Source organism: Devosia sp. P1_H9, assembly GCF_056405135.1.
Map to the genome: position 1 here is coordinate 440,308 of NZ_JBFUCQ010000002.1, position 55,808 is coordinate 496,115.

Annotated in this window: 54 protein-coding genes and 4 tRNA genes (2 of these 58 only partly in view); 27 read left to right on the top strand and 31 right to left on the bottom strand. The window is 65.0% G+C overall.

Features of this window, described 5'->3' with window-relative positions; all coding sequences use genetic code 11:
- The 9 genes from AC1DYL_RS05380 to AC1DYL_RS05420 form a co-directional block, all read left to right on the top strand.
- A protein-coding gene (locus AC1DYL_RS05380) for a right-handed parallel beta-helix repeat-containing protein (RefSeq protein WP_477172323.1) crosses the window boundary here: on the top strand, nt 1–535 show its 3' portion. 986 nt of this gene lie to the left of the window's left edge; the window shows 535 of its 1,521 coding nt (coding positions 987–1,521); the start codon falls outside the window, past its left edge; it ends in the stop codon at nt 533–535.
- Nucleotides 535–1,965, top strand: coding sequence for an MBOAT family O-acyltransferase (locus tag AC1DYL_RS05385; RefSeq protein ID WP_477172324.1), 1,431 nt, complete (start codon nt 535–537; stop codon nt 1,963–1,965). Before AC1DYL_RS05380 ends, AC1DYL_RS05385 begins: the two co-directional genes overlap by 1 nt.
- Before the next feature lie 10 nt (nt 1,966–1,975).
- The gene (locus AC1DYL_RS05390) at nt 1,976–3,079 is read left to right on the top strand and encodes an alginate O-acetyltransferase AlgX-related protein (RefSeq protein ID WP_477172325.1); all 1,104 of its coding nucleotides are present in this window, start codon (nt 1,976–1,978) and stop codon (nt 3,077–3,079) included.
- Complete coding sequence (locus AC1DYL_RS05395; RefSeq protein ID WP_477172326.1) at nt 3,076–3,879, top strand: SEL1-like repeat protein; 804 nt, start codon at nt 3,076–3,078, stop codon at nt 3,877–3,879. The genes AC1DYL_RS05390 and AC1DYL_RS05395 overlap by 4 nt, the downstream gene beginning before the upstream one ends.
- Nucleotides 3,876–5,198 carry an alginate O-acetyltransferase AlgX-related protein gene (locus tag AC1DYL_RS05400; protein ID WP_477172327.1) on the top strand — a complete coding sequence of 441 codons (1,323 nt, stop codon included), beginning with the start codon at nt 3,876–3,878 and terminating at the stop codon, nt 5,196–5,198. Before AC1DYL_RS05395 ends, AC1DYL_RS05400 begins: the two co-directional genes overlap by 4 nt.
- A 15-nt stretch (nt 5,199–5,213) precedes the next feature.
- The gene (locus AC1DYL_RS05405) at nt 5,214–5,855 is read left to right on the top strand and encodes an alginate O-acetyltransferase AlgF (protein ID WP_477172328.1); all 642 of its coding nucleotides are present in this window, start codon (nt 5,214–5,216) and stop codon (nt 5,853–5,855) included.
- A gap of 20 nt (nt 5,856–5,875) precedes the next feature.
- The gene (locus tag AC1DYL_RS05410; protein WP_477172329.1) at nt 5,876–8,608 is read left to right on the top strand and encodes a tetratricopeptide repeat protein; all 2,733 of its coding nucleotides are present in this window, start codon (nt 5,876–5,878) and stop codon (nt 8,606–8,608) included.
- Nucleotide 8,609: 1 nt separating this feature from the next.
- Nucleotides 8,610–9,659, top strand: coding sequence for an alginate lyase family protein (locus tag AC1DYL_RS05415; RefSeq protein WP_477172330.1), 1,050 nt, complete (start codon nt 8,610–8,612; stop codon nt 9,657–9,659).
- 259 nt (nt 9,660–9,918) lie between these two features.
- Nucleotides 9,919–10,125, top strand: coding sequence for a hypothetical protein (locus tag AC1DYL_RS05420; protein ID WP_477172331.1), 207 nt, complete (start codon nt 9,919–9,921; stop codon nt 10,123–10,125).
- Nucleotides 10,126–10,130: 5 nt separating this feature from the next.
- Here the strand turns inward: AC1DYL_RS05420 and AC1DYL_RS05425 are convergent, their stop codons facing one another.
- From AC1DYL_RS05425 to cysD, 3 genes are all read right to left on the bottom strand, one after another.
- A complete protein-coding gene (locus AC1DYL_RS05425; RefSeq protein WP_477172332.1) occupies nt 10,131–11,660 on the bottom strand; it encodes a peptidoglycan-binding protein in 1,530 nt (509 codons plus the stop codon).
- Between the two features lie 221 nt (nt 11,661–11,881).
- A complete protein-coding gene (gene cysN, locus AC1DYL_RS05430) occupies nt 11,882–13,798 on the bottom strand; it encodes a sulfate adenylyltransferase subunit CysN (protein WP_477172333.1) in 1,917 nt (638 codons plus the stop codon).
- Nucleotides 13,798–14,715, bottom strand: coding sequence for a sulfate adenylyltransferase subunit CysD (gene cysD, locus AC1DYL_RS05435; RefSeq protein WP_477172334.1), 918 nt, complete (start codon nt 14,713–14,715; stop codon nt 13,798–13,800). The genes cysN and cysD overlap by 1 nt, the downstream gene beginning before the upstream one ends.
- 395 nt (nt 14,716–15,110) lie before the next feature.
- Between cysD and AC1DYL_RS05440 the strand changes: the two genes are divergently transcribed.
- The 3 genes from AC1DYL_RS05440 to AC1DYL_RS05450 are packed head-to-tail and all read left to right on the top strand — an operon-like array spanning nt 15,111 to nt 17,931.
- Nucleotides 15,111–16,163: a cysteine synthase A gene (locus AC1DYL_RS05440; RefSeq protein WP_477151087.1), complete on the top strand. Its 1,053-nt coding sequence runs from the start codon at nt 15,111–15,113 to the stop codon at nt 16,161–16,163.
- Nucleotides 16,160–16,882, top strand: coding sequence for an alanyl-tRNA editing protein (locus AC1DYL_RS05445; protein ID WP_477151088.1), 723 nt, complete (start codon nt 16,160–16,162; stop codon nt 16,880–16,882). Before AC1DYL_RS05440 ends, AC1DYL_RS05445 begins: the two co-directional genes overlap by 4 nt.
- Nucleotides 16,883–16,914: 32 nt before the next feature.
- Nucleotides 16,915–17,931, top strand: a complete 1,017-nt coding sequence (locus AC1DYL_RS05450) for a WD40 repeat domain-containing protein (RefSeq protein WP_477172335.1) — start codon at nt 16,915–16,917, stop codon at nt 17,929–17,931.
- A gap of 3 nt (nt 17,932–17,934) precedes the next feature.
- Here AC1DYL_RS05450 and AC1DYL_RS05455 read toward each other — a convergent pair whose 3' ends face one another.
- From AC1DYL_RS05455 to AC1DYL_RS05480, 6 genes are all read right to left on the bottom strand, one after another.
- Nucleotides 17,935–18,990 (bottom strand): amino acid ABC transporter substrate-binding protein, encoded by a 1,056-nt coding sequence (locus AC1DYL_RS05455; protein WP_477151209.1) that lies wholly within the window; start codon nt 18,988–18,990, stop codon nt 17,935–17,937.
- A gap of 550 nt (nt 18,991–19,540) precedes the next feature.
- Nucleotides 19,541–20,188, bottom strand: a complete 648-nt coding sequence (locus AC1DYL_RS05460) for an outer membrane protein (RefSeq protein ID WP_477172336.1) — start codon at nt 20,186–20,188, stop codon at nt 19,541–19,543.
- A gap of 135 nt (nt 20,189–20,323) precedes the next feature.
- Nucleotides 20,324–21,124 (bottom strand): amino acid ABC transporter ATP-binding protein, encoded by an 801-nt coding sequence (locus tag AC1DYL_RS05465; RefSeq protein WP_477151090.1) that lies wholly within the window; start codon nt 21,122–21,124, stop codon nt 20,324–20,326.
- Nucleotides 21,125–21,127: 3 nt separating this feature from the next.
- A complete protein-coding gene (locus AC1DYL_RS05470) occupies nt 21,128–22,252 on the bottom strand; it encodes an amino acid ABC transporter permease (protein ID WP_477151091.1) in 1,125 nt (374 codons plus the stop codon).
- A gap of 9 nt (nt 22,253–22,261) precedes the next feature.
- The gene (locus AC1DYL_RS05475; protein ID WP_477172337.1) at nt 22,262–23,449 is read right to left on the bottom strand and encodes an amino acid ABC transporter permease; all 1,188 of its coding nucleotides are present in this window, start codon (nt 23,447–23,449) and stop codon (nt 22,262–22,264) included.
- A 119-nt stretch (nt 23,450–23,568) separates the two neighbouring features.
- Nucleotides 23,569–24,600 (bottom strand): amino acid ABC transporter substrate-binding protein, encoded by a 1,032-nt coding sequence (locus AC1DYL_RS05480; protein WP_477151093.1) that lies wholly within the window; start codon nt 24,598–24,600, stop codon nt 23,569–23,571.
- Between the two features lie 254 nt (nt 24,601–24,854).
- Here AC1DYL_RS05480 and metC point away from each other — a divergent pair, with 254 nt between their 5' ends.
- Nucleotides 24,855–26,006: a cystathionine beta-lyase gene (gene metC / locus AC1DYL_RS05485; protein ID WP_477172338.1), complete on the top strand. Its 1,152-nt coding sequence runs from the start codon at nt 24,855–24,857 to the stop codon at nt 26,004–26,006.
- On the opposite strand, the gene AC1DYL_RS05490 is transcribed toward metC, so the two are convergent.
- Nucleotides 25,996–26,730: a phosphatase PAP2 family protein gene (locus AC1DYL_RS05490; RefSeq protein ID WP_477172339.1), complete on the bottom strand. Its 735-nt coding sequence runs from the start codon at nt 26,728–26,730 to the stop codon at nt 25,996–25,998. The genes metC and AC1DYL_RS05490 overlap by 11 nt on opposite strands.
- Before the next feature lie 103 nt (nt 26,731–26,833).
- On the opposite strand from AC1DYL_RS05490, the gene AC1DYL_RS05495 reads away from it, so the two are divergent.
- The 4 genes from AC1DYL_RS05495 (at nt 26,834) to AC1DYL_RS05510 (ending at nt 28,912) form a co-directional block, all read left to right on the top strand.
- Nucleotides 26,834–26,910 (top strand) — tRNA-Pro (locus tag AC1DYL_RS05495).
- A 15-nt stretch (nt 26,911–26,925) separates the two neighbouring features.
- Entirely contained in the window at nt 26,926–27,231 is a 306-nt protein-coding gene (locus tag AC1DYL_RS05500) for an ETC complex I subunit (protein ID WP_477172340.1), read from the top strand.
- An 11-nt stretch (nt 27,232–27,242) separates the two neighbouring features.
- Complete coding sequence (locus AC1DYL_RS05505) at nt 27,243–28,163, top strand: TraB/GumN family protein (protein ID WP_477172341.1); 921 nt, start codon at nt 27,243–27,245, stop codon at nt 28,161–28,163.
- A gap of 5 nt (nt 28,164–28,168) precedes the next feature.
- The gene (locus tag AC1DYL_RS05510; RefSeq protein ID WP_477172342.1) at nt 28,169–28,912 is read left to right on the top strand and encodes a sulfite exporter TauE/SafE family protein; all 744 of its coding nucleotides are present in this window, start codon (nt 28,169–28,171) and stop codon (nt 28,910–28,912) included.
- Nucleotides 28,913–28,945: 33 nt separating this feature from the next.
- On the opposite strand, the gene AC1DYL_RS05515 is transcribed toward AC1DYL_RS05510, so the two are convergent.
- The 10 genes from AC1DYL_RS05515 to AC1DYL_RS05560 form a co-directional block, all read right to left on the bottom strand.
- The gene (locus AC1DYL_RS05515; protein ID WP_477172343.1) at nt 28,946–30,097 is read right to left on the bottom strand and encodes a Gfo/Idh/MocA family protein; all 1,152 of its coding nucleotides are present in this window, start codon (nt 30,095–30,097) and stop codon (nt 28,946–28,948) included.
- A gap of 10 nt (nt 30,098–30,107) precedes the next feature.
- Nucleotides 30,108–31,163, bottom strand: a complete 1,056-nt coding sequence (locus AC1DYL_RS05520; protein ID WP_477172344.1) for a sugar phosphate isomerase/epimerase family protein — start codon at nt 31,161–31,163, stop codon at nt 30,108–30,110.
- A gap of 253 nt (nt 31,164–31,416) precedes the next feature.
- Nucleotides 31,417–31,629 (bottom strand): hypothetical protein, encoded by a 213-nt coding sequence (locus tag AC1DYL_RS05525; protein ID WP_477172345.1) that lies wholly within the window; start codon nt 31,627–31,629, stop codon nt 31,417–31,419.
- 141 nt (nt 31,630–31,770) lie between these two features.
- Nucleotides 31,771–32,913, bottom strand: a complete 1,143-nt coding sequence (locus AC1DYL_RS05530; protein WP_477172346.1) for a Gfo/Idh/MocA family protein — start codon at nt 32,911–32,913, stop codon at nt 31,771–31,773.
- A 4-nt stretch (nt 32,914–32,917) separates the two neighbouring features.
- A complete protein-coding gene (locus tag AC1DYL_RS05535; protein ID WP_477157566.1) occupies nt 32,918–33,664 on the bottom strand; it encodes a sugar phosphate isomerase/epimerase family protein in 747 nt (248 codons plus the stop codon).
- 8 nt (nt 33,665–33,672) lie between these two features.
- Nucleotides 33,673–34,425 carry a sugar phosphate isomerase/epimerase family protein gene (locus AC1DYL_RS05540; protein WP_477151211.1) on the bottom strand — a complete coding sequence of 251 codons (753 nt, stop codon included), beginning with the start codon at nt 34,423–34,425 and terminating at the stop codon, nt 33,673–33,675.
- A gap of 125 nt (nt 34,426–34,550) precedes the next feature.
- A complete protein-coding gene (locus AC1DYL_RS05545) occupies nt 34,551–35,627 on the bottom strand; it encodes an ABC transporter ATP-binding protein (RefSeq protein WP_477172347.1) in 1,077 nt (358 codons plus the stop codon).
- 6 nt (nt 35,628–35,633) lie between these two features.
- A complete protein-coding gene (locus tag AC1DYL_RS05550; RefSeq protein WP_477151104.1) occupies nt 35,634–36,560 on the bottom strand; it encodes a carbohydrate ABC transporter permease in 927 nt (308 codons plus the stop codon).
- A complete protein-coding gene (locus tag AC1DYL_RS05555) occupies nt 36,557–37,396 on the bottom strand; it encodes a carbohydrate ABC transporter permease (protein ID WP_477172348.1) in 840 nt (279 codons plus the stop codon). The genes AC1DYL_RS05550 and AC1DYL_RS05555 overlap by 4 nt, the downstream gene beginning before the upstream one ends.
- Complete coding sequence (locus AC1DYL_RS05560) at nt 37,281–38,756, bottom strand: ABC transporter substrate-binding protein (protein WP_477172349.1); 1,476 nt, start codon at nt 38,754–38,756, stop codon at nt 37,281–37,283. The genes AC1DYL_RS05555 and AC1DYL_RS05560 overlap by 116 nt, the downstream gene beginning before the upstream one ends.
- Before the next feature lie 249 nt (nt 38,757–39,005).
- Between AC1DYL_RS05560 and AC1DYL_RS05565 the strand changes: the two genes are divergently transcribed.
- The 3 genes from AC1DYL_RS05565 (at nt 39,006) to AC1DYL_RS05575 (ending at nt 41,972) form a co-directional block, all read left to right on the top strand.
- Nucleotides 39,006–40,031, top strand: coding sequence for a LacI family DNA-binding transcriptional regulator (locus AC1DYL_RS05565; protein WP_477151107.1), 1,026 nt, complete (start codon nt 39,006–39,008; stop codon nt 40,029–40,031).
- 120 nt (nt 40,032–40,151) lie between these two features.
- Nucleotides 40,152–41,618 (top strand): ArnT family glycosyltransferase, encoded by a 1,467-nt coding sequence (locus AC1DYL_RS05570; protein WP_477172350.1) that lies wholly within the window; start codon nt 40,152–40,154, stop codon nt 41,616–41,618.
- 108 nt (nt 41,619–41,726) lie between these two features.
- Nucleotides 41,727–41,972, top strand: coding sequence for a hypothetical protein (locus tag AC1DYL_RS05575; RefSeq protein WP_477151109.1), 246 nt, complete (start codon nt 41,727–41,729; stop codon nt 41,970–41,972).
- Between the two features lie 244 nt (nt 41,973–42,216).
- Here the strand turns inward: AC1DYL_RS05575 and AC1DYL_RS05580 are convergent.
- A tRNA-Arg gene (locus AC1DYL_RS05580) sits at nt 42,217–42,292 on the bottom strand.
- A 99-nt stretch (nt 42,293–42,391) separates the two neighbouring features.
- On the opposite strand from AC1DYL_RS05580, the gene AC1DYL_RS05585 reads away from it, so the two are divergent.
- On the top strand, nt 42,392–43,180 hold the full coding sequence (locus tag AC1DYL_RS05585) for a YdcF family protein (protein ID WP_477172351.1): 789 nt from the start codon (nt 42,392–42,394) through the stop codon (nt 43,178–43,180).
- Between the two features lie 7 nt (nt 43,181–43,187).
- On the opposite strand, the gene AC1DYL_RS05590 is transcribed toward AC1DYL_RS05585, so the two are convergent.
- Nucleotides 43,188–43,718 carry an ArsR/SmtB family transcription factor gene (locus AC1DYL_RS05590; protein WP_477172352.1) on the bottom strand — a complete coding sequence of 177 codons (531 nt, stop codon included), beginning with the start codon at nt 43,716–43,718 and terminating at the stop codon, nt 43,188–43,190.
- A gap of 142 nt (nt 43,719–43,860) precedes the next feature.
- On the opposite strand from AC1DYL_RS05590, the gene trhA reads away from it, so the two are divergent.
- Nucleotides 43,861–44,547 carry a PAQR family membrane homeostasis protein TrhA gene (gene trhA / locus AC1DYL_RS05595; RefSeq protein ID WP_477151111.1) on the top strand — a complete coding sequence of 229 codons (687 nt, stop codon included), beginning with the start codon at nt 43,861–43,863 and terminating at the stop codon, nt 44,545–44,547.
- Here the strand turns inward: trhA and AC1DYL_RS05600 are convergent.
- The 6 genes from AC1DYL_RS05600 to AC1DYL_RS05625 all read right to left on the bottom strand — a co-directional run bounded on the left by AC1DYL_RS05600 (nt 44,534) and on the right by AC1DYL_RS05625 (nt 50,138).
- Nucleotides 44,534–45,004, bottom strand: coding sequence for a DUF192 domain-containing protein (locus tag AC1DYL_RS05600; protein ID WP_477172353.1), 471 nt, complete (start codon nt 45,002–45,004; stop codon nt 44,534–44,536). The genes trhA and AC1DYL_RS05600 overlap by 14 nt on opposite strands.
- A 163-nt stretch (nt 45,005–45,167) precedes the next feature.
- A complete protein-coding gene (locus AC1DYL_RS05605) occupies nt 45,168–45,791 on the bottom strand; it encodes a cold-shock protein (protein WP_477151113.1) in 624 nt (207 codons plus the stop codon).
- A gap of 105 nt (nt 45,792–45,896) precedes the next feature.
- Nucleotides 45,897–47,264 carry a hypothetical protein gene (locus tag AC1DYL_RS05610; protein WP_477172354.1) on the bottom strand — a complete coding sequence of 456 codons (1,368 nt, stop codon included), beginning with the start codon at nt 47,262–47,264 and terminating at the stop codon, nt 45,897–45,899.
- The gene (locus tag AC1DYL_RS05615) at nt 47,261–48,019 is read right to left on the bottom strand and encodes an ABC transporter ATP-binding protein (RefSeq protein ID WP_477172355.1); all 759 of its coding nucleotides are present in this window, start codon (nt 48,017–48,019) and stop codon (nt 47,261–47,263) included. The genes AC1DYL_RS05610 and AC1DYL_RS05615 overlap by 4 nt, the downstream gene beginning before the upstream one ends.
- Entirely contained in the window at nt 48,012–49,070 is a 1,059-nt protein-coding gene (locus AC1DYL_RS05620) for a FecCD family ABC transporter permease (RefSeq protein ID WP_477172356.1), read from the bottom strand. Before AC1DYL_RS05620 ends, AC1DYL_RS05615 begins: the two co-directional genes overlap by 8 nt.
- Nucleotides 49,071–49,073: 3 nt before the next feature.
- Nucleotides 49,074–50,138, bottom strand: coding sequence for an ABC transporter substrate-binding protein (locus AC1DYL_RS05625; protein ID WP_477172357.1), 1,065 nt, complete (start codon nt 50,136–50,138; stop codon nt 49,074–49,076).
- Between the two features lie 172 nt (nt 50,139–50,310).
- On the opposite strand from AC1DYL_RS05625, the gene AC1DYL_RS05630 reads away from it, so the two are divergent.
- From AC1DYL_RS05630 to AC1DYL_RS05645, 4 genes are all read left to right on the top strand, one after another.
- Nucleotides 50,311–50,730 (top strand): VOC family protein, encoded by a 420-nt coding sequence (locus AC1DYL_RS05630; RefSeq protein WP_477157526.1) that lies wholly within the window; start codon nt 50,311–50,313, stop codon nt 50,728–50,730.
- Between the two features lie 156 nt (nt 50,731–50,886).
- Entirely contained in the window at nt 50,887–51,342 is a 456-nt protein-coding gene (locus AC1DYL_RS05635) for a YcbK family protein (RefSeq protein WP_477157525.1), read from the top strand.
- Between the two features lie 68 nt (nt 51,343–51,410).
- Nucleotides 51,411–51,485, top strand: a tRNA-Glu gene (locus AC1DYL_RS05640).
- 62 nt (nt 51,486–51,547) lie between these two features.
- Nucleotides 51,548–51,622: transfer RNA gene (locus AC1DYL_RS05645), tRNA-Glu, on the top strand.
- A 48-nt stretch (nt 51,623–51,670) separates the two neighbouring features.
- Here AC1DYL_RS05645 and AC1DYL_RS05650 read toward each other — a convergent pair.
- Nucleotides 51,671–52,588 (bottom strand): alpha/beta hydrolase, encoded by a 918-nt coding sequence (locus AC1DYL_RS05650; RefSeq protein ID WP_477172358.1) that lies wholly within the window; start codon nt 52,586–52,588, stop codon nt 51,671–51,673.
- Nucleotides 52,589–52,718: 130 nt separating this feature from the next.
- On the opposite strand from AC1DYL_RS05650, the gene AC1DYL_RS05655 reads away from it, so the two are divergent.
- Nucleotides 52,719–53,900 carry a mandelate racemase/muconate lactonizing enzyme family protein gene (locus tag AC1DYL_RS05655; RefSeq protein ID WP_477172359.1) on the top strand — a complete coding sequence of 394 codons (1,182 nt, stop codon included), beginning with the start codon at nt 52,719–52,721 and terminating at the stop codon, nt 53,898–53,900.
- 267 nt (nt 53,901–54,167) lie between these two features.
- Here the strand turns inward: AC1DYL_RS05655 and AC1DYL_RS05660 are convergent, their stop codons facing one another.
- Both AC1DYL_RS05660 and AC1DYL_RS05665 read right to left on the bottom strand, forming a co-directional pair.
- Nucleotides 54,168–55,214 carry an aldo/keto reductase gene (locus tag AC1DYL_RS05660; RefSeq protein WP_477172360.1) on the bottom strand — a complete coding sequence of 349 codons (1,047 nt, stop codon included), beginning with the start codon at nt 55,212–55,214 and terminating at the stop codon, nt 54,168–54,170.
- Between the two features lie 108 nt (nt 55,215–55,322).
- On the bottom strand, nt 55,323–55,808 hold the 3' portion of the coding sequence (locus AC1DYL_RS05665; protein WP_477172361.1) for a transglutaminase family protein. The gene runs 474 nt beyond the window's last position; only the last 486 of its 960 coding nucleotides appear in the window; its start codon lies beyond the right edge, outside the window; the stop codon is at nt 55,323–55,325.

The window sequence follows — 55,808 nt, forward strand, 5'->3', positions numbered from 1 at the left end:
CGACGCAGGGCTCAACGGCATCTTTGCCGATGCGGGCGCCGCCAACCTCACGATCGAGGGCAACCTGATCGCCGGCAGCAAGCGCTCCGGTGTCTCCGTGGCCTCGGCCGACTGCATCGATGTTGCCGGCAACCTGTTGCTGCAGAACGCTCAATCGGGCCTCGCGGTGCGCGACAGCGCCGGTCTCAAGGTCAGCGCCAACCGGCTGATCGACAACGGCAATGCCGGGATCAGCGTGACGCATCAGCCCGACTACGGGGTGATCGAGATCGCCTCGAACCAGCTCGACGGCAACCGCGTCGGCATCAAGGGCTCGACCACGGCGCGGCTGGCCTTCGCGATGAACGATTTCACCGGACAGGCCCCGCGCCTGCTCGATGGCGAGCTGGTGCAGTTCACCGACCGCTTCTTCAACCTCAGCGCGACCGACAGCACGCCGACGATCATCGACGGCCTGCAGCTCAAGGCCGGCGCCAAGCTTACCCCAACCGGCGCCCTGCGCCCCACCAGCTGTACCTTCGAGGGAGATGCCTGATGGTCTTCTCGTCAGAGACGTTCCTGTTCCTGTTCCTGCCGATCTTCCTCGCGGCGTATTACCTGACGCCGGTCAAGTACCGGAACATCACGCTGCTGATCGAATCCTACCTGTTCTATGGCTGGTGGCGCTTCGACTTCCTGGTGCTGCTGTGCGCCAACACGCTGTGGGCTTATGTGTTCTCATTGCTGGTGGAGAAGTACCAGGGCACGCCGCGCGCCAAGCTGTTCGTTGCCGTCGGGGTCACCGGGCACCTGCTGGTGCTCGGGGTGTTCAAGTACCTGAACTTCTTCGTCGACAGCTTTGCCGAGCTGTGGGGCACCACCCCGGACGCGCTCGGGATCCACTGGCAGTTGCTGCTGCCGATCGGCATCTCGTTCTACGTCTTCCACTCGATCAGCTACCTGGTCGACGTCTATCGGGGCGACGCCAAGGTCTCGCGCAACATCATCGATTTCGCGGCGTTCCTCGCGCTGTTCCCGCAGCTCGTGGCCGGTCCGATCCTGCGCTACAAGGATCTCGCGCCGCAGTTCGAGCACCGTGAGCACAGCTGGGAACTGTTCAACGCCGGCTGGCAGCGGTTCCTGATCGGACTTTCGATGAAGGTGCTGATCGCCGATCCGGTGGCGCCGCTGGCCGACGCCATGTTCTCGGCCCCGAACCCCACGATGGCCGAGTCCTGGCTGGGCGCTCTCGCCTATTCTATGCAGCTTTATTTCGACTTTGCCGGCTACTCGGCGATGGCGATCGGGCTGGCGTTGATGATCGGCTTCCGCTTCGCCGAGAACTTCAACATGCCTTACATCAGCCGCTCGATCACCGAGTTCTGGCGGCGCTGGCATATCTCGCTCAGCACGTGGCTGCGCACCTACCTCTACATCTCGCTGGGCGGCAATCGTAAGGGCACCGTTCGTACCTATGTGAACCTGTTCCTGGTGATGCTGCTGGGCGGGTTGTGGCACGGCGCTGCCTTCACCTTCATCCTGTGGGGCGTCTGGCACGGCGGCATCCTCGTGATCGAGCGTCTCACCGGCTACGACAAGACCGCACAGAATTACTGGTGGAGCCTGCCGCTCTGCTTCGTTGCCGTGGTGCTCGGCTGGGTGATGTTCCGCGCTCCCGATGTCGGCCAGGCCTTCCAGATGTATGCCGGCATGTTCGGCTTCAACGGTATCGGCATCCGGCCGGAAGTGGCCTGGATGGTCAGCCGCGAGGCGATGACCATGCTCGCCATTGCAATCGCCATCACCATTGCCGAGCCGCGGATGCGGCACCTGTGGGAGCCGCAGATCACCGTCAACGCCGACGGCACGGCAACGGCGGCGGCCACCAGCCTCGTGAAGGCCGGAGCCCTCAGCGCGCTGGCGATCTTCTGCCTGATGCGCCTCGCAGAGCAGACCTACTCCCCGTTCCTCTACTTCCAGTTCTGAGGAGGCATCGATGCCCGCTATCACTCTGAGCGCCAAGAGCCTCGCGTCCGCCGCCCCCGCCTTCGCCCTGCCGGTGCTGTTCCTCGGCTATGCGGTGGTCGCCAACTACGAGTTCGTCACCGGGCTCGGTCGCGACATCGCCGAGATGCCGAAGTCGGCGGCCGAGTATCTGAACGGCGAAGCCGCCATCCAGATCGACACCTACTACAAGAAGATCATGCCGCACCGGCTACCCTCGATCGATGCGATGGGGGCTGCGCGCTACCTGGCGTTCCGCGAGGGGCGTCCGGGCGTGGTGGTCGGCGACGATGGCTGGTTGTTCTCGAAGGAAGAGTTCGAGGCGACGCTGAAGCGGACGCCGAACCTGGCTGAAGCCGCGGCCGGCGTCGTGGCGGTGCGCGATCAGTTGGCGGCAAAGGGTATCGAGCTGGTGGTGGTGCCCCTGCCCGCCAAGGCCGACATTTACCGCGAGCACGTGAGCTACGCGGCGATCCCGGGTGATCTCGAGCGGCTGTACGAGGACTTCCGCACCGTGCTCGACAAAGCGGGGATCAAGAACATCGAGACGCGCGCGCCGCTGCTCGAAGCGAAGGCCAAGGGCCAGTTGTTCCTCACCACCGACACGCACTGGACGCCGCTTGGCGCCGAGGTGGTGGCGGACGCGGTGGGCACGGCGCTGGGCAAGCGCGACACCGATTACACCATCGCCGACGCAGCGCCAGTGCCGCGCGAAGGCGACCTCTCGAAATTCATCGTTACCGGCGGGTTGGCACCTCTCGTCGGTCTGGGTCCGGAGACTGTCGTGCCCCGCGAGGCCACTGCGCCCCCTGCAGCCTCGTCAACCGACATCTTCGGACCCTCCTCCATTCCGTTCGTCCTGACCGGCACCAGCTACAGCGCCAATCCGCAGTGGAGCTTCGGCGAGAGCCTGAAGGTCTCGCTCGGCTCGGACGTGCTGAACCTCGCCGAAGAGGGCAAGGGTCCGGTGGCGCCCATGCGGGAGTTCCTCAAGAGCGAAACGCTGCGCGATGCGCCGCCCGAAGTGGTGATCTGGGAGTTCCCGGTGCGATACCTCGGCCAGACCAAGCTCTGGAACGAGGAGGCGGAGAAATGACCCGACACCTCGTTTCAACATTGGCACTTGGCGCCCTGATACTCGCCGGCACTGTCGGCCCCTCGGCGGCGTTCCAGCGGGTGATGCCGTCGCTCGCCAGCGACTCCGAGCACAACGGCCCCGTGATGCTGGACTTCAAGGCGTCGATCTTCGGTGGTCCGATCAAGCAGAAGAACGCCAAGACGCCGAAGGCCGTTGATCCGCTGAAGCTCATCCGTAACCGGATGATTGCCGGCAAGGAGGTCAGCTTCAAGGAACTGCAGCAACTGGCGGATTCCGGTGACGACCTGGCGCAGATGAACCTGGCCAAGCGCATCGAGGCCGACAACGACCCGGCGACGCTCGACGCGGCAGCTCGGTACTACCGGCGTGCGGCTGAGAGTGGGCGCACGTCCGCGGTGCGGCCGCTGATCCGGTTGCTCAATGCCGGCGTTCTCAACGACCAGCCGAAGAACCTCGCCGAGTCACAGGAGTTGCTCGAGAAGCTGACCGCCAAAGGTGATCCGGTGGCCCGCGACGGGCTGATCGCGATGTACCGCGCCGGCAAGCCGTTCGGGCCGAACGCCGCGCGGGCCGACGAATTGCTGGTTGCCTCCGCCGAGGGCGGCGACAGCAAGGCGGCGCTCGATCTCGCCTTCGCGCTGCTCGCGGGCGTCCCGGAGCCGGCCGAGATCGAACAGGCCAAGGGCTACCTGAAGATCGCCGCCGCGTCGGACACCCTCAACATCCGGACCATGGCGGAGAACCTGCTCCGCACTCTCGAACCTCAGCTCACCGCCTCGACGGAGACAGTACAATGAACAAGACCCTGCTCGTGGGCGCGGCACTCGCCGCGACGCTGTCGGCTAGCCCGGCGCTCGCGACTTCGGCCTATGGCTGCAAGCATCTCGAAGACAATCCGACCCTGGCGGCGGTGGAAGGCAAGGACGGGTTCTTCTTCCGCATCTTCGCCGACCTGCGCATGCAGCACCCGTTCACCGAGGATACGACGACGCAGATGGGCAAGCTCGCCGAGGCGCTGAAGGCGCACGGGACGACTATGCTCTACGTCCCGATCCCCACCAAGAGCGTGACGCTGCCGACTTTCCTCCCCGCGGAGGCCGACCTATTCGGCTTCAACCTCGACGTCGCGACGGCGGTCTACGAGGACCAGGTCAAGCGGCTCAACGACAAGGGCGTGATCGCCGTCGACCTGCTGTCGGCACTGCGCACCACCGACGGGACAAACCCGCCCTTCTTCCGGTCGGACTTCCACTGGACGTCGAAGGGCGCCGAGACGGCGGCGCAGACGATCGGCGGGCTGATCAAGCAGCTGCCGGCCTACGCCGATGTGACGCCGGTGACCTACGAGACCAAGGCGACCGGTGCCGAACTCGCCGTCTCGGGCATGCGCCGCGAACTGCAGGCCTATTGCGTGTTGAGCCTGCCTCCGGTGATCAGCACCGCCTACGAGACGGTTGAAGTCGCCAGTGCGGACGCCAGCGTGGATATCTTCGGCGATAGCGGTGGCACCGAGGAAGGCGCGACCAATGACGAGATCGCGCTGGTCGGCACCAGCTTCTCGGACGCCCTGGTGCCTAACTTCTCGGGCTTCCTCGCGCAGTACTCGAGCCTGCCGGTCGCCAACATGGCGATCACCGGCGGCAACCAGTTCGGCGCCGTCACCTCGTACCTCACCTCGCGCGAGTTCCAGGCCAAGCGGCCGAAGTTCCTCGTGTGGGAAAACCCGATCTACAACAACCTCGCCCAGTTCGGCACCGGCTCGATCACCGAGCTGATCGCGGCAGCGCGCAACGACTGCAAGCCGGTCGGCAACGCTCCCGTGATCGATGGCAGCAAGGGCCTCTACGAGGCCGACCTGACTGGCACGCCGATCGCGCCGAACCAGGTGCTGCTGGCCGATGCCGGCGACAATGGCAGCCGCGACGTGGTGCTGAACTTCGAGAGCACCGACGGCCGCACGTTCACCCGCGAGGTCCACCGCGGCGACCGGTTCCGGGCCACCGGCCGGTTCTTTATCCCGCTCGAATCCCTCGACAGCCTCGAGCTCTCGAAGGTCTCGATCCAGTTCGATCGCCTCTCGGAGAAGACGGCGGCGATATCCCTCTGCAACACCTAGGAAGGAGAGCCAACAATGCTGCGCTCAAACCCCAAACTCATCGCCATCGCGAGCCTGATGCTGCTCAGCGCCGCCCCAGCGGCTTTCGCCCAGGACGACGGGCTCTACGATGCGCCGGTCGATCCGAACTCGGCGTTCGTGCGCGTGCTGGTGCCTGGCGCCGCTGTGGCGGTGGTCAACGGCACCACGGTCGACAACATCACCGAGGGCCTCTCGGCCTATGTGAACGTACAGCCGGGCGACATTCCGGTTTCGGCCGGCGACGTGTCGGGTTCGGTGACTACTTCGCCGGGCGCCTACTACACCTACGCCTGGAGCGTAGAGGGTGAGCCGCTGGTGCTGCAGGACCAGCCGGCGTCGGATCCGAGCAAGGCGACGGTCTATTTCTACAACCTCTCCGACCTCGCCAGCGTCGACCTGTTCGTGCCCACGGCCAAGACCAAGGCAATCGAGGGCGTGGCCGGCGACACCACCAAGTCGGTGGCGCTCAAGGCGCCGTTGACGCTCGATTTCGAAGTGCAGGCCGACGGCAAGTCGGTGGCCACCGTGGCCGCGCTCGATCTCAAGCGCCGCGGCGGCGTCTCAATCATCTTTACCGGCTCGAACGGCAGCTACACCGCCACCGCCGTCGACAACGCGTTCTTCCGCGCCGAGTAAGGCGCTACCAGGAGGCAAATATGCCCACACCCGTCTCACGCCTCACCGCCGCTGCCCTCCTCATCGGCGTCAGCTTCGCGAGCCCCGTTCTGGCCGCGCCTGTCGAGGTGACATTCCTGCCGCCGGAGATTCCGGCGCAGGAGGTCTGCATCGCCAAGAAGGCCGACCCGGACGTGGTCGCGCGCTGGCAGGCGTGGGACGGGGTATCGGTTCCCGAAGGCGACCCGGATCTGGTGCTGCAGGACGCGCGGCGGCTGCGCGACCTCAACCCGATCGCCAATTTCGAGTTGGTCGACAAGATGCTGGCGATCGTCGGCAAGATGCCGGCACCAAAGGTGCCGGACGTCTCGATCGACCGGATCAACCTCTACCTCAAGGCCGGCAAGGTGCCGCAGTTGCGCGACACCGGTGTTATCGCCGCGCTGGAAGCCAATGCCGACAGCCTGGCGCCCAAGGCGCTCAACCTGCTCTCGACGCTCTATCTCGATGGGCTGGTGGTGAAGAAGGACAAGGACAAGGGTCTCGGCTACCTGACGCGCGCCGCGATGGGTGGCAATGCCGACGCCCTGCTCCGCCTCGCCTCGATGAATATCGAGGGCCAGCAGGTGCCGGGCTGGGAGCTCGACCCGAAGCTCGCCGTGACCATGGCGTTCGGCGCCCTGGTCGGCAAGCTCGACCCCGAGATCTGCGACCGCATCGGCCGCATTGCGCGCGAATACTCCAAGGGCCTGGTGGTCAAGCAGGACCACAATATCGCCGAGCAGTGGCTGCGGCTGGCCGCCGATCTCGGCGACGCCGGTGCGGCCTGGAAGGTGGCTCAGCTCCATCTCGAGAGCGAGCTGATCGTCAAGAACAACGACACGCTGCTGAAATACCTGAACCTTGCCTCGGATCGCGGCGTGCCGGCGGCGCAGGTGGAGATCGGCAAGTTCTACGAGGCCGGCGCGCTGCTGCCGCTGGATTTGAACGAGGCGGAGAAATACTACCGGGAGGCAGCAAAGCTCGGGAGCCGCAACGCGCTGTTCCGGCTGGCGACGCTGCTGGAAACGGAAGAGGCGATTCCCGAGAAGCGCCAGGACTTCAAGGCGACGCTGACGCAGCTGGTCAGCATGCCGCAGCCGCCGGGCTGGGCGTTCTCCAAGCTTGCCAAGCTCGTGCTCAAGGAAAAGGGGCGTTGGGCCGGTGAAGCCGAGGCAAAGGCTCTGCTCGAAAAGGGCGTGACGCTCGAAGACGCGGATTCGGCGCAGGAACTGGCATTTATCCTGCTGCGCCACCGAGACGAGCCCGGCGTGTTCGAACGGGCAACCGAGTTGCTCGGGTTCGCCGTGACCTACGCCGGCAAGATCGACCCGATGACCGATCTGCGGCAGGCCTATCTCTGCCGCGCGCCGAAGGGTGCCGACATGCGCCTCGCCAGCTTCTGGCAGCGCACGGAAGACGCGGCGGGTAACTCGACCGAGTTCATGGACTCCGACGAAATCGGTGCCCTCGACCCTGCCGCCGATCCGATCGCGCTCGCCAAGCTGCAGACGCACGCGCTGTATGGCCGGCCCAATTCCGTCGCCTATTACGTCGACTATCTGAGCCGCAACGGCGCTTCGCCGGAGATGCTGGAGTTCTGGCAGTCGCGCATCGACCCGGTGCCGGCGACTGTCGACGCGCTGGCGCGGCATCGGCTCACCGTGGCGCCAACGCCGACGGTGATCGAGGAGACAATCGCCGCGCTCAAGAAGGCGCGCGCCGATGGCCTGCCGCGGGCGGCGGTCGATCTCGGCTCCGTGCTGCTCGACTATTTCCCCAACGATGCGGAAAAGCAGAAGGAGGCAATCGGCTATCTGACCGAGGCCGCCCAGCAGGGCCAGGGCGACGCCATCCTGCGGCTGCTGCCGATCATGCAGGCGCAGGGCGTCAGCGACACCCAACTGCTCCAGCAGTATCACAAGGCGATCGAGGATCGTGGCGATGCCGATGCGCTGATCTTTGCGGCTGCGAACACCAACGACGAGGCGCAGCGGCACGACTATCTCTATCGCGCGGCCAGCGTTGTCGACTGCACGTTCGAGAACACCATCAAGCTGGCCGGTGCGTTCGTCGCGACGGCGGATGATGCCGAAACCGAGCACTGGCTGCAGGTGAGCCTCCGACTCGCCGGCGAGGACGGCTGGCGTCACACTGCGATCGCCGACCGCTACATGGCGATGGGCGGCGAGGAGCGGGCCAAGACCGCGATCGAGCTGTTCGACCAGGCGGTGGCGCTCGGCGACGACACGGCAGTGAGCCGGCTGGTGAAGATCTATGCCGATCCGGACAGCGAGGACTTCGCGCCGACCAAGGCAGTGGCGATGTTCAAGCGGATGATCGACGATGCCCCGGTGGCTGACCTCGGCAAGATCCGCGAGAAGGTGCTGAAGGCGCCGCCGGCGATCCAGACCGCGGTCATGGATGAGGTCGACTGGTCGGCACGTTATGCTGCTGCGGCGGCGTCGGGCGATGCGGTGGCGATGCGCGAGCTGGCGCTCTATCTTCGCTCGACCGGCACGACTGTTGCCGAAGCGCGCGATGCCAGTTCGTGGCTGAAGCGCGCAGCCGAGGCAGGCGATGCCGTGGCGATGGTCGAACTGGCCAAGGCCTATGCCATGGGCATCGGCATCGAGCCTTCGATCCAGCAGGCGACGGTGCTGCTCAAGGATGCCGCGGGGCTCGGCAACCCCGAGGCGCAGCGGCTACTCGCCTCGATGGCGGTGGAGAACTGAGATGCGGACTGCTTTCGGCATCGCGACCGCGATGACCCTCCTCCTCGGTGCGACGGCTCCTCGCGCCGAGGATAAGCCCTTTGCCTGCCCCGTAGCCCCTGCCCCGGTGGTCAGCCTGACCTTCGGCAGCCGCTACACCGATGACAGCAAGACCCGCTCGGATATCGACGAGGCATCGAACGCCGAAGTCGACCGCGCACTGCAGCCGGTTGAGAAGTTCATCGGCGAGCTGATGAAGATGGCCAACACGGCGTTGATGGACGGTGACACGGCGCGAGCCGGATGCGTGCTGGACTGGCTCGACCAGTGGGCGGCCGCGGGGGCGCTGACCGAACTTGAGACGCTGAACGTCAAGCTGGCGATCGGGGCCCGCTACGCGGGGCTGGCAATCGCTCTGCTGCAAGCCGAGACCGCCGGCCCCCTCGACCCGGACAAGCGGCAGCGGGTGGTCACGTGGCTCACCGGTGTGGCCACTTCGATGGAGCAGTTCTTCGACAACGATGCACCGCGCAATGCCAAGAAGGCGAACCTGCGCGCCTGGGCGGGGCTGGCTGCGGCGGCGATCGGACGGCTGAACGGCGACAAGGCGATGCTCGACTGGGCCAAAGGCAGCTTCGAGCTGGTGACCTGCCAGGCCTCGCCGGATGGCAGCCTGCCGCTCGAGATGGGGCGGGCCGACAAGGCACTGAACTACCAACTGCACGCGACCGCGCCGCTGATCGTCACCGCCGACCTGCTGAAAGCCACCGGCTACGATGGCTATGCCGCCTGCGACGGCAAGCTCAGCACCATCGCCGCGTTCAGCCTCAGGGCGATCGAGGATCCGTCGATCGTCCAGAAGATCAACGGCAAGGAGCAGACGTTCCAGACCGGCAAGCAGGCGCTGGAGCCGTTCATGCTGGCCTGGGTGGAGCCATTGCTGCGTCACGCCCCCGATGCGGCGACCGACGCCTTCGTCGAAAACCTGCGACCGCTGGCTCACGCCAAGCTCGGCGGCAACCTGACGCGCCTTGGCGATTGGGTTGCAAAGCTCCCGGCATCAACTAGTTAACCCTTCCGTCCGAATGAAGGCGCCGCCTGCCCAATATGAGGCAGGCGGCGCTTTTCATTCCCGGTTCAGGTGGATACCGTTAGAGCGCGGTAGAAAACTGCGCTTAAAGCTCTGTTGCTTGGCCCACAGCGCGCTTTCCGAATGAAAGCGAAATTGTACTTTGTCCAAGAGACATTCCTTAAAGGATTCTGCAGTAGGCCCGCGCCCGAACAGTCGGGGGCTCGTCCGACTTCGTCGCTCGCTCGTGGAAAGTGTGGCCGTGGTCCCTGCAACAGCTGTTGATGCACCGTCTGATCTCGGTGCGCGTTTTTCATCTGTCCTCGCTAAACTTGATGGCCGCAGGGTCAGCGCCGATGCGCTGTTCGAGACCTTGAAGCTCGAGGCGCTGGACTGGGGCATCGACCACGACGTCGAGACCAAGCTGGTCGACGCCGACGAAAAGCCCGTCACGGCGGGCGATCGCTAAGACACTCAGCTCCCGGCAGCTGTGACGTAGCAGCCGCCGCCGTCTGCCTTGATGGCCGCGCAAATGGCGTTGGCGCGTTCGAGCGACGGGGTCGGCAGTTGCACGCGATAGACGTCGCCCGAGGTTGCGATCTCGGGCTTTGCTTCGCCGAACAGCGAGCTCCAGCGGCCCTCGACATAGACGCGTGAGCGTTCCGCCTCGGCTGCACTCGACTGGCTCGAAAGATGCACGAAGGCGATGCCGCCGCCGTCGGCGGGCTCCGCCGGCTGCTCGAGGGCGACGGTGATCGACAGCGGATCGCCGCGGTCGATGCCGAGATCGGCCAGCTCGGCTCGGGTGAAGACGTACATGTCGTCGGGCGGCGTGCGCAGCATGTGCGAGATCACCTGCTGGTGGACGCCGAAATCCTGCAGCGCATCCAGCACATCGCCGAGGGTCGTCTGCGCCAGCACCAGGTCTGCGACCTCGGCGGAGATCTGGTGCACGCCGAGTTCGCCTTCGGCCTGCCGGTTGGCGCCGGCGAAGAAGATGTAGGCGCAGGCCGAGTAGCAGCCCATGTCGCGCGGCACAAACGTGGTCAGGCCGCGCTTTTTGATCTCGTAGGCCATGCGCAGGGCGGAATCGACCGAGCCGCCCGGGCTGTTGAGGGCGACAATCCGGACGTCCGGGCGGGCCGCGAGCGCGCGGTCGAACTCGCCGGGAGTGCTCTCGGTGATGTCGGCGTTGAGAACGATCAGGTCGGGCTGGTCCTCGGGCAGGCTGAAGGCGCCGCGCGGCGGAGCTCCGCCAGTGCCCTCCGCCTTCTTCAGTTCATCGGGCGGCGGCAGGCTGCCGAGCGGGGTGAAGTGCGAAGCGAGGTAGACCGAGGTGATGGCGCCCTCGTTCTCGTAGGTCTTGCCCCAGGCCAGCGAGTAGCCGATGGCCTCGCCGGCGGCGCTTACGAACATGGTGTAGAACGAGTAGTCGCCGATCTGGCCGGAGACCACGAAGCGGCCGGCGCCGAAGCTGCGATAGGTGACGGTGCGCTCGGGATCGGGGCTGGTCATCAAGTCGAACAGCGCCTCGAACGACTGGTCGGTGAGCGAGACGTGCATGGTCTCGAGCGAGAACTCGCCGTCCTCGCTGACATAGGACGTGCCGGCGTCTGTGGGGTTTCGGATCGAGAGCAGGCGCAGCGGGATCATCATCGCCACGTGAGCGGGCGTATCGCTGACCAGCTCGATGCCGAGCTTGCTGTCCACCTGCCCCGCCAGGTCGTGCAGCGAGCGGCGTTCGAAATCGGTGAGGACACCGGTGGTGGCGCGGCCCTGGCTCTTCTGGAAGGCGGCGATCGCATCGAACGTGCCGCGGCCGAACTGACCGTCGACCAGGTATTGATAGTGGCCGAGGAGGATCAGGTCGGTCTGGGTCGAGGAGCGCTCGTCATTGCTCAGCCGCTCGAACCACACCTTCGAATCATCGAAGGAGGCGTGCGCGGCAACAGCCGGCGCCCAAAGCAGCAGCAGCCAGAACAGAAGCCGGAACGCGTTGCGCATGATGAACTAGCCAATCAACCCATCGGCATTGTCGCATCGAATTGGGTGAGGCGCCAGAAGGTGGCGAGGTGTTCACAGAGTGTGTTGCCGCAGCCCATCGGTCGTCTGCTTGCGGGGAGCCTTCGTATGTGCCGATGGCAACCACCGTTCCGCCTTCTCCCACAAGGGGAGAAGGCAGTTCGCATCACCTGCGGAAGGTGAGACCGAGGCAGGGATCGATCCTAGATCGAGTACCCGGTGTCCCACTCGAAGACGCGGGCGTACAGGTCATCGGCCATCTGAACCGGGTCCTGGAGCGCGCCATGCAGGACGATGTCGGGCTTTTCCGGGGCTTCGTAGGGACTCGAGATGCCGGTGAAGTTCTTGATCTCGCCGCGCCGTGCCTTGGCGTAAAGGCCCTTGGGATCGCGGGCCTCGCAGACTTCGAGCGGGGTGTTGACGAAGACCTCGGTGAACTTCACGTCGCCCGCCACTTCGCGCGCCAGGCGGCGCTCGTTGCGGAACGGCGAGATGAACGAGACGATGACGATCAGGCCGGCATCGGCCATCAGCCGCGCGACCTCGGCGACCCGGCGGATGTTCTCGACGCGCGCCTCGTCGGTAAAGCCGAGATCCTTGTTGAGGCCGTGGCGGACATTGTCGCCGTCGAGGATGTAGGCGTGGCGGCCTTCGGCGGTGAGCCGCTTCTCGATGAGGTTGGCAACCGTGGATTTGCCCGAACCGGAGAGACCGGTGAACCAGACGATCTGGGGCGTCTGGCCCTTCATTTCGGCGCGCACCTTCCGGTTCACGTCGAACGACTGGTAGCTCAGGTTCTTGCCGCGCTGCAGCCCGTACTCGATGACGCCGGCGCCGAGCGTGGCGTTGGTGATGCGGTCGATCAGAATGAAGCTGCCGGAGAGGGAGTTGTCGCGGTAGCTGTCGAAGGCGATCGGCTTGTCGGTGGCGATAGTGACGGTTCCCACCTCGTTCAATTCCAGAGTCTTGGCAGCGCTTTCTTCGAGCGTGTTGACGTTGGTTCTGAACTTGAGGGAGGTGATCGACGCCGGGACCAACTGGGAGCCGAGCTTCAGCAGATACGAGCGGCCGGGAATGGCCTGCTCGTCGCTCATCCAGACGAGACGGGCCTGGAACTGGTTGGAATAGTCGGGCGTCTCGCCGGGGTGCACCAGCACGTCGCCGCGCGAGATGTCGACCTCGCGGTCAAGCACCAGCGTCACGGCCTCGCCGGCGATGGCGCGCTGCTGGTCGCCATCCATGGTGACGATGCGGGTGACTTTCGCGGGCTTCCGCGAAGCCGCGATGAGGATGTCGTCGCCGACCTTCACCGCGCCCGAGGCAACCGTGCCGGAGAAGCCGCGGAAGTCGAGATTGGGGCGGTTCACCCACTGCACCGGGAAGCGCAGCGGCTGCTCGACGCGGTCGGTCGCGACCTCGATGGTCTCGAGGTAGGGCACGAGCTGCGGGCCCTGGTACCAGGGCATCTGCGGACTCGGCTTCAGAATGTTGTCGCCCTTCAGCGCCGACACGGGGATCGCCTGCAGGGTCTCGAAGCCGAGATCCTTGGCAAACGCGCGGTATTCGGTCTCGATGGCGTTGAACACATCGGCATCGTAGCCGACGAGGTCGATCTTGTTGACCGCCAGCACCACGTGCTTCACGCCGATGAGGCTGAGGATGAAGCTGTGGCGGCGGGTCTGGGTCAGCACGCCCTTGCGGGCATCGATCAGGACGATGCCGAGGTCGGCGTTCGAGGCGCCGGTCGCCATGTTGCGGGTGTACTGCTCGTGGCCCGGGGTATCGGCGACGATGAACTTGCGCTTGTCGGTCGAGAAGAACCGATAGGCGACGTCGATGGTGATGCCCTGCTCGCGCTCGGCGGTGAGGCCGTCCACCAGCAGCGAGAAATCGATGCCTTCGTCGCCGGTGGTGCGGTTGCGACTCTCCTTGCGGAGGCTCGCGAGTTGGTCGTCGAGGATCAACTGGCTGTCATAGAGCAGGCGGCCGATCAGTGTGGATTTGCCGTCGTCGACGGAGCCGCAGGTGAGAAAGCGCAGCAGGCCTTTTTCGGTCTGCTCGGCGAGCCAGAGATCGAGCGCCAGTTCGGCCGAGGGTGCGGTCATGGGTACGCTGGCCATCAGAAGTACCCTTCCTGCTTCTTTTTTTCCATCGAGCCGGCCTGGTCGCTGTCGATCAGGCGGCCTTCGCGTTCGGAGGTGCGGGAGGCCTGCATTTCCATGATGATCGAGGGCAGATCAGCCGCGTCGGAGCGGATGCCGCCGGTCAGCGGATAATCACCGAGGGTGCGGAAGCGGACGACTTCCTCGCGCGGCGTCTCGCCGGGTTCGAAGCGGTAGCGGTCGTCGTCGATCATGATCAACGTGCCGAGGCGCTCGACCACCGGGCGCGGCCGGGCGAAGTAGAGCGGCGGGATCTCGATGCCTTCGGAATAGATGTAGGTCCAGATGTCGAGCTCGGTCCAGTTCGAGATCGGGAACACGCGCATGCTTTCGCCGGGCGCCAGCCGCGTGTTGAAGATGCGCCAGAGTTCGGGGCGCTGGTTCTTGGGGTCCCAGGCGTGCTGGGCGTTCCGGTGCGAGAAGATGCGCTCCTTGGCGCGGGACTTCTCCTCGTCGCGGCGGGCACCGCCGATCGCTGCGTCGTAGCCGCCGGCGTTCAGCGCCTGGCGCAGCGCCTGGGTCTTCATGATGTCGGTGAAGCGCGCCGAGCCGTGATCGAACGGGTTGATGCCGTTGGCGAGGCCTTCGGGATTGGTGTGCACCAGCAGCTCGAAGCCGTGCTCTTTCGCCATCCGGTCGCGGAAGGCGATCATCTCGCGGAACTTCCACTTCGTATCGATGTGGAGCAGCGGGAACGGAATGCGGCTGGGATAGAAGGCCTTGCGCGCCAGATGCAGCAGGACGGAGGAGTCCTTGCCGATCGAATACATCATCACCGGCCGCTCGAAGCTCGCCGCAACTTCGCGGAAGATTTCGATGCTCTCGGACTCGAGGGACTTCAGGTGGCTGAGGCCACGCGGGCCGATTGAACTCATTGGCGCTGGGGAACCATGTTGCAACGGCAGTCAAATACGCGGTCAGAAGGGGAGCGGCAAGCGCTACTAGACTACCAAAAAAGTGAACTATTCCGCCTGTTTGCGCGTATCTGACATTGTAAAGGTGGAGCTTGTCGCATGACCGTCATGACAAGAACGGCTGCGTCGGGGACATCGAGGAAAGGAAAATCTATTCCAAGTCGCTGTTCTCGTCGCAGGCGACGATGTCGTCCCGGGACACAACGGGAATGCCCTGCCCTGCTTCGACCGCGCCCCGCGAAATCCTGCCACCAATCCGCTCCGGTTCGAAATCCCATACCATTCCGTGCCTTAAGCCTTGGCAGCGGTCCGCCTGCCCCCTAGTTTCGGGCCACCTTCACCAGCTCCCGTACCCCATGACCAACCACCGCGACGTCATCTCCGCCATCGGCAATACGCCCCTGATCCGGCTCAACCGCGTCTCCGACGCGACGGGCTGCGATATCTGGGGCAAGGCGGAGTTCCTCAATCCGGGGCAATCGGTGAAGGATCGAGCGGCGCTCTACATCGTGCGCGACGCCGAGAAGAAGGGGCTGCTGCGGCCGGGCGGGACGATCGTCGAGGGCACGGCCGGCAATACCGGCATCGGCCTTTCCATGGTCGCCAATGCGCTGGGCTACAAATCGGTGATCGTGATCCCCGAGACGCAGAGCCAGGAGAAGAAGGACGCGCTGACGCTGCTCGGTGCCGAGCTGATCCAGGTGCCGGCCAAGCCGTACAAGAACCCCAACAACTACGTGAAGCTGAGCGGCCGGCTGGCCGAGAAGCTGGCGAAGGAACTGCCGGGCGGGGCCATCTGGGCCAACCAGTTCGACAATGTCGCCAACCGGCAGGCGCATATCGAGACCACCGGCCCGGAGATCTGGGAGCAGACCGGCGGCAAGGTGGATGGCTTCATCTGCGCGGTCGGCTCGGGCGGCACGCTTGGCGGCATCTCGATGGCGCTGAAGGCGAAGAACCCGAACATCCAGATCGGCCTAGCCGACCCCGAGGGCGCGGCGCTCTACAGCTATTACACGACTGGCGAGCTCAAGAGCTCCGGCAACTCGATCACCGAGGGCATCGGCCAGGGCCGGATCACCGCCAATCTCAAGGACATCGTGGTGGACCGGGCCTACCAGATTCCCGACAGCGAGGCCCTGCCCTACGTCTTCGACCTGCTCGAATATGAGGGGCTCTGCCTCGGCGGCTCGTCCGGGATCAACATTGCCGGTGCGGTGCGGCTGGCGCGTGATCTCGGGCCGGGCAAGACCATCGTCACGATCCTCGCCGACTATGGCAACCGCTATCAGAGCAAGCTGTTCAACCCGGAATTCCTCCGCTCGAAGAACCTGCCGGTGCCGCATTGGCTTGAGGCCAAGACGCCCATAGACTGGCATTCGGTCGTCGAGGCGGAGCCGGTTGCGTGACTGAATTCATCTTTCGGGAGGACAGCTATGTCCGCTCGCTGCCAACGCTGGTGACGGCGATCACGCCCGAGGGCGGGATCATGCTCGACCGGACGATCTTCTATGCGACCTCGGGCGGCCAGCCGGGCGACACCGGGAAGCTCGAACGCGCCGATGGCTCGTTCGTCTCGATCGCTGGAACAATCCATCCTGACGGCGATAAGACGGTAATCTTTCACGTGCCTGCGGCGGATCAAGCTGGGCTTCAGCAGGGCGAAGAGGTCATCGCCCACCTCGATTGGGAGCGCCGGCACAAGCTGATGCGGATGCATACGGCGCTGCACCTCGTAACCGTGGTGCTGCCCTACCCAATCACCGGCGCGGCGGTGGGCGAGGACAAGGGGCGGGTCGATTTCAACCTGCCGGATGTCCCGGACGCTGCCGAAATCGAGCGCAAACTCAATGCGTTAGTGGAAGCAGCGCTGCCGGTATCGGCCGAGTGGATCACCGATGCGGAGCTCGAGGCCAACCCCGGCCTGATCAAGTCGATGAACGTCAAGCCACCTATGGGCCAGGGCCGCGTGCGGCTGGTGCGGATCGGCGACGTGGACCTGCAGCCCTGCGGCGGCACGCATGTCAGGAACACCAGCGAGGTCGGCCGCCTGAAGCTCGGCAAGATCGAGAAGAAGGGCGCCATCAACCGCCGCGTCAGTGTCCTGTTCGACACAGAATCGGCCTAGCGTCCCAAGCAGATAACGGCGGAGCGGGGCCGATGAGCTGGAAGGTCGTCATCAGCAGCCTGGTCGTTTTGTGCGCCGTCGGCTTGGCCGTCTTCGCCTGGGGACAGGGTGCATTCTACCCGTGCGGCCCAATAGACAGGCTGCTGGGAGGTAGTACCTGCCGGGTCATCGCCAGCCTCCCCGCGACGCAACTGCAGATGCTGACCGCCCTGCCCGATGGCACGCTGCTGACCGCCACGCGCGGGGACGGTCCTGAGCCCACGGCGCCGCAACGCCTGATCGAGCTCGATGCGAACGGCCGAAACGTGGGCGAAACCGCCCTGCCCGCGCTGCCGCCCGCGATCTCGTGGCTCAAGGCTGCTGTGTCTGCCGACGGCAGGTTGCTGGCGGTTTCGTCGCTGGATTTGCCCACCACCATCATCGACAGGAGCACCGGCGAAAGCCTGGGCAGCGTCCAGCAGTTCGGGCCGAGCTTCATTGGGTTCGATGGCGACAGGCGACTCCTCGTCGACCCCGGTGTCGGCAGTTTCGAGCGGCCCGCATCGGGCGTCGCGCAGGTGTACGGCTTCGACGGGACACAGTCCGGAGAGATCAGTGGGCCTGCCGCAGCGCCGATCTTCGTCAACGGCATTGCGTCGGCCATGTCGGCGGACGGTGCGCGCATCGCGCAGCATCTCGAGACCCGCGACGACAGCGGCGTTGTCGGCGTCCGTATCGCGGACGCTGCCTTCGCCTCCTGGGCCGGGCAATTGCTGGTCGCCCCGCTTCAGGGCTGGCGGCTCGGCGATCAGCAGTTACCGGAACTGTCCTTCAGCCCGGACGGCCGCTATCTCGCGGCTTCATTCGACGCGCCGCGAGAATGGGGCCGGGATAACTCGGCACTGATCGTGTGGCGGCTCGATGATCGGGCCGTCGTCGCCCGCGTACCGAGCTGGAACGCCGAGTGGCGGCACATCACGTGGCTTGCCGGCCGGCCGGCGATTGCGGCAACACGCTTCAACCTCGATACGCGTGCGGGCGAGATCGCGCTGATCAGCTATGGGCCCTGACGCCTACTCGATCGGCGGGGCGTAGATCAGCCCACCATTGGTCCACAGCGCATTCTGCCCGCGCACCACGGCAGCACCTGTCGCGGGGCCGAAGTTTCGCTCGAAGATCTCGCCGTAATTGCCGACAGCCTTGATGACATTTGCAATGAACATGTGATCGAGGCCGATGGTAGGGCCGAAGTCGCCCTCGAGCCCGAGCAGGCGGCGGATGCGGTGGGTCTTGGCGGCCGCCAGCGAGCCGATGTTCAGCGAGGTGACGCCGGCCTCCTCGGCATCGATCAGTGCGAACAGCGTCCACTCGACGATATCGAACCACTGGTCGTCGCCGGCGCGGACCACAGGGCCGAAGGCATCTTTCGAGATGCGCTCGGGCAGGATGCGATGTGTCGCGGGTTCGGGCAGGCTGCGGCGCATAGCGTTGAGGAAGCTGGCCGAGGCCGACACGGCGTTGCAGAGGCCCTCGCGGTAGGCGACGGTCAGGTCCTCGCGGTCCTCGTAGAGCACTTCGGTATAGGTCGCCTGCGTGCCGAAGAAGAACTCGCGCAGGTTGGCCAGTTCCTCCGGCGCATCGACGATGCAGACCCGCACGTTGTCGAGTTCGTAGGCGGAAACGAAACCGAGCGACTGCGGCACCATGATCGCCTGGCCGTCGTAGAACGAGGTGGCGACGTAGCTGGCGCCGTAGCCGGTATCGCGGCGCATGGTCCACGGAGCGTTACGGGCGATGAGGTCGATGCTGCCGGTCTGTAGCTGCGCGAAGCGGCTATCGCCCGAGAGCGGGACGAATTCCATCTTGCTGGCGTCGTTGAACACGGCGACTGCGACGGCGCGGCAGAAGTCGACGTCGAAGCCGGTCCAGCGGCCGTCGGTGCCGGGCTGGGCGAAGCCGGGCAGCGGATCGGAGGTGGCGCAGATCAGGTGACCGCGGTCACGGATCGCCTGCAGCGTCGGGCCGGCCGCAGCAGGCGGCGCGGTCTGCGCCGTGGCGAAGGCCGGCATCATGATCGCTACACAAAGGATGACGCGGACGAGGCCACGCCAAACGGCCGAAACCGTCATGGTCAAAACGTTGCTCCAACTCGCCCGGGCGCAATATCCCGATCGAGGGTGGCCGGGTCAAGGCGGCACTGCGCCGCTGTCGCTGAACGCTTACGGGTAAGATCGTTCAATTGGTTCATCTGCCGATGCGTCTCGCTGCCGTTGTCCGCTGAGACGCATTATGGCGCGGCTCGCAGCGGCGGGGACAAGTGTGGGAATTGGGCCGGGAAAGCGGGCGACCTGGCCGGGTGTCGGCGGCGCGAGAAGCGGGCCGACGCGCGGGTCATGGCAATATTGCTGCCCTGCCTTGCCGGTGGTTTGCCACTGACATGAACCGTAGATGAACGCGGTTTGCGCCTACTGGCGCGACTGGCCGCCCCCTCCACCGCCTACGGCGGTCCATTCGAGCATAGCTCTCATGGCCTTCTCGCCTCAAATCGCTCCACTGGAGCGATTTGCCCTGCGGGACAGCTCGAAGCCCCTCCCCCGCCACGCGGGGGAGGATCAGAGGTCTCAGCGCAAGGTCTGGCTGAGGAACAACCTGTCGCGTGCTGCTTGGCCGTGGCTGGCTTCAGAGGCCAAACCGCAAACCGATCAACGCAGCGCTGGTCGCAGCGTGTGATCTGTCATCGGTGGGGCTGATTGCTTCGAAGTACTCGAAAGAGTCCATGTAACGCACCTCGCCGACCAGGCTGAGATCGTTCGCAATAGCCGTCGCCGCCCCAACTTTGAGCACGTAGCCGGTCTTCCAGCCATCAGTGAATGGACCGGTCGAGTCAGAGTCCTGGAGACGCAGGACACCAATTCCCGCAGCGCCGTATAGGGAAAACGTATCGGTCAGGTCGACCGTATACTTCAGGTCGCCCATTATGGTCGTCATCGTGGTCGTGCCGTCGAGGTTGGGCGGCAGCATGGTATAGTCCCGGCCAGTATAGAAAACATCGAACTCAGCTGCCAAACCGTCAATTCCGGTGGCGAGACCGACGACGCCAGCGAAAGCGGCACCCACTTCCAGTTCGCCCACGCCATTCGGTGCAGGGTGGAAGAACTCGAGCTTGCCGGGCAACGACACGCCGCCGAGCGCCTCGATGTAAATCTGCCGAGATGCCTGAGTTGCAGTCGCTGCTAGGCCCGGACCAGCCACGATCGGGCCGGCAGCGAGAACCGCTGGCACTACTGATAATAAGGCGATGGAAATGAGTATTGCGCGCGGCAGCATCTTGGTCCCCTTGAGTAATCGCCCCAAGGACACCGGCGTCCAAAGCCTCGCAAGCCGTCGAAGTCATGTGCACGCGACTTCTCGCTGTTGACTTCGACGGCGACGCCGTCGCTGGAACACTTCAGCTGTGCGGTGTCAGTGCAGGATCTGGCTGAGGAACAACTTCGTGCGTTCGTGCTGGGGGTTGGAGAAGAACGCTTCGGGCTCGTTCTGCTCGATGATCTGGCCCTGATCCATGAAGATCACGCGATTGGCGACCTGGCGGGCGAAGCCCATTTCGTGGGTGACGCAAAGCATCGTCATGCCTTCTTCGGCGAGGCTGATCATCACTTCGAGCACTTCCTTGACCATTTCCGGGTCGAGGGCGGAGGTGGGCTCGTCGAACAGCATGATGCGCGGGTTCATGCAGAGCGAGCGGGCAATGGCGACGCGCTGCTGCTGGCCGCCGGACAATTGGCCGGGGAACTTCGACGCCTGCTCGGGGATGCGCACCCGTTCGAGGTACTTCATCGCCGTCTCTTCGGCCTGCGCCTTGGGGATGCCGCGCACCCAGATCGGCGCCAGCGTCAGGTTCTGGAGGATCGTGAGGTGCGGGAACAGGTTGAAGTGCTGAAACACCATGCCGACTTCGCGGCGCACTTCGTCGACGCGACGGAGGTCCGAGGTCAGCTCGACGCCATTGACGATGACCTGGCCTTTCTGGTGTTCCTCGAGGCGGTTGATGCAGCGGATCAGCGTCGACTTGCCGGAGCCCGACGGCCCGGCAATGACGATGCGCTCGCCCTTCATCACCTTGAGATTGATGTCGCGCAGCACGTGGAAGTCGCCGAACCACTTGTTCATGCCGATGATTTCGACCGCCACTTCGGTCTTCGACACCTGCATGTTCGAGGTGTCGATGTCGCGATCAACGACTACCGGGGAAACGTCTGACATGAGCTACCTCTTGTGGCCGGTGTTGAGCCGGCGCTCCCAGTATCGGGAGTAACGGGAGATGGAGAAACAAAGCACCCAGAACACCGCCGCGGCGAAGATGTAGCCGGTGATGGACTGGGTTGGGGACGCCCATTCGATGGCGTCGTTCTTGGTCTTCACGGCCTCGAGCAGGTCCTTCATGCCGACGATGTAGACCAGCGAAGTGTCCTTCAGCAGCGAGATGAAGTTGCCGACGATGCCGGGGATGACGTGCTTGAGCGCCTGCGGCAGGATGATGAAACCGGTGCGTTTCCAGTAGCCGAGCCCAAGGGCTTGTGCCGCCTCGTACTGCCCACGGCCGATCGCCTGCATGCCGCCGCGCACCACCTCGGCCATATAGGCGGAGGCGAAGAGCGTCACGCCGACGAGGGCGCGAACCAGTTTGTCGACTGTCGTGCCCTGCGGCATGAACAGCGGCAGCATGATCGAGGCCATGAACAGGATGGTGATCAGCGGTACCGCGCGGATCAGCTCGATGAAGGCAATGCAGAGCGTCTTGATGATCGGGAGCTTGGACTGCCGGCCGAGCGCCAGCAGGACGCCGAGCGGCAGCGACAGACAGATACCCACCACCGAGATGATCAGGGTGACGAGGAGGCCGCCCCACTGCTCGGTCGGCACGTAGCGCAGGCCGAACATGCCGCCGGACAAGAGGATTACCGAGACGATCGGGAAGACGACGAAGAACAGCGCCGCGTTGGCGATCTTGAACGGTGCGGACGGCCAGAGCAGCGGCAGGCCGATGAGCGCCAGCATCGCGAACACGATGTTGGGGCGCCAGTACTCGGCCATCGGGTAGAAGCCGTAGATGAAGAACTCGATCTCGCTGGAGATGTAAGCCCAGCAGGCACCGACATTCTCAACGCGGCACTGCTCGACGGTGCCGCCCGGCGGCACGGCGCGGCCAATGAAGAAGCCGTAGAGTTGCGGGATGATCCACAACAGGAACAGCGCGGCTACGATGGTGAGGATGCTGTCCGAAACGCTGGCGAACAGGTTCTTGCGCAGCCACGCGATCGCCCCGCTCTCACGGCGCGGAGCGGGTTGAGCGGTGGCAATCTCGGAGCGGACGAAGGCGATATCGGTCATCGGGTGCTCCTACCGCTCAACCAATGCCACGCGGGCATTGTACCAGTTCATGAGCGCTGACGTGCCCAGCGACAGGATGAGATAGACCAGCATGGTCAGCGCGATCACCTCGATGGCGCGGCCGGTCTGGTTGAGCGTCGTGCCGGTGAAGACGTTCACCAGCTCGGGGTAACCGATGGCGGCGCCGAGCGACGAGTTCTTGGTCAGGTTGAGATACTGGCTGGTCAGCGGCGGAATGATGACGCGCATGGCCTGCGGGACGATGACCAGCCGCAGCCGGTCGCCTTCCTGGAGGCCGAGCGCCTGGGCCGCCTCGGTCTGGCCATGGCTGACCGACTGGATGCCGCCGCGCACCGTCTCGGCAATGAACGAGGCGGTGTAGATGGAGAGCCCGAACAGCAGCGCCACGAACTCCGGCGGCAGCTCGAGCCCGCCCTTGAAGTTGAAGCGGTTGAGCACTGGCGGATCGAAGGTGACGGACGCACCGCTTGCCAGCCAGATGACGGCGACGATCACGGCGGTGAGCAGCAAGCCGCCGAAAAACACAGGGAAGCGCCGGCCAGTTCGTTCGAGCCGCGCCTTGGCCCAGCGGGACAGCGCGAACCACAGCACGGCGGCGATGAGCAGTGCCACCCAGACCCAGACGAACTGCTCGGAGGGCACCGGACGCGGCACGAAGAGGCCGCGCTGGTTGATGAAGGTGTTCAGCGGCAGGGCGAGCGAGTCGCGCACCGCCGGCATGGTCTTCAGCACCGCGAAGTACCAGAAGAACAGCTGCAGCAGCAGCGGGATGTTGCGGATGGTTTCGACGTAGACCGTGGCCAGCCGCGAGACGAGGTAGTTCGAACTCAAGCGCGCGATGCCGATGGTAAAGCCGATGACTGTCGCAAAGAAGATGCCGATGACGGCGACGAGAATGGTGTTGGTGAGGCCGACGAGGAAGGCCTGCCAGTAGTAGGATGTGCGATCGAAGGGGAACAGCGCGAAGCTGATATCGAAGCCGGCCGTCTTCCAGAGGAAGTCGAAGCCGGAGGTCTTGTTCTGCGCCTTGAGGTTGATCGCCGTGTTGTTGACGATCCAGACCACGAACGTGACGACCAGCACCGCGACAACGACCTGGTAGATGACGCCGCGTACCACGGGGTCATTGAAGGAGAAATTCCGCGGCGGTGCTTGCGCCGTGTCTAAGGATGCCATGGGTCGCGCATCTCCCCTGCCCAGGAGAACGAATAATCGTGGCAACAATAGCTCCGCCAAGCCGTCGCCAGGAAGTGGTCAGCCCGGCGCTGGAGATCAGCGCCGGGCTGCAGAAAGGCTTAGCGGATCGGCGGCGAGTACTGGATGCCGCCATCCTTCCACAGCGCGTTCAGGCCGCGGGCCAGACCGATCGGCGTGTTCGGGCCGACGTGCTTGTCGTAGACCTCGCCGTAGTTACCGACCAGCTTGACGATCTGGTAGGCCCAGTCCTTGGTCAGGCCGATCGGGGTGCCGAAGTCGCCTTCGACGCCGAGCAGGCGCTTGATCGCCGGGTTGTCGGAAGCCAGCATCTCGTCGACGTTGGCCGAGCTGACGCCGAGTTCTTCAGCTTCGAGCAGTGCGTAGTAGGTCCAGCGGGCAATGTTGAACCAGCCATCGTCACCCTGACGCACGACCGGGCCGAGGGGCTCCTTGGAGATGATCTCGGGCAGGATGATGTGGTCAGCCGGGTTGGCGAACTTCGAACGTTCGGCGGCGAGAGCCGACGAGTCAGTGGTGTAGACGTCGCAGCGGCCATCTTCGTAGGCCTTCACGACTTCGTCCTGATCGACGAACACCACGGTGTTGAACTCGAGCTTGTTGGCAGCGAAGTAATCCGCCGCGTTCAGCTCGGTGGTGGTGCCGGACTCGATGCAGATGGCGGCGCCGCTGAGGTCGAGTGCCGATTTGATGTTGTCGGCCTTGCGGACCATGAAGCCCTGGCCGTCATAGAACATGGTGCCGACGAACTTGATGCCGAGCTGGGTGTCGCGGCTCATGGTCCAGGTGGTGGTACGCGACAGTACGTCGATTTCACCAGCGGAGAGAGCCGTGAAGCGCTCCTGCGAGGTGAGCGGCGTGTAGCGTACGGCGTCGGCATTGTTGAAAACAGCCGCCGCGATGGCGCGGCAGTAGTCGACTTCGAGACCGGTCCAGTTGTTGTTCGCATCCGGAGCGGAGAAGCCCGGGACGCCGCCGGTCACGCCGCACTGGACGTAGCCCTTGGCTTTCACGGCATCAAGCGTCGCGGACGTCGTCGTCTGAGCGTACGCAGCTGATGCGGAAAGGCCGAGGCCTGCCGCGAGCGCGACGGTAAGAAGCGATTTGATCATTGTTTTTACCTTGTTTCCTGACCCTGTTCGTCCAGGCAGCGTGGCCCCAGCCTACTGCCTGGCGGCACCTCCGCCTTGGAGGGCGGGAGTGATGCTGGTAAGCATCGAAGCGGCAATTGCCGGTTGCGTCAAGCTCCATGGCCAAAATGGGGCAGCAGACCTGACTGTTTTTTGTTCAGAATCCCACCGTGACTGCAATTTGAGCAGGACTTGCAATGACTAAAAACCCCGGGAAAACCGGCGAAACCGTGTCCATGGAAACCGTTCTCACACATAGCGGACGCGCTTCGGACGATCATTTCGGCTTTGTGAACATGCCGGTGTTCCGCGGTTCGACCATCCTGTTCAAGACGCTGGACGAACTGGAGGATTACAAGGCGCCGTATCGCTACGGGCGGAACGACAACCCTACGACTCGGGCGCTTTGCGACCTGGTTAGCGAGCTCGAGGGGGCGGCGGGGACGATCATCGCGCCATCGGGGCTTTCAGCGCTGTCCACCGCCCTGCTCTCGGCGGTTTCGGCGGGCGACGAGCTGCTGATGACCGATTCCGCGTACGAGCCGACACGTACGTTCGCCACCGAGGGCCTGACGCGGTTTGGCGTGACAACGCGATTCTACGATCCCCGGGTCGGCGCGGGCATTGCGCAGTTGTTCACGGACAAGACCAAGGCGGTGTTCGTCGAGAGCCCGGGCTCTCTGACCTTCGAGATGCAGGACCTGCCGGCGATCGCGGCGGCGGCACGCGCCCGCGGCATTACCGTGATCGTCGACAACTCGTGGGCGACGCCGCTGTTCCACCGCCCACTCGCGCTGGGCGCCGACGTGGTGATGCACGCTGCGACGAAGATGTTCGTGGGTCATTCCGATGCGATGGTGGGCACGGTTTCAGCCAACGAGACGCACTGGAACCGGCTCAAGCGGACGCACCGGATCCTCGGCGTCGCGGTGTCGCCCGACGATTCGTACCTGACGCTGCGCGGGCTCAGGACGCTGGCGGTGCGGATGAAGCATCACAACGAGCAGACGCTGGCCTTTGCCGCCTGGCTGCAGGGCCAGCCAGGGGTGGAGGAGGTCTATCATCCCGGACTTGCCAGCCATCCGGACCACGCCATCTTCAAGCGCGATTTCAAGGGCTCGGGCAGCCTGTTCGCGTTCCGGGCGAACAAGCGGTCGCGCGCGGCGCTGGCGGCGATGGTCAATGGATTCGAGCTGTTCGGCATGGGCTATTCGTGGGGCGGCTACGAGAGCCTCTGCATCCCGTTCGACCCGACCAATATCCGCACGGCGGTGCCGTGGGACGCCCCGGGTCAGATGTTCCGGGTGCATGTGGGGCTCGAGAGCCTCGCTGACCTGCAGGCGGACATGGGCGCGGCGCTGGGCCGCTACCACGCGGTTAGCGCCTGACGAACAGGCTGTGGAGCGCCGCGAACTTCCGGCGCTCCGTACCACCTTTGTCGTTGGCGGCGAACAGCCAGCCCCGGGCGACGAAGAACTGGCGCACCGCGTAGGCGCCAAGCACGCCCAGCACCGCGCCGGCGGTGATGTCGGTCGGATAGTGCGCGCCCACGACGATGCGGGAGATGGCGACGAGGGCGGCGAAGGCCATCGCCGGCCAGAAGGCTTTCGGCCAGATGAAGGCGACGACGGCCGCGAGCGAGAACGCCGTGGTGGCGTGGCCCGAGGGGAAGCTCTGGTATTCGAAGGCGCTCCAGTTGAGCCACTGGAAGCTCAGCGGCGTTTCCGCGACCCAGGTCTCGGGCCGGCCACGGCCGATGAGGCGTTTCAGCAGCGTCGAGATGAGGCTCGGCAGCCCGACACCGACGAAGATGAAACCGGCGAGCGCAGCCAGTTCGCCGAGCGCTTGCCTGATGGCGTCACGGGTGAGGAGGGAGAGCAGCCACGCAACCAGCCAGGCGATGAAGGTGGGAATCAGGATCCAGTCGGACTCGCCCCACTGTGTCACCCACTCGAAGAATGCCCTGACGCCTTCCGGCAGGCCCTGCCCCCACACCGACAGCGGCCGATCCAGCCAATAGAGCGCGGCAATCAGCACGGCAAAGCCGAGGACGAAGTACAGCGCGTTGCGGCGCGACAAGCCGAAAGGCCAGGGTTTGCTCAGATCGATCATCGTGTCCTTGTCAGCGGATTGGGATAGCGCCGTCAACCTCGTGTCATCTGCGGTGGCCAGCTTGCTCTTTTGGGCAACTCCCGATAACGGAAGGGCGACAGTTCGGGGTATAGCTCAGTCTGGTAGAGCACCGGTTTTGGGAACCGGGGGTCGAGTGTTCGAATCACTCTGCCCCGACCATCTGACGAGGAAGCGATGACGGCACGTATCTTCCGGCCTGCGCCTAACGCCATGCAGTCCGGCCGCGGCAAGTCCAAGGAGTGGGTCCTGGTGCATGAGCCAGCCACTCCTCGCGAGATCGAGCCGCTGATGGGGTACACCTCGTCCACCGACACGCGGGCGCAGATCCGCCTCACCTTCGACACGCTCGAGGAAGCCGAGGCCTATGCGCACAAGAACGGCATCGCCTACCAGGTGCTGCCGGACCATAGCCCGACGGTGAAGCGCGCCAGCTACTCGGACAATTTCCGCTCCGACCGCAAGACGCCCTGGACGCACTGAGGGTCGGCGGCGTGAGACAGCTCCGCCGCCTGCTGCTCACCTTCGCCGCGGGCATTGCGCTCAGCGGCCCGGCGCTGGCCGACCCCGCGATCTGGAAGGTCAGCGACGCCGACAGCGACATCTATCTGTTCGGCTCGGTTCACCTGTTCACGCGCGACGTCGACTGGCGCACACCCGAGTTCGACAGCATCCTGAACTCGGCCGAGCACGTCTATTTCGAGGTGGTGATGGACCTCGAGGCCTACAGCGCGATCACCCAGTTCACGTTGACCCGGGGCATGGTGAGCGGCGGCAAGACCCTGGCCGACCTGCTGGAGCCCGAGGAGTTCGAGCGCCTCACCAGCGCCGCAGCCGCCGTTGGATCGGACATTGTCGTGCTGGAACGCATGCAGCCGTGGCTGGCGGCGATGACGCTGGCGGGCGGTATCGGGCCCAAGAAGATGGCCGGAGTGGAAACGCTGGTGGATGCTGAGATCGCTCCCGAGCGTAAGCGGAGCCTCGAGACTGCGGCCGAGCAGATGGGCTTTCTCGCCGATACGCCGCTCGACGAGCAGATCGAGGGGCTGATGTCGGCCGTCGAGGCCATCGAAAGGGGCGAGATCGACACGCTGGATACGCTGATCGACGCCTGGGAACGGGGGGATACTGCTGCCCTCGCGACCTTGGTCAACGAACAGGTCAAGGCCAGCGACAAAGCCGCTTACGATACCCTGATCACCAAGCGCAACGAGCGTTGGCTGACGCCGATCGAGCAGCTCCTGGCCGACAACGATGAGTCGCTGATCATCGTCGGTGCGGCACATCTCGTTGGGTCCGGTGGGGTACCAAAACTGCTCGAGCAGCGGGGGTACACGGTCGAGCGGGTGGACGAGCCACCGCCGGCGGGTCCGCCGACGGGACAGCAGCATCCCAAGACGCCGCAGCGCCGGTAGCCGATTTGGACCAAACACTGCTGTTGATCGGGGTGGGCGCGGCCCTGTCGGGGTTCGCGCAGGGCGTGTCGGGCTTCGCCTTCGCGCTGGTGTCACTATCGATCTGGGCCTGGGGTGTCGATCCGAAGCTCGCTGTGGTGCTGACGGTGTTCGGATCGCTGGTGGGGCAACTGGTGACGTTGCCGTTCGTGTGGCGCGGCTTCGACCTGCGACGGGCCCTGCCCTTCATTGCAGGCGGATTGGTTGGCATCCCGATCGGAGCGCAACTGGTCGGCGCGGCCGATCCGAACGCCTTCAAGTTCGGGCTCGGGCTGTTCCTCGTCGCCTATTGCCCGCTGATGCTGCTGTTGCGGCCCGATCTCAACTTTCAATGGGGCGGGCGGGTCGCCGATGCGTTCTCGGGCTGGATCGGCGGCTTCCTCGGGGGCATGGCCGGCATCTCGGGGCCGGTGCCGACGCTGTGGACGACACTGCGCGGCTGGAGCAAGGACGAGCAGCGTGGCGTGCTGCAAGGCTTCAACATCGCGATGCATGCCGCAACGCTGACCGTCTATGCGATATCGGGAACGATCAAGCCGGAGATGGCGGTTCCGCTGGCGCTGACGGGGGGCACACTGGTGCCGTTCGCTATCGCCGGGGTGCTGGTGTTCAAGCGGCTGACGACAATCGGCTTCCGCCGGTTGGTGCTGATCGTGCTGACCGTGTCCGGGCTGGTGCTGATCTGGGGTGCGGTGGCGGCCTGGACGTGACGGCCCCCGCCAGTGGCGAGGGCCGGGAACGGATCAGACCTCGCTGAGCTTGGTCCATTTGCCGTCGGCCTTGGACGAGGCAACGGAGGCCATGATGAACTCCATGCCTTCGACGCCATCGGCGAGGCTGGGCAGGAGGCCGGCAACATCCTTGCTTTCGCCGCGGATCACCTGGGCGAACTGGCTGTAGAGGGTGGCGAAGGCCTCGAGGTAGCCCTCGGGATGGCCGCCCGGGATGCGGACATTCATCGAGGCGGCGGGCGGGGCCGAGATGGCGCCGCCGCGGGTCAGGAGCTGCTTGGGTTTGCCGAACTCGGTGAACCACATGTAGTTCGGGTTGTCCTGCCGCCACTCGAGCCCGGCCTTCTCGCCATAGACGCGCAGCTGCAGGCCGTTCTCGTTGCCCACTGCCACCTGGCTGGCCCACAGCATGCCCTTGGCGCCGCCCGAAAAGCGCAGCTTGATCTGCACGTCATCGTCGAGCTTGCGGCCCTTGACGAAGCTGGTGAGCTCGGCGCTGACGGCCTCGGTCTTCAGCCCGGTGACGAAGCGCGCGAGGTTGTAGGCGTGGGTGCCGATGTCGCCGATGGCGCCGCCGGCGCCGGAGCGCTTGGGATCGGTGCGCCACGAGGCCTGCTTGTTGTCCGGGTCGGCGGCATTGGTCAGCCAATCCTGCGGGTACTCGACCTGCACGATGCGGATCTTGCCTAGGGCGCCCGACTTCACCAGCTCACGGGCCTGCCGCACCAGCGGGTAGCCGGTGTAGTTGTGGGTGAGGAGGAACTTCGCGCCCTTCTTTGGCTTGATCGCCGTCAGTGCGCGCGCGTCCTCGAGCGTCGAGGTGATCGGCTTGTCGCAGATGACGTGGATGCCGGCCTCGAGGAAGGCCTTTGCCGGGCCGAAATGGACGTGGTTGGGGGTGACGATCGAGACCGCCTGGATGCCATCCTTGCGGGCGGATTCCTTGGCAGCCATTTCCTCGTACGACGTGTAGATGCGGTCCTCGGCGAGGCCGAGGTTCTTGCCGCTTTCCTTGGCCGTCGCCGCGTTGGACGACAGGGCCCCAGCGACGAGTTCGTAGTCGCCGTCGATGCGGGCGGCGACACGATGGACGTAGCCGATGAAGGCACCGGTGCCGCCACCGACCATGCCCAGGCGAATGCGCGGAGCGCCGTTTTCTGCCATTTCTTCCCCCTTAGCTCAGACCGAGAATCTTGCGGTTGGCCGCCTTGTCGGTGCCCGACGCCGCGAAGTCGTCAAAGGCCTTCTCGGTGACGTTGATGATGTGGCTCTGGATGAACGGAGCCCCTTCCTCGGCACCCTGCTGCGGCGACTTGATGGCGCATTCCCATTCGAGCACGGCCCAGCCGTCGAAGCCGTACTGGCTGAGCTTCGAAAAGATGCCGGCGAAATCGACCTGGCCATCGCCGAGCGAGCGGAAGCGCCCTGCCCGGTTCACCCAAGACTGGAAGCCACCATAGACGCCCTGCTTGCCGGTCGGGTTGAACTCGGCGTCCTTGACGTGGAACATGCGGATGCGTTCGTGGTAAAAGTCGATATATTCCAGATAGTTGAGCTGCTGCAGCACGAAGTGGCTGGGATCATAGAGCAGGTTCGCCCGCGCATGATTGTTCACCCGCTCGAGGAACATCTCGTAGGTGACGCCGTCGTGCAGGTCTTCGCTGGGGTGAATCTCGTAGCAGACGTCGACGCCGTTGCGATCGAACTCGTCGAGAATCGGGGTCCAGCGGCGGGCCAGTTCGTCGAAGGCCTCTTCGACGAGGCCGGCCGGGCGCTGCGGGAACGGGTAGAGGTAAGGCCAGGCGAGTGCGCCCGAGAAGGTGGCGTGGGCCTTGAGGCCGAGATTCTTCGAGGCCGCGGCGCAATGCTTGAGGTGCTGCACGGCCCATTCCTGCCGGGCCTTCGGATTGCCGCGCACGGCGGGAATGGCGAAGCCATCCGACAGGGTGTCGTAAGCCGGATGCACGGCGACCAGCTGGCCGATGATGTGGCTCGCGAGTTCGGCAATCTCGAGCCCGTGGCTGTTCACCTTGCCCTTGAGCTCGTCGGCATAGGTCTTCGACGTTGCCGCCTTCTCGACATCGACCAGATGGCTGGCCCAGGTCGGGATCTGCACGCCCTTGTAGCCTAGGTCAGCGGCCCAGCCGCACAGATTGTCGAGGGTGTCGAACGGCGCCTGATCGCCTGCGAACTGGGCCAGGAAAATGGCCGGCCCCTTGATGGTGCGCATGAATACCTCCCTTTGGTAGCCCGGTTCGGCCACCGATTGTGCACGTACCTCAGGTCAGCGCTGCGTCTCGGCCCGATTGGAATTCCACGGGGTATTTTGCCGAGCCGCCACTGACATGTCGGGAAGGTACCTTCATGCTCGGCTCGGAACTGTCAAGGTGATGGCGAGTGGAAATGCCCGAGTGCGCATAGACTTCGGGCTATGCGATCGAGACGAAGGGCGGGCGAAGCGTTAGCGTCGCGGACCGTGAGGTCTACGCCATACGCGGCATCATCCCGTCGAGCAGTTTGACCGTGTCCTCAACGGACTGCGCCACCACCGCGTGCCTGCTGGCTCCGTTGGGCATGCGCCCGGTCGTGATCACCCAGGTCTGGCCGGAAACATCCTGCACGGCGATGACCTCGAGCGGATTGATGTAGATCGGCTTGTTGTTGTTGTGCGTGTCGGTCAATTTGCAGAGCGCCATCCAGTCCTCCTCGCGACAGACGCGTTGAGAACATCAGAGGCAGATGCCCGGTGCAATACGCAGAACCAAGATACCCACTCGGTCAAAATGGCAGGGGCCCGAGCATTTGCCCGGGCCCCTGCCTTATCCTTTGCTCTGGCCTCAGCGCAGCAGGGCGCGGGCCTCTTCGATGCCGAGGGCGGCCGGGCGTTCGCAGGTGGTCTGCAGGGTAATGACCTGGCCGGTTTCGCCGGCGCGCAGGATCGAGGTCATGACGTCGATGGCGTGCAGCGCCACGTCGAGGCCGCAGCGGGCGGCCTTGCCGGTATCGATCGAGTCCATCATGTCGGCGAGGCCGGCATTGCGGTAGTTGGCGCGCGGGTTGGGCTTGTCGAGATCCTGGTTGGCGACGCCGAAGGGATGGTCCCAGGGAGTGACCTTCTCCTTGGTGCCGGCGCGATCGGTGATCGTGACGTCGCCGTTGAAGAAGTTCGGGTCGGGCACGTAGACCGAGCCTTCAGTGCCGTAGAGCTCGATATTGTGGTGGCCATGGCTCGAGACGTCCCAGCTCGCGCCGAGCGTAACCTGGGCGCCCGAGTGGAACTCGAGGATGGCGTTGATCGTGGTCGGGGTGTTGACCTTGACCTTGGTGCCCTTGAACGGCGAGCCCTCGGTGGTGACCTCACGCTCTTCGCGCGCCTTGCTGGTGAAGGCGGTGACGCGCTTGATCGGCCCGATGAGGCTGATGAGGTCCGTGATGTAGTACGGGCCCATGTCAAGGATGGGACCGCCGCCCGGCTGGAAGAAGAAGTCCGGATTGGGGTGCCAGTGCTCCATGCCGCGGCTCATCACGTGCATGGTGCCGGACGCGATCTTGCCGACCTTGCCGCTGTCGATGATCGAGCGGGCCTGCTGATGCGCGCCACCGAGGAAGGTGTCGGGAGCCGAGCCGACCTTGAGCTTGTGCTCTTCGGCAAGCGCCTTGATCTGGATGCCCTCTTCGACGCTCAGGACGAACGGCTTCTCGGAATAGGCGTGCTTGCCGGCCGAGAGGATGTCCTTGGTGATCGAGAAGTGGGTCGCCGGGATCGTGAGGTTCACGACCACGTCGATCTCGGAGTTCTTCAGCAGCTCGTCCGGGGTCTGCGCCGCGACCTTGTACTCCTCCGCGCGCTTTTTGGCGGCCTCGGGGAGGATGTCGGCGATGGCGCGGACTTCGAGGTTCTTGAACAGCGGCGCGAGGCGGAGATAGGCGGCCGAGATGTTGCCGGCGCCCATGATGCCGACGCCATAGGTCTTTGCCATGATCTTAGGCTCCGAGGGACTTGATGAACGCGATCGAGCGCGAGGCGAAGCGGTCGATGTCGTTGGGATTGTCGTGTTCGGCGATGAAGTACGCCGCCTTGGTCTGATTACGGACGATCGGCCACAGGGTCTTCCACGGCACAACGCCCTGGCCGGCATCGGCCCAGCCATCTTCATCGGCGTTCTGGCCGGCGGGGGCGATGTCCTTGACGTGGATGGCGACGATCCGGTCGCCGAACTTCGGCAGCCAGGTCGCGGGGTCCGCCTTGCCGCGGACGATCCAGGCGACGTCGGCTTCGACGTTCACGGCCGGGGCGGCTTCGAGCAGCAGGTCCATGGCGTACTGGCCGTCGTAGGTGGCGAACTCGAAGTCGTGGTTATGGTAGCCGAAGGTGAGGCCGGCATCCTGGAACGGCTTGCCGATCTTCTGCAGCTTGTCGCCGAAGGTCTTCCAGCCATCGGCCGAGGTCGGGCGGTCAGCCTGGGCGAGCCAGGGGCAGACCACGACCTTGATGCCCAGCGTCTCGGCGAGCTTCAGGGTCTTCGATGTATCCTCGAGGTCGCCAAGGCTGATATGGGCGGTCGGCATGGTGAGGCCGTTGGCGTCGAGCTGCGCCTTCAGCGCGGCCGGGTCGGTATAGAGCGAACCGTAGCCCTCGACATGGGAGTAGCCGAGCGCGGCCACCTTCTTGAGCACGTCCGCGAGCGGGTAGTTGCGGGCGCTGAACAGCTGAAAACCGATATTCATTATGGCCTCTTTCACTTCCAGGCGTTGACGGCGGCGATCGAACGGGATGCGAAGCGGTCGACGTCGGCGGGGTTGTCGTGTTCCATCACCCAGTAGCGGGCGTTGGTGTGGGCTTTGACGGCTGCCGAAAGTGCCTGCCAGTCGAGGGTGCCGTGGCCGACATCGGCCCAGCCATCCTCGTTGGCGTTTTCGCCGGCGGGAGCGACGTCCTTGACGTGCACGGCGTTGATGCGGCGGCCGTGTTTCTTGATCCACTCGATCGGATCCTGGCCGCCCTTCACCACCCAGGCGACGTCCATTTCCCAATCGTTGTTCCCGGCGGTGTCGAGGATGATATCCATCGGCAGCTTGCCGCTCGCGGTGGGGCGGAACTCGAAATCGTGGTTGTGCCAGCCAAAGCCGAAGCCGCGCTTGCGGAAGGTCTCGCCGAGCTTGGCGAGGGTTTCACCGAGCTCGACCCACTTGCTGTCGGGCTGGCCGTCGCGCTCTTCCTTGGGGATGGCCGGGCAGTAGAGGAACTTCATGCCAAGCGTCTCGGCGGTCTTCAGCGCGGCCTCGGTGTCCTTGAGCTGCGCGAGGCCGAAATGGCCGGTCGGCATGGTGAGGCCGTGCTGCTTGAGCGAGGCGGCGAGGCTGTCGGCCTCGGCATAGAGGCCGCCAAAGCCCTCGACCTGCCTGTAGCCGAGCTTGGCGAGGCGGCCGAGCACGCCGTCCAGCGGCGGGAAATTCCGCGCGCTATAGAGCTGGAATGAAAAGTCCAACAGTAATCTCCTCCAGTAAAGCCTCCGCCCCGGTCGTTGCCGGGGCGGCGCAGTGCTGCTTTTGGTGGGCTCGTAACATCCCTACCGGCGCGCGGCTACGCGGTCGGTAAGGTGGATGAGCCGAATGGTCAGATGCGGTTGCCGCTCGCTGCGTTGAAGACGGAACCACGGCCCGGATCGAAGCCGATCAGGACCTTCTGGCCCGGCTCGAGATGCACTTCGGCGGCGGCGCGGAAGGTGAGCGACTGACCGGCGATCTTGGTCCAGGCGACGGTGTCGGCGCCCATCGGCTCGACGATCTCGATCTCCGATTCCATCTGCACCGGCATCTTCCGCGCGTCCTCGCCGACGGCGATATGTTCGGGGCGGATGCCCAGGATCGACGCACCGTTGGTCTGGTTGGCGAACTGGTAGTTGGTGAGCGGGATGTTGGCCTGGCCATCGACGCTGAGGGTCGAGCCGGCGAGATCGCCCTTGATGAAGTTCATCGAGGGGGAGCCGATGAAGCCGGCGACGAACAGGTTGACCGGCTTGTTGTAGATGGTGTGCGGGTCGGCCAGCTGCTGGATCACGCCGTTCTTCATGATGGCGATGCGATCGGCGAGGGTCATGGCCTCGATCTGATCGTGCGTCACGTAGATCATGGTGTTCTTCAGCCGCGCATGCAGCCGCTTGATCTCAACGCGGAGGTCGTTGCGGAGCTTGGCGTCGAGGTTCGACAGCGGCTCATCGAAGAGGAACACGTCCACGTCGCGCACCAGGGCGCGGCCGATGGCGACGCGCTGGCGCTGGCCGCCCGAAAGCTCGACGGGCTTCCGCTGCAGCAGCGGCTCGATCTGCAGGATTTCCGAGGCGCGCTTCACGCGGGCATCGACCTCGGCCTTGGGCATGCGGGCGACGCGCAGGCCGAAGCTGAGGTTCTTCTCCACCGTCATCTGCGGGTAGAGCGCGTAGGACTGGAACACCATGCCGATGCCGCGGTCCTTGGGCTCGTCCCAGGTGACGTTCTTGCCGGAGATGAAGATCTGCCCGTCGGACACATCGAGCAGGCCGGCGATGCAGTTGAGCAGCGTGGACTTGCCGCAACCCGAAGGCCCGAGCAGGACGATGAACTCGCCCTGGGCGACTTCGAGATCGAGCGACTCGAGCACCTTCACGTGGCCGAAGTTGAGGCTGAGATCCTTGATGGAAACGCTAGACGACATGGAGCTTTACCCCTTCACCGCACCGGCGGCGATGCCGCGGACGAACCATTTACCCGAGATGAAATAGACCACCAGCGGAACCGCTGCCGTGAGAATGGTCGCGGCCATGTTCACGTTGTATTCGCGGACGCCGGTCGTCGTGGTGACGATGTTGTTGAGCTGCACCGTCATCGGCATGTTCTCGCGGCCGGCGAAGACGGTGCCGAACAGGAAGTCGTTCCAGATGCCGGTGACCTGCAGGATGACGGCGACGATGGTGATCGGCACCGACATCGGCAGCATGATGCGCAAGAAGATGCCCCAGAACCCTGCCCCGTCGACCCGGCCGGCCTTGAACAGCTCGATCGGCAGCGAGGCGAAGAAGTTGCGGTAGAGCAGCGTCAGGATCGGCATGCCGAAGATGGTGTGGACGATCACGATGCCCGGGAGCGTGGCGAACAGATGCATTTCGCGCAGCCCGATGATCAGCGGGTAGATCACCACCTGGTAGGGCACGAAGGCGCCGAAGATCAGGATGCCGAACAGCAGTTCGGAACCCTTGTACTTCCAGAAGCTCAGGGCATAGCCGTTGATCATGGCAATGACGATCGACACCGGCACAGAGAGCGCGGTGATCTTCACCGAGTTCCAGAAGCCCGGCTTCAGGCCATCGCAATCGCGGCCTGTACAGGCGGTATCCCAGGCCTTCAGCCAGGGATCGAAGCTCAGCAGCGCCGGCCAGTTGAACAGGTGCCCCTGACGGATCTCCGGCAGCGTCTTCAGCGAGGTGACGATCATCACCCAGAGCGGCAGCAGGAAGAAGATGGCCGCCATGATCAGGAAGGCATAGACGCCGACACGGCCGATGGTGAGGTGCTTGGGCTTGGGGCCACGCGGACCGGTTACGGCAGCGGGGCTGGCGGAGATACCGCCGGAGATGGCTTCGGTGGTCATGCGGCCTTCCTCGACTTGCGGCCGGCGTTCCATTGCAGGAAGTACTGGGCGCCGATGAGCACGACGACGGGCACGAGCATCATGGTGGCAGCGGCCATGCCCTGCCCCACATTGGCGCGATCGGTGATGTGCTGGATGACATAGATGGCAGGCATCTGGGTCGAGACGCCCGGACCGCCCTGGGTCATGGCGATGACGATGTCGAAGACACGCACCACGCCGGTACACTGCAGGATGAAGGCGGTGGCGATGGCGCCCCGCATCATCGGCAATACGATGAACAGGTAGGTCTTCCAGGTCGGGATGCCGTCGACCTTGGCGGCTTTCCAGATCTCGGAGTCAACGCCGCGGAGGCCCGCCAGCATGATCGCCATGGTGACGCCGACGCCGTTCCACAGGCCGCCGAGCACGATGCCGTAGAGTGCCGTCTCCTGCTTCACCAGCGGGGCAAACTCGAAACTGGTCCAGCCGAGCTGGCGGACCGACTCCTGGATGCCGAGGTTGGGGTCGAACATCCACTGCCAGACGAGGCCGGTAACCACCAGCGACATGGCGAACGGATAGAGGAAGATCGAGCGGAACAGGTCTTCCTGCTTGATGCGCTGGTCCATGAAAACCGCGAGCAGGTAGCCCACCACCATACCGACGCCGATCGACAGCACGCCGAAGATGAGGACGTTCTGGACCGAGATGATCCACCGGTCGGTGCGCCACAGGCGCTCATACTGGGCCAGCCCGACGAAATTGAAGTTCGGGAAGACCTTGGAGTTCGTGAACGACCAGATGATCGAAAAGATGATGCAGATCACGAACACACCGACCGCCGTAACGATCATCGGTGTCGTGCCCAGCACTGACTGAATGTTGAATTTCCTGCGCGTGCGCGGTTTGCGCTCCGCTGCCGTACCGGCAAAACCAGTGGCCGCGCGTTCGCCTGGTTCGGCGATCTGGGTCATGGTTACTCCCCGCGTTGTTGAGACAACCGGCCCCGGATCCCTGCCCACCCGGATACGCCGAAAAAAGAGCCGGGCGGTGCTTTTGGCACTGGGCAACGAGGTCGTTCATCTGGCCGGTGGTGTCGTTCGACTGCCAGCGCCCCGCATCCGGGGCAATGTTGGCCGGATCCTTGATGATCTCGAGGCCCTTCTTCATGCAATCATCAGCGAGCGACATATCGACGTCGTCGCGGATCGGCATGGAGCCCTTGGCGTTGTTGAACAGCGCCTGGACCTGCGGGTTGACCATCATGGACGCCATCTTCAGCTGCGCCGCTTCAACAGCAGGATCGGCCTGCTTGGGGAACAGGAAGATGTCGCCGCCGGTGGACACCGTCGGGTGGTCGATCGGGAGCGCGAGGCAAGCGTAGTCGACACCGGCCTTCTCGCCGGCGACGCCGAACTCGCCACGGGCCCAGTCGCCCATGACCTGCAGGGCCGCCTGGTCGGTCACGACGAGATTGGTCGTGTCGTTCCAGTTGCGGTTTGCCGAGCCTTCATCGGAGAACTGCTTGAACTGACGGAACTTCTCGAACACGGCGGGCATCTCTGCCTTGGCCAGCTCGAGGTCTTTGTCCTTCAGGATCTTCTCACGCTTGTCGAGGCCGAGGAGCGAGGTCTGCAGCACGCCGAACGCGCCGTTGATCTGCCAGCTTTCGCCGCCGATGGCGAACGGGATGATGCCGGCTTCCTTGAGCTTCGGGGCTTCCGCGAGGAAGTCGTCGAAGCTGGTCGGGAGCGGCACGCCGGCCTTCTCGAACGCCGGGATCGAGGCCCAGGCCCAGTTCCAGGAGTGGATGTTCACCGGCACGCACCACCAGTGGCCGTCAACGAGGCAAGCCTCGGAGATGGACGCCGGACGGATGAAGCCAGCCCAGTTTTCCTTGGTTGCAAGATCGGTGAGATCCAGCAGCATGTTGCCGGCGATCAGTTCTTCGTACTGACGGCCGGGGTTGAACTGCGCCGCACCCGGGGGATCGCCACCGAGAATGCGCTGCAGCGTGGCCGAGCGGGCGTTTTCGCCGCCGGCGATAGCAGTATCGACCCACTTGTCGCCGCCCAGGGCGTCGAACTCTCGGGCGAACACCGACACGGCGGCCTGTTCGCCACCCGACGTCCACCAGTGAATGACTTCGACGTCCGCAGCGCGCACCGCGGTGCTGCCAAGCAGGGCGGCAGCCACCAGGGCCACCACCGACACGACTGACTTCATAATGTAGTCCTCCCAACGTTCACCCAGGAGCAGAACGCCCCTCGCGAAATTAGCGCCAGCCGCACAGGGGTCCCTCTAACGGGGTAGCCTCCGGAGCTGACTGCGTGTAATCGATTACACAATCCTTTGAACAAGATCAATGCAATCGATTTCAGGAGTTTCAGACATTCCTTGCGCGGCTGTCAAGGTCGATCTAGACAGGACGTGTGAGCAGCGGTGAGGGAGCGCTGCGAACCAATGGTTCCGACAAGAAGAACACCGACAATTCAAGACGTTGCCCGTCACGCAAGCGTGTCGGCAGCAACCGTGAGCCGTGTCCTCAGTTCGCCCGAGCGGGTGTCTGAAACGACGCGCGAGCGGGTGCATGCCGCAGTGCGCGAGACCGGCTACACGATGAACCAGGCAGCCCGTTCGCTGCGCCTGAAGGCGGCGCGGACGATTCTGATGGCGGCCCCCAATATCGGCAACCCATTCTATTCGACGATCGTGGACGCGGTGATCCGCGAGGCGTCGGCACGCGGCTACAGCGTGCTGGTGGCGAGCCGGATCGGCGACGATCCCAACCGCTGGCTCAGCGACTACCTGCTCTCCAACCGCGCCGACGGGTTGCTGCTGTTCGACGGCTCGCTCGACACCAACCGGCTGCACGGGCTGCGCGACGATGGCGTCGCCCTGCCCCTAGTCGCCGCCTATGACGAGATTCCGGACCCGAAAGTCCACTCGGTGATCACCGACAACCGGCTCGCTGCCAAGCGGGCGCTCAAGTACCTGCTCGAGCTCGGCCATACGCGCATCGGCCACGTGATCGGCCCGTCGCGCAACCAATCGACCAACGAGCGCTTCATCGGCTTCACCGAGGCGATGCAGGAGGCAGGGCTAGCGGTCCGCGAGGAATGGCTGTTCCCGGGCACCTACAACATGGAATCGGGCACCGAGGCGGCCGAGCACTTCCTCGCCAGCGGGGAACTGCCGACGGCGGTGTTCTGCGGCAACGACGAGATGGCGCTTGGGCTGATTCATCGGCTGCGCCTCGATGGCATAGACTGCCCGCGCGACATCTCGGTGATCGGCTTCGACGATATCGCGGTGGCACGCTTCTTCGACCCGCCGCTGACCACCATGCGCCAGCCGCGCGAGGATATCGGGCGGATGGCGACCCGCTCGCTGATCGACATCATCGAGGGAGTGGTGCCGGAGGACGAGCCGATCCACGTGGTGCTCACCTCCGATCTGGTGGTGCGGGAGAGCACCCGGGCGATCTAGGGCCGCGACTGCCGCCACGGCTTTTCTTTTTCAATGTACCGTATAGTACAGGCCCGGAGCAGCTTGAGGCGCAACGTGGTTCTGGACGCGAATACCGACATTGGGGCAACGGCAACAAGCATGCCGCGCCGCGATCTACTGTTGCTGCAGCTCGCTGTCGCCGGCTTCCTGCTGTTGAGGCTGGCTTACGCCGTGGTCGTTCCGCCCAATGGCGACGAGGCGTACTACTGGCTCTGGGGCGGCCACCTGCAGTTGTCGTATTTCGACCATGCCCCGATGGTCGGCTGGACCTCGGCTATCGGCAGGCTGTTGCTGGGCTGGACGCCCGCCGGTCTCCATTTCGCTCCGGTCGTCACGTCGTTCGTGCTGGCCTACGGCATCCACCGCGCCTCGCGCTGGCTGGCGCCCGAGGATCCGCAGCGCTTCTTCTGGCTGACGCTGGCAATCTACAGCGCTTCGCCGCTGCTCGACGTGCTCAGCACCCTCAACTATCCCGACCACCTGCTGATCTGCTTTTCCGCCCTCAGCCTGTTCCAGATGGGGCGGTATCTCGGCGGCGTCCTCCAGGGCAACGAACGCGTGCTGCACCTCTATCTTGGGGCGCTGTTCATGGGCCTCGCCGCGCTGAGCAAGTACAATGCGGTGATCGTTGCGGCCGGCATGCTGGCCGTGCTGATCGCCGAACCGGGACTTCGGCGCGTCTTCCGCTCCCCGCATCTCTATCTGGCTGGCGCGCTGACGCTGGTGATGACGCTGCCGGTGCTGCTCTGGAACTGGCAGCACCGCTTCGCCAGCCTCGAGCTTCACGCCGTCGATCGGATGCAGACGGACGCCGACCTGTTCACGCCGTTTACGCTGGTGCGGCTGATCATCTTCTGCGTGCTCATTTTCTCGCCGTTCCTGATCCCCGCCTTCAGCCGCTTCCTCTTCGGCAAGCTGCCGGATGGGCCGCAGAAGGGGTATCTGCTGATCGCGCGGGGTACGGCGCTGATTTCAACGCTGTGCTTCCTGCCGATGGCGGGTTGGGGTGCGATCAGCCGGCAGGTGAGCCCGCACTGGATGGTGCTCAGCTTCCTGCCGTTCCTGTTGGTTGCGCCGCTTTATGTCCGCTCGCGCTGGACCATCCGGCTGCATCTGGGATGGGGAGCGCTGTTTGCCGTTCTTGCCACCGTCTACTATCTGGGTGCGCCAATTCCGACCCAGCTGGTGCACATGAGCGACGGGGAGGCAACGATCACCTTCGGCCAGGATCAGGTGGCCGCCGCGGCAAGGCGCGCAGCCGAGCAGTATGGCGCCGAACTGATCGGGTCGACCGGCTACACCCACTCGTCACGGCTCGCCTTCGGGCTGGGTACCGATGACAACCTCGTCTCGTTCGAAGGCGGCCACAGCCAGTTGCGGCTCTGGCGCGAAGGCCACGCGGACGCGGGCAAGACTGCGATCATCGTGGTGCCGGGCAAGGCGTCTCCCGAGCGTTTCGCCCACCGTTTCGACAGCGTCGAGGACCTGGGACCGGTGACCACCACACGGTTCGGCTATCCGCTCTCGACCTACCAACTGCTGTTGGGGCGCGGGTTCAAGCCGTAACGCGGGCCTCACTCGAGCTGTGCTTATGTCCGGTCCTGTTGCTGCCGTGATCGCGGCGTAGCAACCCGTGCGGGGATTCGCGCGTTCAGGGCCGAGCGGAGGCGTTGCATGACGACGGTCAGGATACTTGTGCGGCATGACGGCGCGGGCTGGCGGATCGCCAGCCCCGGACACGATCTCGATAGCTCAGCCGGCCCCCGCCCTTACACGCAGCGTGACGAGGCGATTTCCGACGCATTGTTTGCGGCAAGAATGCTGCGCGCGCTCGGGGAGGACGCCTCGGTCTATGTCGAGAACAGCGACGGATTGCGGCTGGTGGCCGACGAGGACGTGCAGGTCTGGCGCAAGCACTGATAGACCGAGCCGGATGCCGTCCCTCGAGAGGGAACAGCATCCGACCCGCCCGGGCCGCGGGTGGTGGACGCGTGACCGGGGTAGACCAATAAGAGGCAACCTGCGTGCCTGTCACAATGGGGACTAAAGTCCGTACGCCACTGTTTCCGCTGGTAAAAACTGCTGGAAGGCAGAGCGAACAAGGCGACGTGTTCGACAAGCCAACACAAGCGCTGCCTGACCGGCTGCGCCGGATGAACTATGGTGGCGACCTCGGCAGGATTCGAACCTGCGACCAACAGCTTAGAAGGCTGCTGCTCTATCCCCTGAGCTACGAGGCCGTGGCGCGGGTGTAGCGCAATCGGGCCGGATTGTCAGGCCTCGGGTTTGCCGATTCCCGGGCGCGGTGGCAGGGTGCGCCAACACGCGAGGACCCTGCCTTGTTTCCTTATATCACGCGCATCTTCTGGCTGCTGGTGCAGCCGTTGTCGCTGGTCGTGCTGCTGCTCGTCGCCGGGTTGCTGCTGAGCTGGCTGAAGCGGCGGTGGCCTGCCCGGGTACTGGTCGGATTGGCGGCGCTCCTGCTGTTCGTGTTCAGCTTCACCACCTTCGGCTACCTGCTGATCACGCCGCTCGAGCAGCGCTTCGTGCGGCCGGCGGAGCCAGCGCGGATCGATGGCATCGTGGTGCTGGGCGGTGGCATGGATGGCGAGGTGAACTCGGTGCGCGGCGGATACGAACTCAACCGCTCGGGCGACCGCTTCGTCGAGACGTTGCGGCTGGCGCTGCGGCATCCAGATGCCAGGATCGTCATCGCGGGCGGGCCGGCGGCGCTGGTGCAGCAGGAACCGGAGGCGCTGGCGGGCAAGCGATTCTTCGAGGCGTTCGGGATTGCTCCCCAGCGCATCGTGATGGACGACAAGTCGCGGAACACCGAGGAAAACGCCCAGTATGCCAAGGAACTCGCCGGGGTGACCGAGGGCCAGACCTGGCTGCTGGTCACCTCCGCCTTCCACATGCCGCGTGCTGTCGGGCTGTTCCGCAGGGCCGATTTTGCCGTCGTGCCATGGCCCGCGGACTATCTCGCCAGCGGCGCCGAGGGGGTGCGGATCAAGCCGGATCAGTCGACCGAGAACATCTCGGTCAGCAACCTGGCGCTGCGCGAGTGGGCGGGGCTGCTCGGGTACTACATGACTCGGCGAATCGACGAATTGGTGCCCGGGCCGTAGGCCCAGACTACAGGTCGAAGAACGACAGCTGCGGGGCCTGCTTTGGCGGTGGCGGTGCGACGGGTTCGGCCGCGACCTTCGGCTTGGCCGTGCGCCGCTTGGCCGGAGCCTTCGGCTCGGCCAAGACGATCGGCTCGGCCGCGGGCTCCGGCACGACTGGTGCCGGTTCCGGTAGTACGATTGGCTCGGCGACAATGACGGGAACTTCGATCGCGGCCGGAGCCTCGGCCACGGCAGCGGCGACTTCAGCCACGACGGCCTTCTTGCCCTTGCCCGCCTTGCGCTGGTGCGTCTCGAGCCAGGCGATGCCGGCTTTCAGTTCGTCGCGCTGGAACGAATAGAGGTTCTCGCGGCCCTGCTTCACTTCCCTCACAAGGCCCGCTTCCTTCAGCACCCTGAGGTGCCGCGAGATGGCCGGACGGCTGATGTCGAAGGCGCCGGCGAGCTCATGGACGGGCCGCGGCTTGTCGTGCAGCATCTCGAGCACGCGCAGGCGGGTCGGGTCGGCGAGAGCTGAAAAGAGGTCGGCGAGACTCATTTTGTCTTCCGAAACAACGAGGTGCGCGGACAGTTGTAACAACTGCGTTACGTGTCAAGCCGACAGGGTAAGGAATAGGTTGACTGTGACAGTCCGATGACGGGATTGTCACAGCTTATTTGCGCGAGAGACCCGACGAGCCGTGACGACCGAGACGACAATTGCCCGAACCTGGTGGACCAGAGGTCGCCCCTTCACCCTGCCCGAGCTGATCGCCGACGGGGTGGTGCATGGCATCGGCATCGTCGTGGCGGTGGCGCTCGGGGCGGTGCTGCTGGCGTTCGCCGGCTACGAGACGGCGCCGAACGAGTTGCCGGCGCTGGTGCTTTATGTCGGCAGCCTGCTGCTGGTGCTCAGCATCTCGCTCGCCTTCAACCTCTGTCCGATCGCCTCGCCCGCCAAGCGCACGCTGGCTCGGCTCGATCAGGCGGCGATCTTCCTGTTCATTGCCGGTACCTACACGCCGTTCCTGGTGCTGCTGGGTGCGACGCCGTCGAGCATCCTGGTCGGGCTGCTGATCTGGGGCGCGGCGCTGACCGGAATGGCGCTGAAGCTGTTCGTGCCGCACCGCTTCGGGCGCGGCGCGATCGTGCTCTATCTCGGGATCGGCTGGAGCGGCGTGTTCGTGTTCCAGGCGCTGGCCTCGCACCTGCCCTCCACCGCCCTGTGGCTGCTGGTGGCGGGCGGTCTCTGCTACAGCGTCGGGCTGATCTTCCACCTGTGGGAACGGCTGACCTTCCACAACGCGGTGTGGCACAGCTTCGTCGTCGCCGGCGCCAGCCTGCACCTCATCGCGGTGCTCGACTGCATGGTGATCAGCCGGCTTTAGCGCCATTCTTGATCCGGTCGTGGACGACGAGGTCTCCGGCCGCGATCCCGAGTTCCTTGGCGCGGCCGCCGGGGATTTCGAGGACAAACATTACCGGGCCGTCCGACGGGATCGAGGTGAGGTCGCGCGGGCGGGCGTTGGCGTGGATGTTGGCGACCAGCCCCTCGGGCGTGATGAACACCATGTCGAGCGGGATCAGCGTATTGCTCATCCAGAAGCTGACCTCGCGGGTCTCCTTGAAGTCGAACAGCATGCCGGCATCAGGTGCGAGAGATTCGCGGAACATCAGCCCTTTGGCACGCGTCTCGGGCGTATCGACCACCTCGACGGTGAAGGGGTGATCGCCGTTCTTCGACTTGATCACCAGCCGGTTGTCGTCGGCACAGGCGGTGAGCGTGAGAAGCAGTAAGGCGACAAATGCGCCGTGCAGGGCCCGGAGGATGTTCATGGAGAGCATGGGGTTGGTCTGAGTTGCCCGCAGCTTAGCGGAGCGGCCGCGGTTCGCAAACACCGGTGCTGCAGATGATCGCCTTCTACCCTTGTGGGAGAAGGCAAACGGTGCCCGGCGAAAGTGAGAAGTAAGGCGGCCCCTCCCCCGCCACGCGGGGAGGATCAAGAAGTCAGTGCGAGGACGGAGCGTCGCCCCAGCCGTCGGGACGGATCTCCGCAACCATCAGGCCCTTGGGGCCCTGCCCGTAGCGCACCAGCACGTGCTGGCCGGGGCGCAGTTCGGTGATGCCGAAGCGGCGCAGGGTTTCCATGTGGACGAAGATGTCCGGAGCGCCGTCGCCGGCGGAAAGGAAACCGAAGCCACGGATGCGGTTGAACCACTTCACCTCGAGCCGCTCGAGGCGGCTGCTCGGCTCCACGGTGACGTGGGTGCGCGGCGCCGGCATCTGGGCCGGGTGCTTGGCGGTCGAGTCGTCCATCGAGAGGATGCGGAAGGCCTGCAGCCCACCGGGGCGGGCCAGCGCTTCAACGACGATGCGGGAGCCTTCGTAGGCGGTCTGGTAGCCATCGCGCCGCAGGCAGGTCACATGCAGGAGAACGTCCGGGCGCCCATCGTCCGGGACGATGAAGCCAAAACCCTTGGCGACGTCGAACCACTTGATCGAGCCCACCACCTCAATAACATCGAGGCTGGTATCCCCGCCGTGTTCGGACGCCGGGTGCTGACCGAGCGGGCTGGTCTCGTCGGACCGGTACCCGGGTTCGTCACCGTCGGCTGTAAATTTGGCCCCCATGCCCTCAAGCCTTTTCGTACTCGCCCCGCCGCTAGTCGGGGTACGCCACACAGCAAACACTGTGTCCGATTCAGCTTGGGAAGTTAAGAAGCGTTTACGATTTTGTCAGGGGTTTTTCGCAACGGGCTCCGGAAGTGAAGAATTACTGCCAACAAGTGTTGCAAGAATGGGTAACTGCCCGGGTCGCACCGTCGGGTTGATCACCGAACGCCCCGCCAGTTTGGCGCAGATATGCGCCACCAGCGCGAATGTGTGCGGGCCGTGGTCGGGGTAGCGAATCATATTGTCGCCGTTGTGCATGAAGACATAGCCGCCCTGACCGTCGTCGGTGGGGTAGCGCCACAGCCAGTCGGCTGGCTTCGGGTCCTCGGCTGGGCCGACATCGGTCAGCCAGATGCCGCCCGGCGGCACCTCGGTCCAACCGCGCGCATATTGGCCCACCACCCCGCACCAGGCATCGAACTGCTCGTCCATTTCGGCGAAGAATCCGAGCGGGTCGTTCCGCACCCGTACATGCAGGTTGGTGAAGGGACGCCCCGGCACGGCCGTGAACGGCGTGAGGAATGGCAGCCACGCTATCGACGGTTCCGAGTTGATGACGAGGTGGCGCCCGCTGGCGAGGAACGCCAGGAGGATGTCCTGCTTGGTCCGGAGCAGGAACTGGTCCTGGTTGTTGGGGATATAGAGGATGTCGGTTTCCTCGAGCGCCTCCGGCGTCAGCTCGGTGGCCGGCAGATAGCTGAGCATCCCGCCCTGGTTGGCGATGCTATCGGCCAGCCCTTCCGGCTCCCACTCGGTCTCGTGGTGGAAGCACTGGAGGTAGGTGACGCGGAAATTGCGCTCCCGCACGATGCCGAGCTCGCGGTTCAGCCAGGGATAGAAGCCATCGAGGAAGCGTTTGGTGGCGGGCATGAAGCGCTCGCCATTGTGGAGGTGCGGATCGAGCGTCGAGACAATCAGTCGCCCACCGTTGGGGAGGTCGCGGAAGTCTAGGAACAGGCTGCCGCTGTCGTCGGTGAGGTTCAGCGCCGAGGTCGCCCTGTCGTTGAGCTCGAACACGCCGTTCCAGTGCCACCCCATGTCGCGCAGCGGGATGGACTCGCAGATCGGGTGATGCGGTTCGGGCTGGTGCAGCTCGAGCTTCGTGCCCGGCTTCTGCCACCATAGCCAATCCTCGACGAAGGTCGGCTGCCATTTGAGCTGGACCACGTCGATCATCTCGGCCGTTGCCTCACCGCCGAAGATGATCAGGAAGCCGCCCCGCCGGACGTAGTCGTTGAGCTGCTTCGCATGCGCCCTCAGCGCTGCGTCGTCCATCGCATCGGGCACCACGACTGCTGCGTATTTCGAAAGGTCGTGGCGCGGCAGATCGCCCAGATAGATCATGTCATCGAGCAGCGCCGAAAAGTCCTGGAAACTGCGCATCTGGCAGGCATTGCCCCAGGTCAGGTAGGCGATCTTCTTGTGCGTCACGGTGAAAGTCCGTTGGTTGGGTCGAGGAAGCGCGGCACGAAGGTGCGGGCGCCGCTATCGGTGAAGTGCGCGTCGAGCACGGGCAGCCCGTAGAGCTCGGAGAGGCGCGGAGCGGTGAGCATGTCGGCGGCCGGGCCGAAGTCGTACCGCCCCGGCCCGCGCAGCAGCAGCACGTCGTCGGCGACGTCGAGGGCGTGCTGCGGGGCATGGGTGGAGAAGACGATGGTCAGCCCACGCTCGGCCCGCAACTGGGCCAGCAGTTGGATGACGATCGCCTGGTTGCGGTAGTCGAGCGCGGCGCAGGGCTCATCTAGGATCAGCACGCTGCACTCCGACACCAGCGCCTGGGCGATGATCGCAAGTTGCCGCTGGCCGCCGGAAAGCGAGTTGAACTTGCGATCGGCGAGGTCGGCAATGCCGAGCCGGTCGAGTTCCAGTGCCACCGCTTCGAAGTCGGCCTTGCGCGGCGATCCGAGCAGGCCGATCTGCCGCGCCCGCCCCATCAGCACCACGTCGGCGACGGTGTAGTCGAAGGCGAGATCGAACAGTTGCGGCACGTAGCCGATGCGAGCGGCGACGCCGACCGTGCCGCGCGACGGACGCAGCGTACCGATCAGCGCGTTCAGCAGCGTGGTCTTGCCGACGCCGTTGGGACCAAGGATGCCGAGGATACGGCCGCCGGCGATGCTGAAGCCCAGCCGGTCGACGACGAGATTCGGGCCGCGCCGCAGCGCCAGGTCGTGGACCTCAATCATCGCGCCACCCGCCCTTGCTGTGAACGCGCCTGAGGATCACGGCGAACACGGGAACACCAACCAGCGCGGTGATGATGCCGATCGGGATCTCCGCCACGCTGGCGGTGCGCGCTACATTGTCGACGCCGAGCATGTAGATGCCGCCGATCAGCCCGGCCACCGGCAGCAACCGGCGATGGTCGGCGCCGACCAGCACGCGCGCCACGTGCGGCACGATCAGCCCGACCCAGCCGATCATGCCCGAGGTGGCGACCACGCCAGCCGAGATGCAGGCGGTGCCGACGAGCACGGTCCACTGTACCAGCGCCACGGGAGAGCCGAGCGCGCGGGCCTTGTCCTCGCCGAGCGAGACGATGTTGATCTGGAAGCGCAGCAGATAGATCACCAGCGCCGCCGGGATGATGGCCATGCCGAGCAGCAACAGATCCCAGTAGCTGGTGGAGGCGAGGCTGCCCATGAGCCAGTAGGTGATCGCCGGCAGCTTCTGGTGCGGATCGGCGAGGAGCTTGGCGATCGAGATGGCGGCTTCGAAGAAGGCAGAAACGACGACACCGGCGAGAACGAGGGTGAGGATCGAGGTTCGCCCCCTCACCGTCGCTAGCGCCCGCACCGCGATGACGCTGCCGATGCCGCAGAAGAACGACAGCGCCAGCAGCCCTGCCCCGTCGATATCGAGGAGGATCGCCAGCGTGCCGCCGAAGCCGGCGCCGGCCGTGACCCCGACGATGCCGGGATCGACCAGCGGATTGCGGAACAGCCCCTGCAGCGCGGCGCCCGAAACCGAGAGCCCGAAGCCGACCAGCACCGCCGCGAGGATGCGGGGCAGCCGGATCATCTCCACCACGCTCTCCTGCACGGCGGTCCAGTTCGGGGTCCCGACAGGAACGACATTGTCGATCAGGATGGCGGCGACGTCGGGGACGGTCAGACCGTAGCGGCCGATGGTCACCGAATAGAGGACGAACAGGATCAGCAGGGCCAGGCAGATGAGCGCGACAGGCATCGTCCTGTCGCGCCCCGCAACGACCACCGCGTGGGCGGTGTCGGTCATCTCTTAGCCGCCGAACTTGGCGCTGTACCCTTCGGACCCGGCATTGGCCTCGAGTTCGAGCAGCTTGTCGATCTGCGCGGCGGTCAGGTCGGCGCTGTAGATCGCCTTGTAGCCCTTGGCCACTTCATCACGGAAGTTGCTGGCGGCGGCCTCCGGATAGGTGATGGCGGCGAGCCAGACGGCGGTCAGGTAGACTTCCGGCGCGTCAGGCGAGGCATTGAAGGCCGGCACCTTGTAGACGCGCTTGTTCTTGATGGCATCGACGCTGGCGAGCAGCGGGTTGTCGTAGAAGGCCTGCGGCTTCAGGTCCGGCTCCCAGGCCGGGATGATGATGACCGAGGGGTTCCAGACGAGGAACTGCTCGGCATCGATGGTGCGCCACCACTCGCCGGTGCCATCGGCCGCGAGGTTCTGCACGCCCGATAGCGCGTAGTCCTGCGACGAGTTGGCGACGACGCGGATCTGGTCGCCGAGCTGGTCGACTTCGAGGATTTTGACGTAGTCAGCCGCAGCGGTGGCCGCGAACTTCTCCTTGAGCGCAGCGTTAGAGGCGTCCTGGATCGCCAGCATCGACTCCGCCCGGTCGATCTTGCCCGTGGCATAGCCGGCCATCATCAGGTAGTCGCGGCGCTGCTGCTCGGTGCAGCAATCCCAGCCCATCACCTTGAGCCCAACACGCTCCAGCGGCTCGATCAGCTCGGGATCGGAGGTCCACTGAATCACCAGGTCCGGGTTGAGCGCGAGGATCGCCTCGACGTTCGGGGCAAAGCCCTCGGTCACCGCGGAGGCCGGGATATCCGCCAGGCCGGGGATGATCTCGCCGTAGACCGCTGAGGTCAGCGAGTCCTTGGTCTTGGCCGCCATGGCCGCGAGGTGCGCCGCGGAGCCGTCGACCGCCAGCACGGAGATGGCGCCGGTGGTGTGGGTGGTGACGATCCGCTCAGCGGGCTTGTCGAGCTCGATCTTCACACCGCGATGATCGAGGAAACTCACCTGCGCGTAGGCCGGGCTCATGGCAGCGAGGGCCAGGCCAGCGGCGATTACCGGCAGATGGAATAGGGTATGCATGGTTCGGGTCCAGACTCTGAAATGCGTCAGCGACCGATGTGCTACATTATATGAGTATTGTACTCAAGTTTGTTTCGATGCGCGGCGAAAAGTGGACGGGAGACGCCGAACTCGCATATGCCTACTGCCCGTTGCGGCAGCCGCAACCACGACATTTCCGGGAGGACCAGAGTTGAAATATCTCCACACCATGGTGCGGGTCACCGACATCGACGCCAGCCTCCGGTTCTATCGCGACGGGCTCGGGCTCGAGGAAGTGCGGCGCAGCGAGAACGAGAAAGGCCGCTACACGCTGATCTTCCTCGCAGCGAAGGGCCAGCACGAGACGCCGGTCGAACTCACCTATAACTGGGATCCCGAGGTCTATACCGGCGGGCGCAATTTCGGCCACCTCGCCTACGAGGTCCCGGACATCTACGCCTTCTGCAAGCATATGCAGGACCTCGGCTACACCATCAACCGCCCTCCCCGCGACGGCCGCATGGCGTTCGTCCGCTCTCCCGACAACATCTCGGTCGAGATCCTGCAGGAAGGCGCCGCGCTCCCGCCGGCCGAGCCGTGGCTGTCGATGCCGAACACCGGCGCCTGGTAGTCGCTTCGGGGTTCCCTTCGGTAGCCCCTGAGGTAACCCTCTGCTAACCAGTTGAGTTAGCTGACGGTTAGCCAAGACTTTGTAGCTTTCTCGCGAGCGCCGGCCGGGCAAGGGTCGGCGTTTTCTTACCGCCCGTCGGCGGCCGGGGAAGTGACGATGATACGACTGATTGCGGTGCTCGCGAGCGCCCTGCTGCTGAGCGGCTGCTTCTTTCTGGGTGGCGGCGGCAGCGCCTCCTACAACGGCTACGTGCAGCGCGCCGGGATGTTCCTCTCCTCCGATGACGTCGACAATTCCTGCATCTCGCCCAAGCTCCGATCGGTGATTTCCTCGTTCGAGCGCAGGTTCGGCAAGAAGATCGTCGTCAACTCCGGCTATCGCGATCCGATCCGCAACATCATCGGCGGGGGCCAGGACTCGAGCTACCACATGCGCTGCATGGCGGTGGACTTCTTCATCCCGGGCGTCAGCAAGGGCAGCCTCATCGCCTTCGCCATGCGTAACGACCAGGTGGGCGGTCTCGGCTGCTACCCGGGGCACGGCTTCATCCACGTGGATGTGCGCGACCGGCCGCGCGGCTGGAGGAAGCCCGTCACCTTCTCGGGTTGCTGAAAGCTCCGAAAAGAGCGGAATTTGCACTTGCCAGCCCGAATGAACCTCCCTATACGGACGCCACCGCGGCGCCCTTCGTCTATCGGTTAGGACGGCACCCTTTCACGGTGCAGAGAGGGGTTCGACTCCCCTAGGGCGCGCCACTTTCCCCTCATGGGCCGGTGGTTGACGGTAAGGCGATCATCGCCGATAAACGAGTTCCTCCGCGCCCATCGTCTAGCGGTCAGGACACCGCCCTCTCACGGCGGGAACAGGGGTTCGATTCCCCTTGGGCGCGCCAATCCACAAATTGCCGGTTCTATGCGCCTCGCCAACGCGAGGTCGCGCGCTAGCGCGCCCGCTCCAGCAGCCCCTGCGACGCCATCCAGTTCTTAAGCAAATCGGTCCAGGGGTCGGACAGCAGGCCGTTCGCGCCCATGCCGAAGCCGTGGGCTCCGTTGCCGAAGATGTGGAGCTCGACGGGTCTGCCGGCCTTGTGCCAGGCCTCGTAGAGTCGGGCGGCGGAGACCGGGGGGATGGATTTGTCGTCGTCGGAGATGGCGAGGAACAGGGGCGGCGCGTCCTCGGGGACAGGCAGGCCGGCGCGGTAGGCTGGATAGATGGCGACGGAGTAGTCCGGGCGGCTCGCGGCGTCATATTGCAGCGTGGCCCCCATCGAGACGCCGCCGCCAGCCGAATAGCCGGAGATGCCGATCCGCTGCGGATCGAGGCCCCATTCGGCGGCGTGCTGGCGGACGAAGCGGATGGCCTGGCGACCGTCTTCCTCGCCCATCAGCCGTACGTCGTTGAGGAAATCTCGCGCTGGCGGTTCGGAGTCCGAGGTGCGGGCCTCGCCCAGCCGACGCTGCAGGTTGGTGCGAAACTCCAGCAGGTCGGCATCGGCGTCCGGAGTGCGGGCCAGCCGGTATTTCAGCACGAACGAGGTGACGCCGAGATCGGCCAGCCAGCGGGCCATGTCGTAGCCCTCGTGGTCGACCATCAGGAAGTGGAACGCGCCGCCGGGCGCGATCACCATCGACGTGCCGTTGGCCTGTCCCGGCTTGGGCAGGAACACGGTGACCGTCGGGACGACGACGTTGCGGCTCAGGCGGCGCGTGGTCTCGGCCCACGGGATCTGCATCGTGCTCTGGCGCCAGGTCCAATCCTCGGAGCCAGGAGGGACGCCGTTGCCCGGCCAGATCGTGTGAACGCCGACGGCGTCCGGCGCCTCGGGGCTGGCTGCGCGGCTGTCGTCGATCGTGTCCATGGCGGGCTCCTCCTGCTCGTCGCTCTCTATTCGCATCCGCCGGCCGCGAGCGAAATACACCATATTGGGCATCTGGCTTCGTTGCCGAACTCCCCGCTATAGAGGGCGGCAAAACGGGGGGAGAGCATTCATGTCCACTATTGGGCACCTGTCACAGGGGGATCGGGGACAGGCGCGGATTACCGCGATCAGGGCGTTGCGGCTCGATAGCGGGTTCTGCCTGATCCGGATCGACACCGATGCCGGCATTTCCGGGTATGGCGAGTGCGGCGATCTCGATGGTGACCTGGTGCGGGCCGCGATCCTCACCCATGCCGAGGGTGGCGCGCGGTTGCCGCATCTCAAGCTGATCGGCAAGGACCCGCTCGATATCGGCGTCCACCACCACAACATGTTCTACGCCTATCGCCAACGCCCGGCGCACATCATGATCTGCTCGGGGATCGACATGGCGCTGTGGGACCTCGCGGGGAAACTGCTCAAACAGCCGGTGCACAAGCTGCTCGGCGGAGCGTTCCACACCGAGCTCGAGCTCTATTCGCACTGCCCGCATTTCGATCTGACGGATGCCGGTGCCTGGGCCGGGGCGGCGGCCGACCTCAAGTCCGACCCGCACGGCTTCAAGACCTTCAAGGTCGACATCCACGACGCCATTGGCATCGAGATGCAGGAATACGTGCCAAGCCTGTCGCCGGGCGACATCCGCAAGATTCGCCGTTCCTACGAGCTGGCGCGCGAGCACTTGGGAGAGGACATCGACATTATCGTCCACTGCCACAACGAGCTTGATCCCACGAGCGCAATCGCGGTGGCCGAGGCGGTTGAGGAGATCAAGCCGATCTACTACGAAGACCCGCTGCAGCCGGGCTTTTCCGAGAACTGGCTGGCGCTCCGCCGCGCCACCAACATTCCGATCATGACCGGCGAGAACATCGAGCTGCCCGAGGGGGCGCTGCCGTTCCTGCAATCACAGGCGGTGGACTGCCTGCAGCCCGACATCATCAGCTCGGGCGGCATCACCGGCACCAAGGCGATCGCGGATCTGGCAGCGCTGTATCGCACTCCGATCACGCTGCACAATGTCAGCGGGTTGCTGATGAACGCGGCGAGCCAGCAGCTGGCGGCGTCGGTGTTCAACTGCCCGCGGATTGAGTGCACGCGGCGGGCGGACAGCATTGCGTGGGCGTCGCCCAATCCACTGCAGATCAGGGACGGCAAGATGCAGGTGTCGACTGCGCCGGGGCTTGGGGTGGAGCTGGACCAGGACTGGATCAGCGGGCACCGGTTTGCTGGGGAGCCGGACTGGAACTGAGGGAGGCTCCCCTCTTGCCTTCTCCCCTTGTGGGAGAAGGTGGCGCGTGGCGCCGGATGAGGGGTCCACAGCCACAGGCTGCGCGATCGACGCGCATGCGACGAGCGGCTGAGTTGGCGGAGAGAACCCCTCATCCGCCCTTTGGGCACCTTCTCCCACAAGGGGAGAAGGCAAGACGGCGGACTTGGCCGCCCCCTCCACCACCCTTCGGGTGGTCCCCCTCCCCCGCCACGCGGGGGAGGATCATGGAGAGGCCGGTGGCTCGGCTTATGGCAGCCGCTGGGTGTGGGTGGGCTCCAGCTCGGCCTTGCCGAACGTGCCCGGGAGGTTCGTGTCCATCCACTCGTACGGGTAGCCGAGCTTGAGCGGCATGGCGTCGGTCAGCTCCTTGCGCACGTCCACCGGCAGGTCGAAATCGCCGGCCTCGAGGTTCTCCGCCACCTGCTCCACGCGACGGGCACCGATGATTGCGGCGGTGACGCGGCTATCGCCGAGCAGCCAGCTCAGCGCCACCTGGCTCGGGGTGCGCCCCAGCTTGCCCGCCACCTCGACGACCTTGTCGATCATCTTCAGCGAATCCTCGAACCAGTAGCGCGGCAGGGTGATCGCTGCCTGCTGGCCGATGCGGGACTTCTCGTCGGGCTTGTCCTCACCGCGGTACTTGCCGGTGAGCATGCCGGCGGCCAGCGGGCTCCAGCAGATCATGCCGAGGCCCTGGTCGTCGCAGGCCGGCAGGATTTCGCGCTCGATGTCGCGGCGGACGAGGTTGTAGAGATGCTGCGCCGAGACCAGCGGCTCATAGCCTTTGAGCGCCGCGACGCCATTGGTCTTGGCAATCTGCCAGCCATAGAAGTTCGAGCAGCCGAGATAGCGGATCTTGCCGGCGCGGATCAGGTCGTCGGCGGCGCGGAGGCTCTCCTCGATCGGCGTGTAGGGGTCGGGCCCGTGGAACTGGTAGAGGTCGATGTAGTCGGTATCGAGCCGCTTCAGGCTCTTCTCGGCGGCCTCGACGATGTGCTTGCGGCTGAGGCCGCGCGAGGTCACCGCCGGATCGGCTGGGAACCAGCACTTGGTGGCGATCACCAACTGGTCGCGGCTGTGGTCCTTCAGCGCCACGCCGAGCATGGTCTCCGAGGCCCCGCCGGAATAACCGTTGGCGGTGTCGATGAAGTTGCCGCCGCCCTCGACGAAGCGTTTGACGATGGCGCTCGACGTCTCCTGGTCGCAGCCCCACTGCGAATTGCCGAACGTCATGGTGCCGAGGCAAAGCCGCGACACGAGCAGGCCGCTACGGCCGAGATAGCGATACTTCATTATTTCCTCCGAATAGACGGCAAAGCCGCGGGGCGGATCGAATAGGGAAATCCGGCGCGCGTAAAGTTGTGCTTCGGTCGAAGGCCGGTCAGGTGCCGTGACTGGAAGTCACTGCCGCGGGCGTTCCGCGATGCTCTCGGCATTGGCATCGCGGAGACGCCGGCCTGCTGCCGCCGCCTCGGCCTGCTCTTTCTGGCGCCCGATATCGGCGGTCACGTTCACCTGGACGGTCATGCCGAGATAGTCCTTACGGTCACCGATGAAGCTGCCGCTGAGGGGCTTTGCCTGTCGCGGTTCGCGTGCCACGCCGACGCGGATCAGGTCCTTGCTGCCGACGATGCCATTGGTGGGATCGAACTCGACCCAGCCGGCGCCCGGCAGGAAGACCTGCACCCAAGCATGCGTGGCTCCGCCACCGCGCGGCGTCGGACCGGTGTCGCGCAACGGCACGTAGATGTAGCCGGTGACGAACCGGGCGGCGAGGCCGAGGCTGCGGCAGGCCTCGATCATCAGCAGCGCGAAGTCGCGGCAGGTGCCCGTTCGCGTGGCCAGCGTCTCGACCGGCGACTGCGTGCCGGGATCGGTGCGGCGCGA

Excerpts from the sequence above, each read along its gene's own strand:
- AC1DYL_RS05385 (WP_477172324.1), top strand. The coding sequence starts at position 535 with ATGGTCTTCTCGTCAGAGACGTTCCTGTTCCTGTTCCTGCCGATCTTC.
- AC1DYL_RS05390 (WP_477172325.1), top strand. The coding sequence starts at position 1,976 with ATGCCCGCTATCACTCTGAGCGCCAAGAGCCTCGCGTCCGCCGCCCCC.
- AC1DYL_RS05395 (WP_477172326.1), top strand. The coding sequence starts at position 3,076 with ATGACCCGACACCTCGTTTCAACATTGGCACTTGGCGCCCTGATACTC.
- AC1DYL_RS05400 (WP_477172327.1), top strand. The coding sequence starts at position 3,876 with ATGAACAAGACCCTGCTCGTGGGCGCGGCACTCGCCGCGACGCTGTCG.
- AC1DYL_RS05405 (WP_477172328.1), top strand. The coding sequence starts at position 5,214 with ATGCTGCGCTCAAACCCCAAACTCATCGCCATCGCGAGCCTGATGCTG.
- AC1DYL_RS05410 (WP_477172329.1), top strand. The coding sequence starts at position 5,876 with ATGCCCACACCCGTCTCACGCCTCACCGCCGCTGCCCTCCTCATCGGC.
- AC1DYL_RS05415 (WP_477172330.1), top strand. The coding sequence starts at position 8,610 with ATGCGGACTGCTTTCGGCATCGCGACCGCGATGACCCTCCTCCTCGGT.
- AC1DYL_RS05425 (WP_477172332.1), bottom strand. The coding sequence starts at position 11,660 with ATGCGCAACGCGTTCCGGCTTCTGTTCTGGCTGCTGCTGCTTTGGGCG.
- cysN (WP_477172333.1), bottom strand. The coding sequence starts at position 13,798 with ATGGCCAGCGTACCCATGACCGCACCCTCGGCCGAACTGGCGCTCGAT.
- cysD (WP_477172334.1), bottom strand. The coding sequence starts at position 14,715 with ATGAGTTCAATCGGCCCGCGTGGCCTCAGCCACCTGAAGTCCCTCGAG.
- AC1DYL_RS05440 (WP_477151087.1), top strand. The coding sequence starts at position 15,111 with ATGACCAACCACCGCGACGTCATCTCCGCCATCGGCAATACGCCCCTG.
- AC1DYL_RS05450 (WP_477172335.1), top strand. The coding sequence starts at position 16,915 with ATGAGCTGGAAGGTCGTCATCAGCAGCCTGGTCGTTTTGTGCGCCGTC.
- AC1DYL_RS05455 (WP_477151209.1), bottom strand. The coding sequence starts at position 18,990 with ATGACGGTTTCGGCCGTTTGGCGTGGCCTCGTCCGCGTCATCCTTTGT.
- AC1DYL_RS05460 (WP_477172336.1), bottom strand. The coding sequence starts at position 20,188 with ATGCTGCCGCGCGCAATACTCATTTCCATCGCCTTATTATCAGTAGTG.
- AC1DYL_RS05465 (WP_477151090.1), bottom strand. The coding sequence starts at position 21,124 with ATGTCAGACGTTTCCCCGGTAGTCGTTGATCGCGACATCGACACCTCG.
- AC1DYL_RS05470 (WP_477151091.1), bottom strand. The coding sequence starts at position 22,252 with ATGACCGATATCGCCTTCGTCCGCTCCGAGATTGCCACCGCTCAACCC.
- AC1DYL_RS05475 (WP_477172337.1), bottom strand. The coding sequence starts at position 23,449 with ATGGCATCCTTAGACACGGCGCAAGCACCGCCGCGGAATTTCTCCTTC.
- AC1DYL_RS05480 (WP_477151093.1), bottom strand. The coding sequence starts at position 24,600 with ATGATCAAATCGCTTCTTACCGTCGCGCTCGCGGCAGGCCTCGGCCTT.
- metC (WP_477172338.1), top strand. The coding sequence starts at position 24,855 with ATGGAAACCGTTCTCACACATAGCGGACGCGCTTCGGACGATCATTTC.
- AC1DYL_RS05490 (WP_477172339.1), bottom strand. The coding sequence starts at position 26,730 with ATGATCGATCTGAGCAAACCCTGGCCTTTCGGCTTGTCGCGCCGCAAC.
- AC1DYL_RS05500 (WP_477172340.1), top strand. The coding sequence starts at position 26,926 with ATGACGGCACGTATCTTCCGGCCTGCGCCTAACGCCATGCAGTCCGGC.
- AC1DYL_RS05515 (WP_477172343.1), bottom strand. The coding sequence starts at position 30,097 with ATGGCAGAAAACGGCGCTCCGCGCATTCGCCTGGGCATGGTCGGTGGC.
- AC1DYL_RS05520 (WP_477172344.1), bottom strand. The coding sequence starts at position 31,163 with ATGCGCACCATCAAGGGGCCGGCCATTTTCCTGGCCCAGTTCGCAGGC.
- AC1DYL_RS05525 (WP_477172345.1), bottom strand. The coding sequence starts at position 31,629 with ATGGCGCTCTGCAAATTGACCGACACGCACAACAACAACAAGCCGATC.
- AC1DYL_RS05530 (WP_477172346.1), bottom strand. The coding sequence starts at position 32,913 with ATGGCAAAGACCTATGGCGTCGGCATCATGGGCGCCGGCAACATCTCG.
- AC1DYL_RS05545 (WP_477172347.1), bottom strand. The coding sequence starts at position 35,627 with ATGTCGTCTAGCGTTTCCATCAAGGATCTCAGCCTCAACTTCGGCCAC.
- AC1DYL_RS05550 (WP_477151104.1), bottom strand. The coding sequence starts at position 36,560 with ATGACCACCGAAGCCATCTCCGGCGGTATCTCCGCCAGCCCCGCTGCC.
- AC1DYL_RS05555 (WP_477172348.1), bottom strand. The coding sequence starts at position 37,396 with ATGATCGTTACGGCGGTCGGTGTGTTCGTGATCTGCATCATCTTTTCG.
- AC1DYL_RS05565 (WP_477151107.1), top strand. The coding sequence starts at position 39,006 with ATGGTTCCGACAAGAAGAACACCGACAATTCAAGACGTTGCCCGTCAC.
- AC1DYL_RS05570 (WP_477172350.1), top strand. The coding sequence starts at position 40,152 with ATGCCGCGCCGCGATCTACTGTTGCTGCAGCTCGCTGTCGCCGGCTTC.
- AC1DYL_RS05575 (WP_477151109.1), top strand. The coding sequence starts at position 41,727 with ATGACGACGGTCAGGATACTTGTGCGGCATGACGGCGCGGGCTGGCGG.
- AC1DYL_RS05590 (WP_477172352.1), bottom strand. The coding sequence starts at position 43,718 with ATGAGTCTCGCCGACCTCTTTTCAGCTCTCGCCGACCCGACCCGCCTG.
- AC1DYL_RS05600 (WP_477172353.1), bottom strand. The coding sequence starts at position 45,004 with ATGCTCTCCATGAACATCCTCCGGGCCCTGCACGGCGCATTTGTCGCC.
- AC1DYL_RS05605 (WP_477151113.1), bottom strand. The coding sequence starts at position 45,791 with ATGGGGGCCAAATTTACAGCCGACGGTGACGAACCCGGGTACCGGTCC.
- AC1DYL_RS05615 (WP_477172355.1), bottom strand. The coding sequence starts at position 48,019 with ATGATTGAGGTCCACGACCTGGCGCTGCGGCGCGGCCCGAATCTCGTC.
- AC1DYL_RS05620 (WP_477172356.1), bottom strand. The coding sequence starts at position 49,070 with ATGACCGACACCGCCCACGCGGTGGTCGTTGCGGGGCGCGACAGGACG.
- AC1DYL_RS05625 (WP_477172357.1), bottom strand. The coding sequence starts at position 50,138 with ATGCATACCCTATTCCATCTGCCGGTAATCGCCGCTGGCCTGGCCCTC.
- AC1DYL_RS05635 (WP_477157525.1), top strand. The coding sequence starts at position 50,887 with ATGATACGACTGATTGCGGTGCTCGCGAGCGCCCTGCTGCTGAGCGGC.
- AC1DYL_RS05650 (WP_477172358.1), bottom strand. The coding sequence starts at position 52,588 with ATGGACACGATCGACGACAGCCGCGCAGCCAGCCCCGAGGCGCCGGAC.
- AC1DYL_RS05655 (WP_477172359.1), top strand. The coding sequence starts at position 52,719 with ATGTCCACTATTGGGCACCTGTCACAGGGGGATCGGGGACAGGCGCGG.
- AC1DYL_RS05660 (WP_477172360.1), bottom strand. The coding sequence starts at position 55,214 with ATGAAGTATCGCTATCTCGGCCGTAGCGGCCTGCTCGTGTCGCGGCTT.